Consider the following 57,671-nt stretch of genomic DNA (forward strand, 5'->3'; position numbering starts at 1 on the left):
TTTTTTGTTCTGTAATGCTTGAACAATGAAATTGCTGACTACTCTTCCATCGTTTGGATCCATTCTTGGACCATAGGTATTGAAAATACGAGCTATTCTTATATCAACTTTGTGTTGACGGTGATAATCAGAAAACAAGGTTTCAGCACAACGTTTACCTTCATCATAACAGCTTCTTACGCCAATTGGATTTACTTTACCCCAATATGTTTCAGGCTGAGGATGTATTTCTGGGTCCCCGTAAACCTCGCTTGTTGATGCCTGCAATATTCGCGCTTTAGTTCTTTTAGCAAGACCTAGCATATTGATAGCGCCATGAACACTTGTCTTCGTTGTCTGGACAGGATCAAACTGATAATGAATGGGACTTGCCGGGCATGCTAAGTTGTAAATTTGGTCTATTTCTGCAAAAAGCGGGAAGGTTATATCGTGACGCATGAATTCAAAATAAGGGTTATTTAGCAAATGTGCAATATTTTCTTTTTTACCTGTAAATAAGTTGTCTACGCAGAGCACATCATTGCCAGTTTCCAGTAATTTCTCACATAAGTGAGAACCCAAGAAGCCTGCGCCGCCAGTAACTAGAATACGTTTTTTCATTTGTTTTCCCTGCAAAGTAAGAAGCAATAAAAACTTATTTTAATTAATTTTAAAAAACTGTTATTTAGAACTGAATTTGATTAATCTATTTAATACCTTTTTTTTTCCAGTTTTTAATATATTCAAATAACGTTGGATGCGACCAAATAGAGGAGTCCAAATTACTGGTCTTAGCTTCTAAACGATTATATATAACGTCGTAAAGAGATCTGCTAATTAAAGGTATGGCCATTCCTATTTGATGTAACGGATATGTAGTAAACGTGTCATTTTCCGATATTTCCCCCCTTGCCTGATACAAAATCCCTCCTGTATCAATACCCTCATCTATTAAATGTACAGTTACACCAAAGTTATTTTTGTCATTATTGGCTAAAGCCCAGTATCCACCGTGGGAACCACGATATTTGGGAGTAATACCTACATGAGTATTGATGATTGGACATTTTATATTTTCTATTATTGATAAAGGCAGTATACCAGTACCATTAACAAGCACTGCGTCTGGTTGCACTGCCTGTATGTAATTTACTATTTTTGGATCTTTTACACTACGAACGCTTTTTTTGTTTTCTATATTTGGAAAAGTATCATCTAGGTCATATTTTTTTTTCGCAGCGGCAATCATTTTTTTACTTGTTTTTTTAATATAAAATTTTTCGAATGCCATAAATAAAATTTGACCAATTACAGCTTTCATCCCTAAACGATTAATTCTATTTTTTATTAATTTTAACTTCTTATTAAACTTGTCAACTGAGCTATGTGACTCCTCAAATATAACTAGTTCGATATCAACATCATCTTTTATTCCATTAAAAACATAAAACGATGAAGCACTGCAAGAACACAACATAACAACTTTAGGACGCTTTTTTTCCATACGAATTGCCTTTACTCTTCTCACACAACTCACTCATATTTAAAGAATTCATATCATAGCTACTATTCAGGTTAGAATAATACTTCAAAATAGATTCTAAAAATTCAATGTTTTCATGTAGATTTACTCCAAAATTATGCGGATGAAACCATAAATGATAAATTTCACCTTTTTTTGCTGCGTTTTTCATGCTTCTTTTTATTCTTTGCAGACGGATAGATTCCAAAAATTTTAATTTTTCACTGACCGGTCTAAGGAACCTACTTGACCTTATATCAATTGGCGATGCTTTATCATCGTTTTTTTCAATTTTATATGTATTATGACCTGACAAGTTGATATAGGAATCAAGAAGTCTGGCAGCACGACGAGATCGCTTTTTGGACTCTTTATTATGGTCAGCCTTGTATATCCAACTTTTTTCAGTTCCCCTATAAGAAGTTATGCCTAAATCTGAAAGTAAGTTTAAGTAATTTTCATTGAACTGATTACGTGGGAAAACAAGGCTTTTTGTCTCAATATTGTACTGCGACGCAATTTTTATAGCTGACGAAATATCCTCCTTGAATTCTTCATCAGACTGACCATCTTCGAGACAATAATAATGACAATAAGTGTGCGTTGCTACTTCTTGTCCCGCATACCTGGATATCTTTTTTATGAGATCCGGAGCAAAATGCATCTCATCTTCTAAAAAACCATTTTCTTCTAAATATAAATATGGCGATAAATTCTTATCTGTATAAGAGGGTTTTTTTGTAGGACTATAAAGAAGTGCTTGCTGCTTATTCTCAGCAAATAAAATTCCTACGGTTGCCCACGTAGCGTGCACGTTATATTTTTCTAGTAAATCAAGTATTGCAGGGATTGCTTTCCAAACCCCTAAAATATTTTCTCGATAATCGTTAATTCCTTTCTTGTCTCTAACACCCCAATAAAGTTCAAAATCTAGTGATATAACGAAAGTTCCCTTCTCAGAATTCATCAAAGCCTCCTATAACAAATTCATATAATAAGTTTAAATTATATGTGTAATTGCTATCTACTTTATGCATTTGTAAAAGTATTTTATCCTGCTAAACATTAACATTCATAAACATCTAACTATGAAATTATACTCTATTAGCCATTTTCTTAAAAATTTTGTTATTTTCCGCTAGTTCATCATAAGTTCCACTATCAATAACTTTTCCAGCTTCCATAAGAAATATCAGATCACACTGTTTTACAGTCGATAATCGATGAGCAATTATAATTACCGTTTTTTTGCCCACAAATTCATAGATTGCATCCATTATCATTTTTTCTGATATATTATCTAAGGCGCTTGTAGCTTCATCGAAAACAAGAACTTCTGCGTCATGGTAAAGAGCACGAGCAATACCAATTCGTTGCCTTTGACCACCTGACAACTGGACGCCTCGCTCGCCTACCTTAGTATCAAGTCCTTGTGGCAATTGACTAACTAACTCATCTAGATGTGCTAACTTTACTGCCCTGTTTAAATCTTTTTCATTGATATCTTGCTCTTCTATGCCAAAAGCAATATTTTCTTTGATACTATTATCGGATAAGAAAATCGATTGTGGTACAAAACCTAGTGAGTTTTGCCATTCCCTGACTTTTTTATGAACATCATCACTTAAAGTTAGCGATATATTATCAATCAGCAACTCACCTTTAGATGGTGCTATTAGTCCGAGAAGAATATCGATTATTGTCGACTTTCCTGATCCAGAAGAACCAACTATACCAATTGTCTTTTTTGCAGGAATCAACATACTTACTTCATTAAGTGCTGGATCTACTTTACCAGGATATGTGAATGATACGTTTTTTATTAGTATATTTTCTTTAACTGACAATTTTCGAGTTTCTTTTCCAAGCTGAAATTTTTGGTTTTCTATTTCAACCGTTCTTTTATAACTTTCTTTTAAATCTGAACGAATTGCCTCAAAAGCCGCCATGTTGCCTTTCACATATGAAAAAGAACTATATATTTGTTGAAATGAAGGCAGCATTTTAAAACCAGCTAATGCGTAAACTGCCAAAACAGGAAGAATATCACCAAGGTCACCTCCATAAACTTTCAGCAAATAAAGAATTAGTAACATGACACTACCAAACGCCACTAATTCCATTGCATAACGAGGAGCTTGAGAAAGGGCTTGATTGACACCTTGGCTCCTTGCAAACCTTTTGCTTGCATCCGAAAATCGTTCAGAAAAGATATTCTGTCTTCCCAGTAAAAGAATATCTTTTATACCACCAAAGCCCTCACCCATTAGCTTAAATCTTTTTGTTTGCATCTCTGAAATCGTTTTTCCATTGCGCATCAAAGGTATTCTTACAAAACGGTAAAGTAGAAAATAGGCTACAGCAAATATAAATGCACCGGCTAATGCGACTTTAGGGTTATAAATGAAAATTGCTGTCATCATTAGTCCCGTCAAAACACTTTTAGCACTCATTTGCAGAAGTGGTTGAATTATTCTATCGGTAACCCGTGATGTCTCTTGCGCAATTTGTTTTGTCAAGGTTGCACTTGAACCTGACGAATGAAATAACCAAGGTTGAAATAAGTAGTGCTGAAAAAGCCGTTCTCCTATTTGTGCTCCAACTTGTTGTGCATATATAAATAAATTCCACATGGTGAAAATGGAAAAAATGTTACCTATCATTAAAACGAGTAATACTAATACGCCCATCCAAAACAAGAAGTTTTCATGAGATTGAAATCCTGTGGCAGTATAAATATTTCCCCAAAATCCATCCCCATTGAGAACGGACATATCTGCAACTACTGCCATAAAAGGCCCAATGGAAAGCACACCCGCAATTTCAGCAAAAGACATCAAAATGACTAGTATTTGCAAACGTAAGAGTTTACTTCGCTGTTTAGGTGTGAGCAAATTATAAAGTTCTTTTACTGTCTTGAACATCGGGTTTAGCCTTTATTTGAATACCTGTAATTTTAAATTAGCTTTTATTTTCAAAAACGCTAAAACTAAAAAACGATCTAATACCTTCTTTCAACACTGACCCTAGTTAATAAAACACCACTCTTTTTAAGCTCATTTAAATTTTCAGAGAATATCTTAATAGCTCTTTCAAGATAAAAAGGTGTAGTTCCCGAGACATGTGGCGTTATTAATACATTACTTCTTTGCCATAGCTTTGAATCTGAAGAAAGTGGTTGTTTTTCGAAAACATCTAATGCCGCCCCACGCAGCTTCTTACTATCGAGTGCATTGATAATAGAGTCTTCATTTACAATTCCTCCCCTTGAGATGTCAATCAAGACACAGCCGGGTTTAACTGTATTCAAAAATTTTTCATCTACCAGTTGTCTGGTATCATCTGTAAGAGGTAAACAAACTACTATATAGTCTGAATCATATATGATTTCTTCAACTTGTTCGAGGGGAACAATTTTATCTATACCATTGCGAGCTTTTGGTTTTCGTTGAACACCAACAATTTTCATGCCGAAAGCATTTGCTTTTTCTGCAACGGCTTTACCTACATGGCCTAATCCTAAAATTGCCAACTTTTTTCCAGTTAGCTCTTCTAGCCATTCACGCTCCCATGTCTTGTCTTGACCTTTTTCGTTAAACCGGTCAAATTGTTTTGCAAAATAAAGCATGGCACCTAATGCATATTCACTCATAGGTGCACTATTAACTCCGCTGCTTTTTGTTAGAATAATATTTTCTTTATCAAAATCCATTTTCCAAATTTTCTCTACTCCAGCAGATAGAAAGTGTATCCACTGACAACCTTCTACTTTTTCTAAGGCTGAAGGAAGCCAATCTAACGTTGGTGTAACTATAATATCAATGTTTGTTCCTTCAACAATATCTTCAGTTTTACTAGCAAAGTAGATCTTGAAATCTATAGATGAATTTTGCTTTATATATTTTTCTACCTGACCCCGCTGCTGTTTCAAAACTTCAGGTTTTTGCATGAATAAAATATTTAGCTTTCGAGAAAAGTCAATCATCACTCCATTTCCCTTTAGCAATTTCAAAAACCTTTCTTTCTAAGCGTTGTCTATTATTTTCTAAAGTAGAATAATTACTTTTTTGTAATAACTCTTCTTCTTTTCGAAGTTTTTTTAACTCCTCTTCAAGATCTATTTTGTCAACTAGCTCTTCCAATCTTTGTGCATTCCCATGAAATGCCCGTGAAAGAATAGCCCATTTCGAACCAAGTCTTACATGCTCGCTGAGCACATATTCCGAAGGCAATTCTCCGTGACCTATACGCGCGATTCCACCGAAGCCAAAATCAATTTTGCGGTTTATAAGCAATTTCGTTCCAAGCTCAAAAGTTCTTGCAGCGAGAGGTTCAAATAAGTAGTTTAGTTTCATATCTAAAGCTAGATCATTTAAGCCAAAATACACTTCATCTCGTGGACCTAAATTATCTACATAAGTAGACAACCTACTCACCGCTTGAATTGTTTCAGCTAATAAAGTTACTGGAACACGTTCATTTACTAGTTCTAAGAATTTGCGTATTTCTTCTGGACGACGGAACATTGGAAGCATGAGTCGCTGTGCACCGTTCTCTATAGCGCCGTCTATTTCATAAGCCGAATTATTGTTCATCGGATTTATTCGAACCATAAGCTCTGCTTGCTTCAAGACGTCTGCTATGGTCGCTACATCATCAAGAGTATGTGAAGCATTATGTGCAGAAAGGTGTTTTTGTCGCTCATACTTACCAAGAGATTCCATATCTACAAATATACGTTGGACACCACATGCTTCTGCATGCTTGGCTATGGCAGGATTTGCGGTAATCAGCATCCAACTCAAATTACGAATCATTAAAATTTTCCTATATTAGTCTTGCCCATCCTGAGTTTTCATTCTATCTCGATACGCTCGCCAATTTTCTGACTCGCCACCATATATTCCTGAACCTCTTATTACGACTAATATTGTTCTCAGTATTATATTCAAATCATAATAAAAATTTCTTTTTTCCACGTATTCTTTATCTGCTTGTAACTGATCAATCCAACCTAAGCTACGTCGTCCTCGAATTTGTGCAAGCCCTGTTAATCCTGGCAACACCTGAAATCTCTTTTCGAACGCTGAAGGTACAACCTCTAGTTGCTCAGGTATTATTGGTCTTGGGCCTACTATACTCATATCTCCCAGCAAAATGTTCCATAATTGAGGAAGTTCATCAAGACTGGTACTTCTCAAGAACCTTCCTGAACGCGTTATTCGAGGATCTTTATTTCCAGTAATAACACGCTCATTCACTTGATCAATGTGACTAGATGAACGATCAATCATAGTTCTCATTTTAAAGACTTGAAAGAATATACGATCCTTACCAACTCTGCTCTGAGTAAAAAAAACGGGACCTTTACTGTCAAACCGAATCCAAATAGCCATTATTAATATCAAAGGCGAAAACATCAGCAGCGCTATACTGCTTACTGCAATATCAAATAGGCGCTTTATTGAAACTTTCATTACTTTTCATCGCCTCCAAGATTATTTTATTAACTTTATGTACATCGTACTTTTCTACCGCTATTTTCCTGGATGCATCTGACATGGTCGTTACCAGCTTCGGATCTTTCAAAAATATTTCCATCGCGTTCTTTAATGGATCTACTTTTCCTGGTGGTACTAAAAAACCATTAAAACCATCAATAACTGTTTCACGACAACCGGGTGCATCACTAGTAATAATAGCCCTACCTACACTCATTGCTTCTAGAACGGAGCGTGGCGTGCCTTCACGATATGAAGGTAATACAAATACTGTACATTTAGCCAACCAAGGGCGAACATCTTTAACCGCGTCAAAAAAATCAACAGCCGAGTTGTTTTTCCACTTTTCAAACTGTGTTGATTCTACTGAATGGGGTAAAGAAGAATCATAAGGACCCACTGCAACAAAGCGTGTATTAGGATAGTTTTCTTTAACATTTGTAGCTGCTTCAACAAATTCAGCAATACCTTTTTCTGTAAGGATTCTTCCTATGAATAAGAAAGTTGGCGTTCCTTTAGGTAGCGGCTGCTGTGCAAATTGTTGAGTGTCTACTCCTGAGCCATTAATCCTTACGATTTTTTCTTTATCACGGACAATACCGAGCTTAGTAAAGTCATTTACATCGTCTGGATTTTGAAAAAAGACTAGATCGCTACATGAAACACCTACTCGATATAATTTAGTGACTAGCCAACGGATAATTCTAGTACGCAATGAATATGTAGTGAAAACATGTCCCAGCCCAGTGATCATTGAATAAACTTTTGGAACTTTAGCAACTCTTGCTGAAATCGAACCATATATTACGGGCTTAATCGTATAGCTAAAAACAACCTTGGGTTTGCACTGCTTTATTATACTTAGCAAAGCAAAGATGGCACGTAAATCACTTATTGGATTAATACCGGTACGTCCGATATCAAATGGAAATATTTTTATCCCAAGATTTTCTACTTCAGCTAAGTAATCCCTAGTAGGTACAGCCGCTGCGACATCAAGATTTGATTCCAGCATTTCGCGTATCAAATCGCCTCGGTTAGCGATTAGTGAGCGAGCATTACCGGCAACAAAAAGTACATCCACGCTCATCTCCTAAGTTTTAACTTAATAGTATCGAAAGAAGCAGCTGCAAGTATGATAAATAGCGCTGTAAATTTGGTTTTGTGGCGTATACCAGTGCCTATATTGGAAACTCCAATTGAAAAGACAAATATAAGACTTATCAATATCAGTAGCAGCGCTAAACATTCTTGCTTGTTGCGTATATTTTTCCAACCTTTAAAAATTCGCCATGTTAAAAACATAAGCAAAAAAGACGACACTAATCCTAAAACATGCCTAGCACTTTTTATATCCCATGGAAACGGTGCATATAAAAAGTAGGCTACTTTTGCAGGAATCAACCATGGCTGTGTTATAGGGTTACCAGTAGCTATTACTGCTGGATATGCTGAGCCACCATCAGGTACACCTAAAAATCTTGACTCTATCTGTTCTGAAATTGCTGCACCTTCTTCTGTTCCTATCGACATCCCTTTTCCTAAACTTACTCCGCCTCCAGCAACGGCTAACCCTACTGATAGAAGTAAAATCGAGAATGAAAGTATTAACTTACTAAAATAATGTTTAGTAATTCTACTACCATTGAAAAGCTGTGGAATTGATTTTACTAAAATGTATAACGAGTAGGCTCCTACACCTAAAATAGCTGCTACCCAACCAGGATGAATTAATGTTGCTAACGCGAAAAAGAAAAGGCATATATATATACCTAATACCGATTCTTCTCGTAGCCAAACAACAAAATAATATAATCCAATTAAAAACAATAAGATAGATGCTTCTTCTCGCATCGCTACCGCAGAGTTGATCGCAGAAAAAGGATAAATAGCGAGAATAAATACGGCCCATTGCGCTGGCCTCACACCCCAAATTTTGTAGGTAATAGCTCCAGTCAGCCCAACGATTGAAACACCAGCTACCAAATTTATAGCTGGAAGTATCATTTTGTGAAATCCAAATACTTTAAAAATTAGGGCACCTACAACTGAATAATTGTAGGATCTAGACGTACTGAACTCATCAAGAATATTTGGAAAGCTAAGTTCTGACCAAAGTCTGGCCTGCCTTATGAACATTGCCGCATCGTCGGCACTTCCAGGAAGTATATAGATCTCATAATGGTTGATTAGAAGTAAAAAACAACGAAAGCCCAAGGCTAATAGTAGTAGTAGAAACAATTTTTTGTACTTAATTCCAAACAAACAAACTATACAAAAAGATAACAAATAAACAAAAGTTAAGAAGAGAAAAGTCGTCACAGAACACCTCAAATACCTTAGTACTTATTATTAGCGCTCTACGCAGATTGAGAACCGTATATAAACCAGTCCTTGACTCGAGAAACCCAGTTGTAGTTATCGAAAGATTTTTCTGCATTCTTGGAACAGATTTCAAGCGCTTCAGAACCCTCGATGAAATCAACTATTAACTTTCTTGCTTCTAACGGATTGTAAAAATCAACAGTAATACCAACGCCATAACGTTTTATTTCATCTGAATAACCTGGCATTTTTTGCTGACCAACAATTGGTCGTCCATTAATCATATAATCATACAGTTTTAATGGACTTCCAGGACTCACACGGTTATCTGCAACTGGGAGCAGACAGGCGTCCGCACATTTGATTAGCTCAGCGCAGCCTATGTCATCCAGTGGTGCAAAATTTATTACTAAAGCATCAGGATCCATTTCTCTAGTAACTTTACCTCCAGCACAAATAATTTTTATATTATCGTTATTTTTATTAAACTCTCTCTGCAAATCAATTAATAAATCTACGCCGCGCCATTTACTAGTTGATCCAACAAAAACTAAGTATTTAACATTAGCGTCTAATAAATATTTTTTTATTGCCAATTTTTTGCTGATTGACACTACTGCGTCAGGGCTTCCTCCATTATACGACACTATGTCATTCTCATTTCCCCATCCCTCTTTAACGAAATGTTCTTTTAGCATTGGGTTATTGTAAATTCGCACATCCGACATTTTATTGACAATAAATGAATAGTAAAATATCAATTTCAAGTACATTTTAACTAACTTTGGTTTTTCCAGTAAGGTTAATTCTTCGAAAGGTCCGCAGTGGATTTCTCTCATAGTAAGAATGCCCAATAGTTTGGCTAATGGTACTGAAAAGAGACCGACATCACCACGACTAATGTAATAATCGATTTTTTTGTTTTTTATTAAAATCGTTAAAAAACAACGTAATTCGCACATTATGCCCGTAAAGAGCCTTGAAAAGCGTTTTCCTATTGTTCCTGGAACAACAATAGTTACGTTATCACCTATCTCTTTTAACGCTTCTATTTTATGTCTCGTTGCACGGTTTTTCCCTGTTGGTATACTAGTATCAAAAGGGCAACAATATAAGATATTCAAGATACGTCCTCGTGCTTTTAGTAAACGTTAGCCAAGTAATTATGTGTTTAATTCATAAAAGCGTAACGCTTCGGCAATTGAATTTTTTAATGAATTAACTTGTATTTTTATCTCACACTTTTCTTATTCAATACTACTACCTTATATAGCTCTTCTATTTGAATTTTCTTTATCAACAAAATTATTTTTATAACTTGCAGTTTTTCCCTTAGCGCGAATTTTTTCGATCTCATTACTTTTGTAAGTCTTACAACTGGAGGCGACAACGTTATCAATATTGCTTTGCTCCCTTTTTTTTTGTTCTTACCTATGCGGCCTCCTATGCGTCTTTCTGCCTTACCTGAAATCTGACTCATACAATCTCTTGCGGGGTGCATCACAATTGATTCAGGAACATATATAAACTTGTAACCTGACTCGTTTGCGCGAGAACAAAATTCATGATCTCCGCCTGAAAAGTTCGATTCATCAAATCCACAAAGCTCTCTGAAAGTCGAATTTTTGACTACAAGATTAGCTGTAACCGACTTTTTTTTCTTTGCATATGATTTTTGATCTATGCCAAGAATCATATCGTACATTTCAAAAGTATTAGGCTTGTCTTTTACTTTTGGATAGAGAATAACATTGCCAGCAATAAGATCTGCTTCGGGATCATTTTCAGAGACAGACTTTATGGTTGCCAACCAATTCTTGTCTGGAACGCAATCTGAATCTACGAAAGCTATATAGTCTCCTTTAGCGATTCTAGCTCCTGTATTTCGAGCCGCATAGGATCCTTCTTTTTTACATTCTAGAACTTTTAAATCTAGCTTTCTTGTCTGTAACGAAGGCAGCTCTTCAAAGCTATCATTATTCACTACAATAATTTCAAAGTCGCTTCTTTCAAAAGTCTGATTCGCTATTGCATCAATGCACTTTCTCAGTCTTTCTAAATCTTTGTAAACTGGAATCACAATAGATATAAACATGGTTTAAAACGTCCCTGGCCACAAAGAAATAGCTTTTCATGTTAACGATTTCTAATAGAGCCATACTTACTCAGTTTTTACCCGCCATGTAGGTTTAAAGAGTCTAGTTAAACGTGTTGCGTTTTCTCTTTGGTGACCATACATCGCTCTTATGAATAAATTGATACTTTTAACTTTTATCGAACATATCAATATCGTTTTAAAATCTATTTTCTCATTTATGGACTTGGACAATCGCGTATATTTTGAAGAATACATTGCCGCTCTTTCTAAAATTAGTCTTTTTGTAGTTGGCAATTTAGGCTTAAATGTCAAGCAAAGATCTACTAAAGACAGCATAATTACATAACAGCCGTATGCCTTTTTTTTACTTTTCGGAGTCGTCATAAATGACATAGGACGAACTCTTCTGTAGAACAGCACTTGGTCCTGAACACATACGCGCTCAGCTGCCAATATCAATGGATACAGTATCTCTTCATCTTCATGGGAAGATTTTTTGAATTTTAAGTTATTTGCTGACCATAAGCTACGCTTACTTATATAAAGGCAAGGTTGAGACGAGACTCTTCCATGCTTAGAAAACATGCTTAGCGCTTCTTCTCCACTTACATTTTCCGCTTCAAACCCCCGTGAGTAATCGGGGAAAAAATCTGTTTTATAGCCTGGTGTGAAAAAGCTTTTTCCTGCGAAAAAGAGGATATCCGGAAAATTACTTTTTTGTAGCTTATGGTTAACCCTCCTCACAAATTCGTCATGAAGAATGTCATCTGAATCAAAAAAGTAAATATAGTCCCCAGATGATGCAGCCATTCCAATATTCCGGGCATTACCCTGGCCACCATTCGCAATAGAAATTATTTTTATATTTTTTGCATTATTATAATTTTTAAGAATTTCAGAAGTTCCATCATTACTGCCGTCGTCAACAATAATAATTTCATGAAAACCACTGTCTTGGACAAGTAGGGAACGAAGAGATTCTTCTATATAGTCTTTTACATTATAAGCAGGGACTATAACACTAATTTTAATATTAGCCATCATGCTACCTATTTTCCAGCTGCGTATATTTCTGTAGTTTTTATGTATTTTTAAATATTTGAATGTATTAAATTTCAGCAAAAATATTCAAAACGAGATTTTGTGAATGTCCTTTACTTGTAAGAATAGTTGTAATAACCATAACCGTAACTAGTTGCAGCTTTGCGCTCCATTGCATTAAGAATACAGCCTTTTACCCTTACTCCAGATGTTTCAAGGCGACGTAGCGCTATTCTTATCTCTCGCGGCGGGTTCAGCTCATACCGAGCCATCATCAAGGTAGTACCTACGAGTTTTCCAATGACTGCAGCATCAGTAACAGCAAGTATGGGCGGAGTATCGATGATAACCAAATCGTACTCTTCACTAACTTGCTCGATCATCTTCGTGAAGCTACGCTGCATCAGCAATTCCGATGGATTCGGAGGGGCAATGCCACGTGACATGTAATACAGTCCTGATAGACCACCATTGCGCACGGCGTGCTGTATATCAAGCTTCCCCGATAGCACTTCTGAGAGTCCTGCTTCAGAGCGATCATTGAAAGCCATATGAACACCGCCTTTACGCATGTCTCCATCGATCAACAATACTCTTTGACCCGCTTGAGCGCATACTGCAGCGAGGTTGATACTAACAAAACTTTTTCCTATCCCCGGACTAGGACCAGTAATCATAATGCAGTTGTTATGGGCATCTAACATGGCAAAATGCAAACTAGTGCGTAGACCTCGCAATGCCTCGACCGAAATGTCAGTCGGATTTATTTTAGCCAGCATTCCACCGATAACTTGTTTCCCGACTTGATCGCCGTGGTGTCTAATTCTTTTGATAAGCTTTGTTTGGTCTTCCGATAATGGCACTGTTGCATAGACAGGTAATCCCAATTCTTCGAGTTGTTCAGGGCTTTCGACTCCGCGATTGAGAAGTCCTCGTACTATTACGAAACCAAGTGCCAAGATGAGGCCAATAATGGTTGCTAACAACACGATCACTATCGTTTTGGGCTCGATGGGACTTGGATTGACTAAGGCAGAATCTATGATACGAACATTGCCTACCGTACCAGCTTTGGCGATGTTCAACTCCTGCATGCGGTTTAGCAGCTGTACATAAATCTGTTGGGTTACTTCTACATCGCGTGTCATACGTAGTATTTGCTGCTGTGTTTCGGGTAAGCCTCCAGTACGCTCTTCTAGATTTTCTTGCTCGCGCTTAAGCTGAGCCTTTTTTTCAAGCAAAGCTGCATACACTGGATGGTTGGGTGTGAAACGCCGGGATAATTCGGCCTCCTGCAGCTGTAACTCATTGAGCCGACCTTCGATATCAACCATACCTGTCAACATATTTTGAGTTTCAAGGGTTAGATCGACACTATCTTGTTCAGCACGATATTGATTGAGCCTATTTTCTGCGTCTAACAGTTGCTGACGTACGTTTGGCATCTGTTTTTCAAGAAATTCAAGGCTTTTTTCTGCTTCAGCGGCTTGGCGAGCGATGTTTTGCGCTAAATAAACTTCAGTAATAGCATCTAGCGAGGCACTAACCTGATCACGATCGGTTCCTGTTAGCATCAATTGCAAGATTCCGGTCTCAATACCCTTTTGTAATACAACGAATCTTGATTTCAAAGAACCGATAGTGTCTTGACGGCTGCGCTTGAGTAGGGTGAATTGCGCTCCGGGAGGAGCTTGAATGTCACCAACACGAAGCTCGATCCATGGGTTGTCGATTTCCAACACTTTGCCCATCTGGCCGGTTCCTAACGTATCTCCTTCACTGTCAAGAATTTGATAGCGATTCTCAGGAAGGACTTCAAGTGTAAACGGTTGTCCCACTAGCTCAGGAGCTACACTGAGTGATTCAACTTTAATACTTTCGCCGCCCCAAATTTCTGGACGTCCTTCGGCAAGGTCGGGGCGTTGAATGCCATAGCGTATCAATGCATCGCCTAAAATTGGCGGTGTGACGGGACGAACGACAGTATCAAGATTCACTTGATACGCTGCTTGGCCCAAGATGAGTCGGGATGCCAGAATTTCCATTTGGGCAGCGGACGCAGGTTCTTCTTCGCCAAGCAACCTTGCTAGATCAGAGTTATTGCCACTAGTGGCCGTCTTCTCGACCTGCACTAGAGCGTCTCCCTGGTAAACCGGCGTGACCAGTAGCGCATAAACTAGTCCGGCCAGCATGAATAAGATGGTAAAGATTAATATTTTCCACTTGTTGTCTATGAGCAACCCGAACAAGCGGCCCAGATCGATGGTTTCATCGTTCTGGTTAGTGCTCCTTGTCGTAGGAGGTTGTTGTTCTTGAGACATGGTATTTCCTGGGGCGAGGCTGGTCATAGGGTCAATCCCTAAGCTTTGTGTGCCAAGTATCTGCAGCACGAGTCAAAATTTGATGAACGTGGACGTAAGCTTCACGACTTTTACGGTAAGGATCGGGAATGGAATATCCATGAGCCCCTCCATCCGGCAACCAACGGCCAAACAACATGGTTTTGCCTGTGGCTGCCGGAGAGAGTTCGCCGATCTTGCGACGCTGACCTTCGCTCATTACCAATATAAGATCCGCGAGCTCGATCATGTCGCGATGGATCTGTCTTGCGCGATGCCCATCAAGATTCAGTCCAGCGGTTTCCGCCAGTTCCTTGGATAGAGGAGCTGCTTCATGACCTTCAAGCTCACCTACAGCAATCCCCGCAGATTCGATTTGCCGTTTTGGGAACCGAGCCCTCATGAGGGCTTCGGCTACCGGACTACGGCAAATATTGGCGGTACAAACCACTAGAATAGAATCAAACATAGGCTTTATAGATCACCGACTTCATTACCAACACCGGCAATATCACCCGGCAGTGTGACTGATGGGAGTAGCAGGCTGATGACCTTGTTCCAACGTGCCAGCGGTGCTGTGGTGACATACACGACATCCCGTGGCTCGAGAGGGAAATATGAACCCATGTTCAATGCCACCGCGTTGCTGATATCGAGTTGGTAGACCGTAGCTATTTTTTCGTCGCCTGCAGGCTTGGCACGGATGACGAAGATACCGGATGGTTCTGCACGGAATTCATCTACACCTCCAGCACGAGCCAGTGCATCAGTGAGAGAAAGCCGCTCGTTGCCTACTTGAATGTTACCCGGCTTTAGCACCTGGCCAAGAACTGCCACATTCTGATTTTCTAGAGTGGAAACGTGAAGGACGTCGCCCGGCTGGACCAGAAAGTTTTGAGAAAGATCACCCTCTTTGAGCATGGCGAACAAGGACAATGAGCGTTCGTCACCGTTGCGGTTCAACGTTACGTTCCGCCAGTTAGCCATTTCATTCATTCCCCCTACTTTGCTGATGACGTCCAGCACAGTCATGGGCACGTTGGAAACAGGAACCACGCCTGGCGTCGCAACGGCTCCCGTTACGTAAACTTTCTTGGATAGAAAAGCCGCCATGCTGACTTCGACCTGGGGATCGGTAATGAAATTAGAAAGGCGACTGGCGAGGATGCGTCGTATCTGATCGACGGTCTTGCCTTCAACATTTACCCGGCCAACATAGGGATAATAGATAGTGCCATCGGCTTGTACGACGGTGCCTGCCTCGGTAGCGCTTCGCTCTGCACCAGCCGGAATGGTTAATTCAGGATGATCGTAAACGATGATCGTTAGAACATCACCCGGACCTATTTGGTACTCGTAGGAATCGATTTCACCGCTCAACTCCTCTGACATCCCCGTTGCACCGGTTGCATCAACTTGTTCACGGTAGGTTGCTATCAGGTTGGGAGTGATCTGCTGAATTTCCACACGATCGTCCAGAGGAGGCGCGTCGGCTTCATAATCGATGTGTCCTCCGGGTGCCATGGAACATCCAGCCAGTACACTCGCTGACAGCAATGCTGTGGCCAGACTCCAGGTACGCATTGTTTTTTTCATCATAGATTCCACTATTCAGAGCTAAGATTCATGAATCAGGGAAAGCTAAATTTGCACTTCCAAGTAGAAAGTACAAAACGTAGCTCTCGGAAACTGTGGGTTTTCTTTACCCACGCTACCGCCCGAGAGATTTTATGGCGTTTCTCCCAAGCCACTGCTTTTGTACCCGTATCGTCCACGAAAGCGTAACGGGTTGTTTACAAAACTGCAAACCTTCAATACACAATATTACTGTTTCAGTGAGTGGGTGCATAACCTTTTTTTCTAGTCACATGGCTATTAGGAAAACAGTGCTTTCATCTGATCGAAAAATTAAATTCTTAGTAAAATAAAGGAGCGCGTTGATACAAGAAGTTATTAATATTCATGCAACGACAGAAACTAAAATATTAACAAAATTTAGAATATAAAATAAAATCAACATTTTAGGTTAACTTATAGTTCATAGCAGTACCACTTTGTCCTGAAACATCCCATGCGCACGCCATATACTTCGCATCAACCTAAACACTGACTTTTAATTTCAAAGTGACAATATGTTTTTTGTCGAAAAAAAAACTTTTTATGGCTAGTTAAAATAGTAAAAAAGAATTAGAAATGTTACTTGATGTTTGCACAATTCTTACTAAAAAGCGGGCTTGGCCGCATTAGCCAAGCCCGCTTCCTTGTATTGCCGCTTTCTGACGGTTTTTTACCAGTTCCGCAGCTTGCATATTGGAAGGGTTGTTGTTCTGTCACGAGAAACCAATCTCTCTGGACCAAAGCTCTCCCAACAGCATGATCTACTTATCAAAACAGGTAGATCGGCTCGCTTACACCTCCCAGGGCGAATGCTTCGGCCGTTGCGGGATCTTCGATAACCGCCGCCACGAAGCCGACTGGTAATGCGTCACTACCCTCGAAGCTAGCTGTACCGTTCTGGAACTCGTTGTAGTCGAATTTGGCAGAAACGTCAGCGAAGCCATTGCCATCCAACTGTACGTCGGCGAACTGAAACTCCATGGCGTTGTTGGCGGGGAAAGCATTATCTTCCAGCCGTTCCTCCACGATGCTTGCGATACCGCCTTCCTTGTTGACAACCGGTTGATGCCCCTTCGTCATGACGACCCGCACCCACTCGTTCGCAGGGCCCGATACTTCCACGGTTGGGGCTTCCTCGAAGGTTCCATCTTCTCCGCGAGCCACATTGGTGACAGTGAGCTTCACCTCGGCATTTTGTCTCGGAGCCTGAGTTACCAGCGCCTGGGCACCGGATTGACTGCCATCCGCCATCAACTGCGCATGAGCAACACTACCGTCGGTGAAGGCAATATAGACCTTCGAGCCAATCAGCTCGGCGCCGGAAATGCCGCCTACGTCCCACTTTGGGTTCGTCCCCGTGTCGACGCCTGTTTCACCTCGCTTATCCATACCGGCGATCGAATTAGTCCATGTCCGCACTGAAACCGACGGTTTCACCATTGTTGAAGCCATCCTCCTGCGTGGCGGAAAACTTGACCATCGCGCCTTTGAAGCCGCCATTCACCGAGTCGTTTTTCGGTTCCGAATCGGTTCCCGGTTGGAGGTAGTGCTCGTACTCCGAGGCTGGATCACTCCGCTTGCACCGGCACTGTCGATAGTCAGAGGTTTGAATATGGAGTCACCACCCTTGCCATCCGAATCAAACACGCTGTCATCGTAGAGCGCCGAGCTTACGTCGAAATAGACCGCTGCAATCTTCTTGTCACCGGTATTGGTGATCTGGAAAGAATTAGCGTCGTAGTTCGATTTCTGAACACCTCCTCCTGGGGTGATCGTAATCGTGGCGGAGCCGACTGCTCCATCGCCATATGACTCGGAGGCCTCCAGGTTGGCATTGGCAAACGCCTGTTTTACCGCACTTGGTGTCGCCTCATCATTGGAAGCAGCATCGCCTTCGGAAGCAGTGACGTTCAGATACTCCCAGCTCGCTTGGAAAGAGCTCATCGTCTTGTAATCGTTGGAGGTCACGCCAACGGCGGTAGGCACGTCGGAATCGAGTAGATTCTCGAGTACCGCACTCGGCAACGTCTGTGCCTTGGCAGTAACGAAACCATCCGTTTCCTTGGCACGCAGCCCACCAAGAGCCACATCATCAGTGCCGTACAGCGTCACGATGGGCGTAACCGTTCCGGCTGCCTTGTCGATCTGCAGCGTCATTTCCACGTTGGCAACGTCTTTCAGGCCCTGACTCTTGTCTACCAGCAGATCCTCGAGGACGTACTTGTCGTCGATGTTCTCTGGATCTTTTCCACTGCCATTGGACCAGAGCTGTACGATATTGCCCTTGTTGCCCCCCAGGGTGAGTTTGACCAGCTCATTGTTACCCTGACTGCCCGTGCCGAAAACGATACCTTGTTGCGCGTAGTTGGGTATCTGATCGCTGGACAGACCTTGAGCCTCCAGAGCCGCCGGGAAGGCATTGGAAAAGCGGGTTGCGATCTCTACCAGCGCCTGAGATGCATCACTCAGATCGACGTTCTTGATAAAGTCATTGGCGCTTGCACTCTTGGAGATATCGCCGTCGGAAGTATTGATCACCAGCTTACCATTCTCGACGCTGGTCACTACCGCCCCATCATCGATACCGCCGAGCAGGCCATCGAAGCCGCCTTCTTCCAGCGGATTGCCCGCGGTCTCGAAGTCCAGTTCGAACATCGAGACGTACTCGACATCATTTCCCGTATCGGTACCGCCTCCCGTATCGGACTCGCTGAAGTCAATATCGAAGCTGGTTTCATAGGATGGCGTCCCGTTGCCGACGCTGTCCTGATAGCTCCCCGCGTTGACACCTACTTTGAAGGCGCCCTCGGGCCAGGCATTGGTTGCCTGGGGTGGGGTGATGACATAGGTGATGGTAGCGCTCTTGCCATCAGCGCTGACAGTGATGGGGTTATCTTCCGCAAGAGCGACCGAGGCCGGCTCGATGCCGGTGAAGACAAGTTCATTCCCCTGGATAGCGTCCACATCGATGCCCTTGTCATCATTCAGGGTTACCTTTACCTGCAAACTGCTATCACTGTCGGTCGCTTCTTCGACCTGAATAGAATCGACTTGAGGCGCCACGTCAACGGCCGGGGGCGGTGTCGTATCCGTTGCCGAATTGAGCCCCAGCTGCTTGATCTCGATGGCGTTGATCTTGGGATTCTGGGCACCGTGCTTGAATGCCAGATTGATGACATCGTCCTGAGCGGTGAACGTATAGGTACGAGACAGCCCGTATCCCAATAGTTCATCCTGAGAGGCTTCGGAACCCAGAGCCTGCTTGGCCTCTGCCAGCGGGTTAATGCCAGAGAAGATGTCGGGCACATTGCCATCCACCGCGACATCGAAGGAGCGACCCCCGGCGTCATTGAAGATGCCATCCCAGTTTTCGGTGTAGTACAAAGTGATCGAGTAGGTACCACCGGAGGTTACCGGGAAGCCATACTCCAGCATCTGCTCATCGTTGGTATTGTCGCTACGCTCATTCGTGTAAAGCTGCCAGGGCACGATATCGTCACCAAGACCCGAGAGATCGATTTCGCTCTGCTCGTCAGTCGCCTTGCCACTGTAGGTATTCTTTGTATTGCCCAGCAGATATTCGAATCCGGTGGTCTTGTCACCGAGCCAATCCGGCCCGCCATCGATGGCGGCAACATCGTCACCCCCGGCGTTGATGCGATACAGCACGCGCTCTTCAGAGTAGGTGATACGGGTACCCTGATTTGTCAGCTCGATATTGAAGACACTGGCGCCATCGCTTGGGTCGAAGTCCTTGAACTGATCACCCGTCAGGCTGATCGTAGCGGTCTGCTTGCTGGAAGGATCGGTAAATACCAGCTTGACCACACCATTCTCCACACGGTAGCTGACATCCTTTCCAGTCAAATAGCTATCAAGGATCTGGATATCGTCTTCCGGTTGGAAATCCTCTACAACGCTGCCATCGATGGTGGCAAAGGAACCACGCACGCTGTCTGCGCCATCGCCGCCGATGAAGGTATTGTCACCGGAACCAGCGATCAAGATATTGTCGCCAGCGTTACCAATGACCGTGAAGTTCGCATCGGAACCGCTACCGTCGAAGTTTTCGACGTTGTCTGCTAGGGGCGCCAGAACCTCATCGCTACCGGTATAGACAATGGTGTCGATACCATCGGTACCCTCGACGCCAACGTCTTCGCCAGTGGTGCCCACCTGGATCGCGTTACCCCGCGCTTCGATTTCAAGGTTGTAGAAGTCGATTGCGGCGAGGCCTTTTTCACTTGCCGCATCCAAGGCAGAGGTTTCCGCAAGGAAGCCGACCGCTGCACCAGAGGGTAGCGTCGTGTCGCCATCGGTGATGGTATGGTTGCCAGTGAGAATGTCCTGCAGCACGCCGGGCGGCAAGGAGAAACCATTGAGATCGATTGAGTTGATCTTGTCGTTACCCAGACGATAGCCTGCCTCGACTTCAAAACCGTTGGCGGTATTCACCGCAAGCTGAAGTCCAAGGGTACTGACGCTACCGTCGGTCAACTGTGGCACCGCGACCCGAGCCAACGTGGTGTAGGTATCCTCGACTTCATAACCCACTTCGAAACCCGCGGCGAGTTCACCATCGATGACCATGGTGCCAAATACCAGGCGCAGAAAGTTTTCTTGGGTGCCATCGCCGAGCATGACGCCAGTGAGTTGACCACTTACCAGGCTCTCGCCGGAGGGCATCCAGTTCTTGATCTTGGAGTTGATCACCAGGCTTTCAACATCATCGCCAGGATTGATGCCGACATGCATGGCGTCCCGGGCGCTATTGTCACTTCCTACCACGGTACCGCCGACGACCTTCTTGATCTGGAAGATCGGGGCATTTCCGCCGGGAATGATATTTCCACCAAGATCGTAAAGTCCATCTTCCAGCTGATCCGCTTCGAAATTCTCTTCTTCCGTCTTGGCGTCACGGTTGGGGGTCTTGCCATCCAGGGCGGCACCCATCAGGCCGGTGTCGTTGATAGTTCCGGGATAGGGGCTCTTGGTAGGATCGAAGTCGAGCACGATACGCTCGCCGGCGGCAAGATCCAGGCCATTGTCCGCGTCAAACTCAAAGGGATCGTTGATATGATCGACACCGTCCTGGTCACGATCGGTGGAGTTGACGACAATGCTGCCGGCCAGGGGTACCTTGCCGTTGTCAGGCTGAAGTATTTCGATTGCCGGGCCACCCTGTTTGAAGATCGTCGCCCATACCGAGCCCTGGAAGGCCTTTTGCCCATTAAATGCAGCAAGATTGTCACCGATGGAAGCAAGCCCTAGCGGTGCACCGCCAATATCCACCACATCGCGTTCCGCTGCCAGGCTTGGCCCTTTCCCCCCTTCCTTGGAATTCATCAAGCCGTTTTCATCGCGGCCCATGATAGTCAAGTTGCCTTGACCGAGACTCGCAGCGAAAATCGCCCCGGACATTTTCATTCCACTATCGGCGTCGTCGAAGATCGTCGAAGTGTATTCGGTCAGACCGTTAATGGAGCCTTTGCCGGAGTCGATGGCGCCATCGGTGTAGCCCCCCTCAAGATAGTTACCTTCGATGGGATTGAGTTTGGCCACCACCGAATCGAAGTCCTTGGGCATGCCGCTCTTACCCAATACTTCTTTGCCGTTGATTTCAGAGGGCGCGCTGGAATAATCGCTGACAAGGTAGGCGCCGCCATCCTTAGTGATGTAGTACTGCTCGCCTGGCGTTACAGCAATGACACGACCGGTCAAATCGCCAGTATTTACATTGTCATATTCTTTTTCGACAACCTTCAAAAAAGCCATGACGACATCATAGTCGCTGCTGTTCTCACCGCTTTTGTCGACGTCAGAAAGCATCAAATAGGAGTTTTCCACACCATCTTCAGGGGTAAAGAGCAGCCCGGACTGTCCGCCGCTGGCGCGAGTGGGATTGGGGTGGCCACCGTATACTAGCGTGAGTGTTTCGCCGCTATCCGGATCTGTCCACTCATAGGTAGCCGCGCCACCTTTTCCAGCGGAAAGCTCACGACCCTTTAGATCGTCGGAGCGGGTGATCTCATGGAACTGGTCATAGTTCTTGGGATCCCAATCTTTTTCCAGAGTGATGCTATCGCCACTATTGCCGTCACCATTATTGAGGTTGGTGGCGATGAAATTGACCAACTGCTCATTGTCGGTATATTTTCCACTTTCACCAGCTTCACCGACCGGGCGTCCACCCCAGCTGTTGTTGGCGCCGTTATCGTAAGTCCAGACGCGGCCATCTTCTGTTACTTCTACATCATAAGCATTGCGGTAGCCCGCAGAGTAGATCTGAACGGGGCCGTTCAGGTCGATCTTGCCGCCATTAAGACCATCGTTGCCGCCAAAGGGGTCGTTGGCGTCATTCTCACCTTCCCGGGTAGGATCATCCAGGGTCGGCACGTCGTAGATGTATTTGCGTCCCGAATCGGCGTCGGTCAGCACTTTCATGGTTTTCAACTGGTTGAGATCGATCTCGAGAATTGCGCCGCTGTAAGCGGTTTCCTGCTGGCCGGCAAAATTATTGGAGGGCGCGCCGGTATTGGTATTACCGCCGTTGGCCACGATCAAACGCTCGCTGACCAGCTGGCCCTGCTCATTGGTCTCTTGTACGACTTCGAGGCCATTCAGGGAGTGATTCTCTTCCGAGCGGGCCAAACCGCGCACGATATCCGTGGCTTCCCAGCCCGAGGAAGTTTGGTCGATACGGGTGATGGTGCCGGAATTGGTATCCAGGTTTGAATCTTCACCATCATTGCCGGCACCAATGCGACTATCGCTTGAGGTCACATAAACGCTGACCGCAGGCTTGCCGTCGATCATCACCGGGTTGCCATCGGCGTCGTAGCGAGGCACAACGCTGATACCGGTCACCTGCCGCGCGCTACCACTGGCATCTGTGCCGTCATCATTATGATTGGTAATACCCTTGACCTGGTTTAGGGTTTCGGCACTGGTGACATAAAAAGCGTTGGTCTGATTTTCATCAGCAGGATTGGGGCTGCCAAAGGCGACGGTCAGAACCTTGACATTACCATCGACTTCGGTGACATAGAGTCGTCCATCAGGACCCCATTCCAGTGCCGTCGGTTGAGTTAGTGTTACCTTGTCGTTGAGATCAAGACCACTCCTGGAGAAATCATTTGTGACCATTTTCAAACCCTGCGTAATGTGATTATGGACTCCCAACCTCTGCGTGCTGGAAGACACCTGCTGGACGTTCGATAGTCATCATGTGTCACGCTTTACGGTAAGCACGCATTCGATGACATCGGGTATCCTAGGCCATAATCATCGCCTTTAATTACACAAGGTAACAAGAATGAATATTTTGCAACATTTTGATTCGAAGTATTAACTTTTAACCATTCTTTAACTAGAGGTTAATAGCTGAAGCAGTATTACTTTTTGTAAGCGAACACTAATTAAACTGGAATCACCGCATGAAAAATGCCGCTTGGTAAGCGGCATCGAGGCATTTCATCTACGTTGAGACATCAGGCTGTGTAGCGGGTAACATCCAGCCCTTTGGGGTCAATGGCCGGTTGGCGATTGCTCATCAGATCCGCGAGCAGATGAGCGCTGCCACAGCTCATTGTCCACCCCAAGGTGCCATGGCCGGTATTGAGCCATAGGTTGCGGTATCTGGTTCCGCCCACAATCGGCGTCGAGTCCGGGGTCATGGGGCGAAGTCCTGTCCAGAATTCCGCCTTTGCAATATCTCCCCCTTCAGGGAATACATCACCGATTACCATGGCGATGGTGGCACGTCGCTTCTCGAGCAGGTTCAAATCATAGGAGGCCAGCTCAGCGGTGCCGCCAACCCGAATACGGTCGTCGAAACGAGAGATGGCGACCTTGTAGGTTTCGTCCATCACCGTGGATTGAGGCGCACCAGCATCATCGGTGACCGGCACGGTCAGACTGTAGCCCTTCACTGGGTAAATCGGCAGACGAATGTCCAGATCCTTGACCAAAAACGGTGAATAGCTGCCCAGACACACCACGTAACTATCCGCATTGAACTCCCCGGCAGAAGTCACGACCCCTTCGACATGATCGCCCTGGCGCTTGATGCGCTGGATATCGATATCGAAGCGGAATGTCACATTCAGATGATCGCGGCAATAATCCGCGAGACGATTGGCAAACAGATGACAATCGCCGGTCTGATCGTCTGGCAGATGAAGCCCCCCGACGAACTTGCCCGGCACCCGGGCCAGCGCGGGCTCGACGTTGACTATGTCAGTGGCATCGAGAAGCTTGTGGCGAACACCGCACTGCTCGAGCACTTTCATGTCCTTGGCGACGGCATCGACCTGGCTTTCATAACGAAACAGCTGTAAAAGTCCGCGCTGACGGTCTTCGTAACGGATACCCGTGTCGTCGCGCAATTCATTGATACAAGTACGGCTATACTCGGCAATGCGTACCATGCGCTCCTTGTTGATCGCATAGCGCCCGCTGGTGCAGTTCTCGAGCATCTGCACCATGAAACGCGCCTTGGCTGGGTCCATGCGCGGCTGAATCTTGAGCGGCGCATGTTCTTGAAACATCCACTTGAGTGCTTTTTGTGGAATGCCCGGTGCTGCCCAAGGGGAGGAGAACCCGAAGGAGACCTGGCCGGCGTTGCCATAGCTGGTTTCCATGGCCGGTGAAGGCTGGCGATCGAGAACGGTAACCGTATGCCCTTGTCGCGCCAGGTAGTAAGCGCTCGTCACACCCACGACGCCACAGCCAAGTACCAATACGTTCATCACTGCCCCCAAGGGAATTTTTTATGCATTATCGGCTGGCCAGCGGCGCCCGCTGGCGAGTGGAGAAGTATAGGGAACAGTTTGAAGAAAATAGCACTCTTTTAGCGGTGAAAAACACGATTACCCGCTTTATTTAAAGTCCTATTTGGCGATTTTTTCTTTATGTGAATTGCTCTGTAGTGGTTTGAACTGTCCTACCTCTAGATCCGATCGAGCGTCGATACATCGCGAATGCCAATCCGCCTGCCAAGACATTCCCGAGCGCTGCGCCTATTGCCACACCGAAGATGCCTGCCCACTGCGCCCCTAGCCATAAACAGGGTAGATAGCACACGAACAAGCGCACTCCGGACATCAGCATGGAGCGTAAAGGCCACCCCAGTGCGTTCGAAGCTGATACCACAACCATGCACACGCCCAGCAGGGCATAGCTAGGTAGTAGACCTCGTATCAATAGGGTCAGCTCACTGCGGATTTCAGGATTGCCTGCCAACAGCTCTCCCACCCAAGGTGCAAGCAGCGCCATCAGCAGTCCCAGGCTCAATTGCCAGATCAAAACCACACGTAGCGCCAGCCACATCAAGCGCCGAATCTGCTGCCAGTCGCCGGCACCATAGCAACGCCCCAACCAGGGGGGCAATGACATGGTCAGGGCTAGCACGACCATCAGCGATACGGTTTCCAGACGGCTTACCAAACCCCAGGCCGCTACAGCAGTCTCGCCAAGAGAGGCAATGATCGCCGTTGCCAGCATGGCTGCCAGCGGCGGCATGAGCTGGCCGATCATGGCAGGTCCGGCGATGCCCGCAAACGGTCGTGCGGACTGACGCGCCTCTTCCATCAACCCCTGATTCGAGAGCCAGTCGGTACGCTTTAGCCGCAGGGTGACTATCAGCAGTCCCAAGGCGAACGCGATGGTCGTGGCCCAGGCAGCACCAGGCAGACCCAGTCCTTGCCAATCACCGATACCGAAGATCAGCAGTGGATCCAACGCCAGGTTAATAAGGCTGGTCAGCACCATCATGTTGCCGGGCAAACGCATCTCGCCTCGGGAACGAAACAGGCTATAGCTGAAATAGAGCAGAGCGCCGACCCAGGCAGCCAGCAGCTGTGGCCCCCAGTACTCGCCTATCAGTGACAGCAGCGATTCATCCGCCCCTAGCAGACGAAACAGCGGTGTTTGCAAAGCACCCAATAGCAGACACAGAACGCCGACGATCAGACTGCCGCCCAACAGCACCAAGCTACTCAAACGCCTTGCTCGAGGTGCTTCCCCAGCGCCCAGCGCTCGGGACACGAGAGCGGCAATCGCGATACCCAGCCCCACCTGGACACCGATGATCAGAAAAGATAGGGGAAAGGTAAACGACTGGGCCGCCAAGGGCGCGGTGCCCAGTCGCGCAATGAAAGCACTATCGACAAGCTGAAACCCCAGTAGGGACAAGGCGCCGAGGGCCATGGGCCAGGTCTGCTGCCACAGCTGGCGTTTAAGAGAGGATTGAGACTGGCTCACGGACACTCCGCAAGAACCGGCTGATTTTCACCGGCCGGTTCCTTTAGTTCATTACAGAATTTTCGCTGCAGAAAAACGCTAACTGCATTAGAAGCAGTTACTCATCCCATTTTGGGGCGAAATCTGGATTGGCAATACGATCACCGGCATCGAGCTTGTCGATCCTCGTCATCTCATCTTGCGAGAGATTGATATCGAGTGCCTCGAGGTTGGATTTCTGATGCTCTGGCTTGGTCGAAGAAGGAATTACCACGATGTCACGCTGAGCGACCCAGGCCAGGGCAATCTGGGCAGGTGTGGCATCGTGCGTCTTGGCAATATCTTTGAGCACCGGCTCGTCCATCACCTTGCCTACCGCCAGCGGCATATAGGCCGTCACCTGCAGCCCCTTGGACTGGCAATGCTCGACCAGCTTACGGTTGGCGAGAAATGGATGCACTTCGATCTGATTGGTCACGATGTGCTCCCCACCAGGCATCGATAGTGCCTCGTTGATCTGGGCAACGGTAAAGTTGGAAACACCAATTCGCTTGGTCAGACCCTTTTCTCGTGCCTCGCTCAAGGCGCCAAGATATTCGGACATGGGCACTTCGTCATTCGGCGACGGCCAGTGCAGCAGGGTCAGATCGACTTGATCCACTCCGAGCTTGCGACAGCTTTCCTCAAGACTTGCAATGAGATCGTCATGCTCGAAACGATCCCACCATATTTTCGTGGTCAGGAATATTTCGTCCCTGGGTATACCGCTTTGCTTGATAGCCTTGCCGACGGCTTCTTCGTTTTCATACATCTGAGCGGTATCGATATGGCGATACCCCAACTCCAGCGCAGAGGTAACGGAATCGATGACGTCCTGCTCCTTGAGGCGGAAAGTACCTAAACCAATGGAGGGCAATATCTGGGTACGTGCCATAGTGAAACTCCTTGCGTGCATGCGATTGGCTGTCATGATCCTGAGCGCTGGCTAGAACATGGGGATAAAGGGCTGTGTTTCAAGGCCCAGGCGCGTCAGCCGGGCAAACCCCATGCTAGACTGAACGTCCACCCTCAAACACACATTTCGATGACCGAGACCACTCATATCGTTCTGGTGGGGGCGGGACATGCCCATCTGCACGTCGCGGCAAACGCCGGGCAATTAATCGATGCCGGTGCCGGGGTCACACTGCTGTCCCCCGGCAATTTCTGGTACTCGGGTATGGCCAGCGGCATGCTGGGCGGCGAGTATAGCGATGATGACGATCGATTGGACCCGGCGGCCTTGATCACGCAAGCCGGCGGTCGCTTCATCGCGGATCGTGTCATAGCCATCGACCGGGAGCAGCGATTGCTCCATCTGGCCAAGGGCGATCCGCTTCCTTTTGATCTGCTTTCTCTCAACCTGGGTAGCCGCGTGGACGCACCTTCGATCAGCGGTATCGAAGATGCCAAAGGGGTTTGGCCCGCCAAACCCATTGATAATCTTTACCAACTACGGGAACTGCTTGAGTCGGCCCTTGGCGACTCGGCACCGCTGCCTCGGCTGGCGGTGATTGGTGGTGGCCCTACCGGTGCCGAACTTGCCGCCAATCTCCTGGCACTCAGTGAGCGTTATGGCAGGAAATTCGACATCAGTCTGATCAGCGCCAGCAAACGGCTTCTGGAGCATGCACCTCGCAGTGCCAGTGCCTGGCTAGCCAAACGCCTGCGACGGCGAGGATTGAGGATCGAGATGGCCGCCAGCGCCGTTACCTATCGGCAGGGCATGCTGACCCTGGACGACGGCATGCAGCTTCCGGCAGATCACATCGTCATGGCCACGGGACTAGTGGCGCCGTTACTGATCAGTGAATTGGACCTGGAGCATCATCCGCATCATGGCCTCGCAGTCACATCTGCGCTCCATACCCCCTATGACGATCGTATCTTTGCGGTAGGCGACTGCGCCTGGCTGAAGGATTCTCCCTACCCCAAACTCGGCGTGTTCGGCGTGCGCCAGGCGCCAATCCTGCTGCACAATCTCGTAGCGCACTTGAAAAACACGCCATTTGAAGCATTTCAGCCCCAGCGCCGCTATCTATCGATACTCAATCTAGGCGATGGTCGCGGCATGGCATTGTGGGGACGTCTGTGGTGGGCGGGGCGCCTGGCGATGCGGACCAAGCGGCGCCTCGATCATGATTTTATGCAGCAGTATCGTCCGTGAACGTGCAGTCTTAACCTGGCGTCAGCCCCCGCAGCCGCTCTCCCCTGCGCCTGAGCAGCTCCAGGGTTGCCAGCAGCAGCATAGATAGCAATACCAGCAGGGTCGCCACCGCCAGAATGGTCGGACTGATCTGTTCGCGAATGCCCGACCACATCTGGATCGGCATGGTGCGCTGCTCGGGTCCGGCGATGAACAGCACCACAACAACCTCATCGAACGAGGTAATAAAAGCGAACAGCGCGCCAGATACCACTCCAGGGGTCACCAATGGCAGCACCACCTTGAAGAAGGTGCGCGTCGGGTTCGCACCCAGACTGTGGGCGGCACGGATCAGTGTGGTGTCGAAGCTCGAGAGTGTCGCGGTCACGGTGATCACGACAAACGGGATGCCCAGCACGGTGTGGGCAAGGATCACCCCCAGATAGGTCTGGGCCAGGTTGATCTTGGAGAAGAAGAAGAACATCGCCGCCGCGGAAATGATCAGCGGCACGATCATGGGAGAAATCAGCAGCGCCATGATCGCTCCCCGGGCCGGCATGAAGCGGCTCGAGAGCCCCAGGGCGGCAATGGTGCCGAGTATCGTCGCCAGCAGCGTCGAGGCGATGCCGACGATGAAGCTGTTCTTGATGGCGTTGAGCCAGGCACTCGAGGTAAAGAAATCCTCGTACCAGCGCAGGGAATAGCCCGCCGGATCGAAGGACAGCATCGCTTCGCTGAAGGTGAAGTAGGGTTCCGCGTTGAAGGATAACGGAATGATGATCAGCAGCGGGCCGATCAGAAACAGGAAGATCAATCCGCATAGCGTCAGGAAGACGTAGTGCCAGACTCGCTCGCCGGTCGTGGCATAGGAAGGAAGCGCCATCACGTTACCCCAGTTTGACCTTGTCGACGCCAATCAGGCGATTGAATATCCAATAGAACACCACCACCACGAGCAGCAGAATCGACGCGATCGCTGCCGCCAGTCCCCAGTTGAGGGATGTCTGCATGTGGTAAGCGATGTAATTGGTAATGAAGCGCCCGGACTGGCCACCTACCAGTGCCGGCGTGATGTAATAGCCAATGGATAGAATGAAGACCAGAATCCCCCCGGCAGCGATACCCGGAATGGTCAGCGGGAAATAGACGCGCCGGAAGCACAGGAAAGGACGCCCACCCAGGGAACGCGCTGCGCGCATGTAGCTTGGCGGAATAGTCTTCATCACCGAGTACAGCGGCAGGATCATGAACGGCAGCAGAATATGCGTCATGGCAATGATGGTGCCGGTCTTGTTGTGTATCAGCTGCCAGCGCGCCTCATCGGCAATGACGTCGAGGGCTACCATGACATCGTTGAGCACCCCTTGGGATTGAAGAATGGCAATCCAGGTGGTGGTGCGCACCAATAGCGACGTCCAGAAGGGTAACAACACCAGAATCATCAATAGATTCGATTGGCGCAGCGGCAGATTGGCCAATAGAAAAGCAATCGGATACCCCAGCACTAAGGTCGCCAGGGTAATGACGGCACTCATCCAGAAGGTCCGCCAAAAAAGCGTCGCATGAATCTGCAAATACTCCGGCACCTTGACGATCTCGCCTTCGGGCGAGAACTGGCGATCCATCGCCGCCAAATAATAGGACAAGGTATAAGGAGACGATTCGCGTTGAATCAGCTGCCAGGTGTCAAGCTCACCCCAGGCATCGTTGATCTCGATCAGCGCTTCACGATACGGCGGTTCAAGCGTGCGCAGACGGCGTGCCGTGCGAGAGATAGCCGAGCGCATGCCGGATTTTTCGTAGTTCAAACGGCTCGACAACAGGCCCAGGTTACGTTCCTTTTGGCCTTTTTGAAGATCTTCCACCAAGGCTTCGAAGACCGGCTCGCCAGGTATTGATTCGCCATCCCAGTCATTCAAGGCAGAGACGGTTCGACGTAGCGTCGTCGAGACTTCCGGGTTGTCCACGCTGCGCCAAAGCATGTCGAAGATCGGCATGACGAAGGCGATTCCCAAAAACAGCAACAGCGGCGATACCAACAGCAGCGCCTTGATCTTCGAGCGTCGCACAGCCCGACGCAGACTGACTTTCAGCGGCACGCCATCGGCGGTGGTCAAGGGGGGAGTAGAAGAATCGGACACGCGGGCCTCTCCATCTGGATGGCTTATCGCAAGACCGCTTGCGATGAATGCCCCACTCGAAGACTGATCGAGCGGGGCAATGTACTTAGGCTGCTAACCTATTGCGACAACCAGGCGTTAAAGCGCTGAGTCAGCTCATCGTTGTTGTCTGCCCAGAATTCGTCGTCCTTGGGAATGGCGGTTTCGAAATTGGCCGGATAGGTTGGCATGTGCGGTTTCATCTCAATGCCGGTTTCCGCATGGGTCGATACCATGTCCGAGGAGGACTTGCGTGCCGGGCCATAGGAGATGTATTTGGCCTGATCCGCAAGACGCTGGGTATCCGTGGCGAAATAGAGATAGTCCTTGACCTTGTCGAGCTTACCGGTAGGCACCACCCAGCCATCCAGTTCGAAAACCTGAGCATCCCAGATGATCTCGAACGGCTGGTCCTCGGTGACCATGGCATTGAAGATGCGCCCGTTGTAGGCAGAACCGAAGGCGACCTCCTCGTCCGCGAGCAGTTGCGGCGGTTGAGCCCCTTCTTCCCACCAGATCACTTGATCCTTGATGGTATCCAGCTTAGCGAAAGCACGCTGAACGCCTTCTTCGGTTTCCAGCACGTCATAGACTTCTTCCGGTGCCACGCCATCAGCCACCAGAGCCCATTCCAGATTGTTGATGGGCTTGCGCAATAATGTGCGCTTGCCGGGATAGTTCTCCAGATCAAACACATCAGCGATGGTGCTGGGCTGCTTGTCCTTCGGGAACATCTCGGTATTGAAGGCGACGACATTGGAGTAGACGATCGAAGGCACGAAACATTCCGTCAGCGAGTCGTCGATGAAATCCTCCGTGGGGGGCGTGCCGTCTGGCGCTTTGGCCAACAGCTGATCGTGATCCAGCGGCTCGATCAGCCCCTCGGCACAGGCGATCAGCGCATCCGCCGGCAGCATGTCGACCAGATCCCAGGTCACATTACCGGCCTGATTCTGTGCGCGCAGCCCGGCCAGGGCATTGCCGCTACGATCGATATTGACGATTTTGTCACCGCTCTTTTCCATCCAAGGTTCGTTGTAGGCCTTCTGCTGACTCATGCTATAGGCTCCCCCCCAAGACACGATATTGAGCGTCTGTTCAGCCTGAGCCGCTACCGCGATTGCAAGCGTCGACAGTCCCATTGCAGCGATCGTGGCGCCTTTCATCATTGGCTTGTTCATAGCACTTTCTCCGATTGTTGTTGTGAAGCGCGTTTTGGCCCGTATTGGATGAAAGGCGTAACGTCACGGCCGACTCGGCTACGCCTTTTATACAAGACTTTCAGGCATCCAGCGCCCGGCAGTCGCTACTCGACCACCCGACCTTGATCGTCTGTCCTGGACGCAGACCGGCAGTACCCTCCGCATTGGGTGTCTTGAGGATGAATTCGTCGTTACCGCACACCGAAAGCCGGGTGCGTAGGTGGTCGCCAAGATAGATCACTTCCTGCACCTGAGCCGTGAAGCAGTTTTCCAGGGAAGTATCATCATCTGCCACGATACTGACCCGCTCGGGACGCAGCGACAGCGTGGTTCTTGCCCCTACATCGCTGACGGCAACGGGTTTGGCAAGTACCGTGTCACCGCTGTCCAGGCGTACCCTACAAGTATTACCTTGGTAATCGATCACATCGCCACAGAGACGATTGTTTTCGCCGATGAAGTAAGCTACGAAGGCGTTCTCCGGTTCCTCATAAAGCGCTTCAGGGGTGGCCAGCTGCTGTACGACACCATCGTTGAACACCGCGATACGGTCCGACATGGTCAGTGCTTCAGTCTGATCGTGGGTGACATAGATCATGGTCACCCCAAGACTTGCATGAATGCGCTTGATCTCGTACTGCATTTCCTCGCGCAGATTCTTGTCCAGCGCGCCGAGAGGCTCATCCATCAACACCAGTTCGGGCTCGAAAACCAGTGCTCGCGCCAAGGCGACGCGCTGCTGCTGCCCTCCAGAGAGCTGGGCAGGCCGACGGTCACCGAACTCTTCCAAGCGAACCATTGCCAAGGCACGCTGCACCTTCTGCTTGATATCGTTCTTGCTCAAATGACGAACTTCGAGGGGAAAGGCTAGATTTTCAGCCACGCTCATGTGGGGAAACAGCGCGTAGTTCTGGAACACCATGCCGATACCGCGCTTATGAGGCGGCAGATCATTGATTGGCTCACCCTTGAGCAGAATTTCGCCGTGAGTGGGAGTTTCGAAGCCTGCCATCATCATCAGGCAGGTAGTCTTTCCAGATCCGGAAGGGCCCAGCAAGGTCACGAACTGCCCTTTCTGGATATCAAGGTTGAAGTCCTTGACGACCAGCTCGACGCCGTCGTAACTCTTCTGGACATTGATGAAGCGCGCAAAACTGGTATCGGCGACCTGCGTCTCATCGACCCGAAGCTCTGCTTGAAGGGACTGCGTCATGAAGACTCCTGGCGTTCGGTTGTTATTATGTCTATGTCGTACAACGCCTTGGCTAGCAACGCCATTGACTCGACCATAATTCGGCTTGAACCTGGCCACAATCCTTCTTAGGGATAATAAGCGTTGAACTCAAAGGCTGATTCCTGAAGCCATTTTGGGTATGGCATCTTAGGTAAATACTTCCTCGATCCAGCGCGAACAGACCATAAAAAAAGACGCCGACGAGGCGCCTTTCAATGTAATAGGTTAGTGGCCGCTTACTGGCGAATGCCCTCGAATACCACATACAACTCGAGTTCTTGCATCACCGGCGGAAATTTGCTCATGTCGATATCGTAGTCGGCGAGGGTCAGGTTGGTCGTTCCTTCGAAACCATCACGATAGCCACCCCAGGGATCTTTGCCACCACCGATATGCGTCACATCCATGGTGATCTCATTGGTGACACCATGCAGAGTCAAGTCACCAGTAAGTTTACCTTCCCCCTCACCGGTAGACTCGAATCCGGTGGACTCGAAGGTCGCGGTGGGATACTCGGAGGCATCAAGGAAATCCTCGTTCAGGATATGCTTGTCCCGCTCGGCGTGATTGCTGTTGAGACTGGAGACATTGACATCCACATTGACGCTCGAGGACGCGACATCTTCCGGATCGTAGCTGAAGTTACCCGAAAAATCCTCGAAGGATCCAAGGATGTAAGAGTAGCCCAGATGGCTGATCTTGAACTGGATGAAGGCGTGCTGGCCCTCCTTATCGATGATGTAGTCGGCGGCCTGGACTTGAGCCAAGGGCAGCAGTGACGACACCGACAGTGCGGCAATCATGGTCTTCTGGAACATCGGGAACTCCTTGGTGTTATGAGTAATACGTCAACGATATACCAAATGAGAAAAGATATCAGGACAGACGCCGCGACGTGCGGGGGTCGATCATGCGACGCATGACATCGTTGCGATCAATCAATAGATGCTTGAATGCCGCCAGCGCATGTCCCAGGGAAAGAATCATCAGTGCCCAGGCGCTATACCAGTGGACCTCGCCAGCAATACTGGCTTGATTGGGCAAGCCGGAGACAGTAGCGGGTACGGTGAACCAACCGAACACGCTGATACCGCTGCCATTGGCGGTAGAAATCAGATAGCCGCTGATCAACACGACGAATAGCAGCGCATAGATCAACAGATGACCAATCTTGGCTGCCACCATTTCCAGCCGCGTCCCTTGCTCCCTAGGCGTCGGCTGAAACAATCGCCAGAGAACGCGAAGCGCAGTAAGCGCCAATATCAGCATGCCCATAGAGCGATGCCACCAAGGAGCTAGATTGTACCAGGCGTCGTAATAAGTGAGATCCGTCATCCACCACCCCAGCGCGAATAGCCCTATCACCGCGATAGCACTCAGCCAGTGGATCAGGATACTGATCAGCCCCCATCCTCGAATCGAGTTACGCCACATGGATACCGTCCTCTCTCAATCGATATTCAGCGCAGGTTCTGCCGAACGTTTCATTGACATCAGATCAGCCAGCATGACGGTATTTAAAGTAAAAAAACAAGGGCCCGCACTGCGGCGAGCCCCTTGCTACTGCTGAAATTACCGTTGCGCTGTTCTGGCGTTATGTGGAAAACGACGGCGCCAACGTCTCAAACTATCCTGATGCGGCTGTCTATTTCACAACAAGCTATCGAGACCCCGGGACAGATCGGCCTTTAGATCCTCGGTATCCTCTAGCCCTACCGCAATGCGAAGCAGGCCTTCGCCAATTCCTGCCGCCGCTTTTTGTTCGTCGCTGAGACGGCCATGTGTCGTGGTGGCCGGATGGGTAATAGTGGTCTTCACATCGCCAAGATTGCCGGTGATCGACATCAATCGGGTGGCATCGATCACCGTCCAGCGCCCTCGCGCTCCCCTTTGATCTCCACTCCCAGCACCGCACCAAAACCACGCTGCTGACGACGCGCAAGCTCATGCTGAGGATGGCTTTCAAGACCACTGTAGTGCACCCTCACCACCGCAGGGTGGGCGTCCAACCACTGTGCCAGTTGCAGGGCGTTCTCGGACTGGGCCTTCATGCGTAGCCCGAGGGTCTCGAGCCCCTTGAGAAATATCCAGGCATTGAACGGGCTCAGACAAGGGCCACAGGTGCGCACGACCCCAAACACCTCTTCCAGCTCCTTGTCTCGCCCCACTACGGCACCGCCAATGGCTCGGCCCTGACCGTCGAGATATTTGGTCGCGGAATGAATGATCAGATCCGCTCCCAGCTCCAGCGGTCGTTGCAGCGCCGGGGTCAGAAAACAGTTGTCGATGGCAAGCCAGGCATCTTGCTCCTTGGCCAATTTTGATAACTGCGCAATATCCACCACTTCGGACATGGGATTGGAGGGTGTTTCGGCAAACAGCAGACGGGTTTTCGGTGTCAGCGCCGCCGCCCACTCCTCGAGATTGCCAAGCTCCACATAGCGCGTAGTGATGCCGAACTTGCCCAGGTACTTGTCGAACAGACTGACCGTGGAGCCGAACAGCGATCGTGACGCAACGATCTCGTCACCGGCTTCCAGTAGCGCCAAGGCCGTAGAGAGAATGGCCGCCATGCCGGAACTGGTGGCAACGCACCGCTCCCCTCCTTCGAGCGCCGCCAGACGACGCTCGAAGGCTTGAACGGTGGGATTGGTAAAGCGCGAGTAGATGTTGCCCGGCTCGTCGCCGGCGAACTTGCTTGCGGCTTCGGCGGCGCTGGCATAGACAAAGCTCGAGGTCGGAAAGATCGGATCCCCATGCTCTTGTTCATTGGTGCGCCTCTGCCCGGCTCGTACCGCCAGAGTGTCGAAGGCTAAGGCGTCAATGTGCTCGAAAGCGCCATCCTGATGCATAAGTTTTCACCCGTTTGGGATTGAGTCGCCCTGCTTGTGCTCAAGATTATGCAAGGCAATGTTGAGTACGATAGCTAGCCGTAATCTTCGACATCATTGTGCAGATCGACAACGGAGTGCGCCGAGCCGGACTGCTGCTTGACCGCATCGCTGCGCGAGGCTTCCAACGCGCCGAGATAGGTCGAATCGATATCGCCGGTGATGTACTCGCCATCGAATACCGAACAGTCGAAGCGCTCAAGCTGCGGATTGACCTTGTGGCAGGCCGCCTTCAAATCCTCTAGATCCTGATAGAAAATTCGGTCGGCGCCGATCAGCTCGCCGACGTCCGCTTCGCTGCGGCCATGGGCGATCAGCTCGTTGGCCACCGGCATGTCGATGCCATACACATTGGGATAGCGCACCGGCGGCGCGGCGGAGGCAAAATAGACCTTGCGGGCGCCGGCTTCTCGGGCCATCTGAATGATCTGCTTGCAGGTGGTGCCGCGCACGATGGAATCATCCACCAGCAGCACATTCTTGCCTTCGAACTCACTGTCGATGGCGTTGAGCTTCTGACGCACGGATTTCTTACGCTGAGTCTGGCCTGGCATGATGAAGGTACGCCCGATGTAACGATTCTTGACGAAACCCTCGCGATAGGTCACGCCAAGATGCTGGGCCAGCTCCAAGGCAGAGGTACGCGACGTATCCGGGATCGGGATCACGACATCGATGTCGTGATCTTGCCACTCTTTGAGGATGCGATCGCCGAGCTTGCGGCCCATTTCCATGCGAGTGACGTAGACGTAGGCACCATCGAGCATCGAGTCCGGTCGTGCTAGATAGACATATTCGAAGATGCAGGGTGCCAGCACCGTGCGTTCGGCGCAGGACTGAGTATGTATTTCACCCTTCATGTCGACGAAGATCGCCTCTCCAGGCGCCAGATCACGGGTGAGCTCGAAGCCGCCTACGTCTAGGGCCACCGATTCCGAGGCGATCATCACGTCGCGCCCCTCTTCGGTCTCGCAGGTACCGAAGACCACCGGGCGGATGCCCTGAGGATCGCGGAAGGCCACCATGCCAAAACCGTTGATCATCGCAACCGCGGCATAGCCTCCGCGACAGCGACGATGCACGCGACGCACTGCATCAAAAACGTCTTCTGGCTCGAGATGATGGCCCTGTTTGCCTAGTTCGTGAGCAAATACATTGAGCAGCACCTCGGAATCGGAACTGGTGTTGATGTGACGCAGATCCGTGGAGTAGAGCTCCTGCTTCAACTGATCGGAGTTGGTCAGGTTGCCGTTGTGCGCAAGCGCCAGACCATAGGGCGAGTTGACGTAGAACGGCTGGGATTCCGCTTCGCTCGAAGAGCCCGCGGTGGGATAGCGCACATGACCGATGCCCAGGTTACCCTTGAGTCGAGTCATGTGGCGGGTATGAAAAACATCCCGTACCAAGCCGTTGCTCTTGCGTAGCAAAAAGCGCCCTTCGTGCCAGGTCATCATTCCGGCAGCATCCTGCCCACGATGCTGAAGCACCGTAAGGGCATCATAGAGCGGTTGATTGACCGGCCGAGTGGCCATAAGGCCTACGATACCGCACATGTCGCCTTACCTCACTTCAATGAAACCACGTCGATAAAACAGCAGCCGAGACTCGCTCGAGCTGCATTGTGATCCTATTACTGGGCATCGTCTCTAGGCGATCCAAAGGGCAGCGCGGTAGGCACGGATAAAGAACGTAACTCTTCTTCGGCTTGGGGAACATACTGTTTCCAGTCCGGGATACGCGCCATCGTCCAGTCTCTCAACCCTTCGAAAGCAGGGCGCAACTCCGCTTGCTGCCAAGCCTGCAGCTGCACCAGAGGCGTCAAGGTGATCACGACCGTGGCCACCACCAGAATAGCGCCGCCGCGCAGCGTCCCAAAACCCGCACCGGCCAGGCGATTGAAAAATCCCAGGCCAACCCACTCGACGGCGGCTTGCACCAGACGAATAACGATTCCACATACCACGACCACCGCAAGTATGATCAGCACGAATGCCGCTATCAAACGTGCATCCGGATGATCGATGACGCCTTCGAGCCTATCCGCAACGGGCTGGGCGAACATTCGTGAGGCTATCAGCGCAAGAATCCAGGCCCCCAAGCCCAGCGCCTCCCGCATAAGACCCCGCGCAAAACCTGCTAACATCGACACTGTCAGAATGGCCAGAAACACCCAATCCAACCAGGTCAGTGTCACTCCTGCCCCCTCAGTCGAATCAGCAGACCTTGTATGTTGGCTTTCTGCTTGAGTTCGGTACGTGCCTTCTCACCTGCCTCGGAAGAGGTGTAAGGACCGACGTAAACCGTCGTCAAATCATTGTCCCGAGTCCGACTGAACGCATTAAAGCCTTTTGTCTCGAGATCGGCCTGAAAGCTTTTTGCGTTATCCGGCTCCCCGAAGCTGCCTGCCTGAACCGCCCAGTCGCCTTGCGTTGCCTTGGGCGTCTCCTGCTGAGCACTCTCCTGGGGTCGGTTCTTTTCGCTCTCTTGGGCGTTCGCACGTTCCTGATTGCGACGTGCCAGCTCCGCGATGGGATCGGAGCGGGTATCGGGCTTGGCGATCTGCTGAGTGGGCTTTTGCTGCGAGGCCTGCTGCCTGGCGCGCTGCACCTCTTCGGGCTCGACTCTATCGACCGATGAGGACTCATCGAATGATCTGGGCGTATCACCACGCATCTGAGGCGTTTGAATCTGCCCCAGGCTTGCCGGTGGTTCTGGTTCAGCAACATCCTTGCGCTCGACGTCGATAGGCTTTTCAAGGGTCAATGTCGGCTCGGGCTGCGTTTCCCGGGAAGGAGGATCGTCAAACAACATGGGGATAAAGATCACTGCCAACGCCAATAAGATCACTGCGCCACTTATACGTTCGCGCATGCCGTATTTCATGTTTTCCTCCTGGAGGTAGATGCTGGCTCCGGATCGACTTGCGAGTTTCGCGCATCATACCAGCCAAGCACGTCGGCGACGGTAAAGAAAGAACCACATACCAGCACCTCGTCAGTATCGGTAAGCATATCGATCAACCACTCGGCCCCGGCTCGAGGTGATCCAGCCTGATGCAGCACCGTTTGCTCATGGCGCTCAAGAAGAGCCGCAAGGGACTCGGCGTCACGGCCTCGTTCAACGTTGAGACTCACTGTCACCCAGCCATCCACCTGGGGAGCCAATGCATCGATGACGGCACCAGCGTCCTTGTCCGCCAGCATGCCGAGTAGCGCTATACGACGACTGGGAGGCTCGCGCTCCGCTAGCCTCGCGCTCACGTATTCAGCTGCCTGCGGATTGTGGGCCACATCCAGGCACCAGTTTTCCAGCCACTGCATGCGTCCAGGCAACGACACCGCGCCAAGCCCGCGCCGACAGGCTTCAATATCGGGCGCGATACCCGCAAGCGCCAGTGCTTGCAAAGCGCTGGCGGCGTTATCCAACGGTAATCCTGGGTCCGGCAGTCTCTCGAAGCTCAACGGATTGCCTTCGCCGTCACGCCCCTGCCAGCACCAGCCTGTACCGTCTTCTTGGCGATGGTGAGAAAAATCATTTCCCAACGCATGAATGCCGGCACCCAGCGACAGCGCTGTTCGATAGACGCTAGCCGGCAGTTCCCGACTGCCCAGCACTGCCGGACGCGCGCACCGCATGATACCCGCCTTTTCGCGCCCGATACCTTCGATATCGGTGCCTAGAAAGGCCGCATGATCCTGAGCAATGGTGGTAATGATGGCCACGTTCGCATCGATAACGTTGACCGCATCGAGACGCCCGCCAAGGCCGATTTCCAGAATGGCTATTTGAGGACGGCGCTCGGCGATCGCCCAGAAGGCCGCCAGGGTGCCGACTTCGAAATAGGTCAAGCTGATGGGCTCGAAGGATAGGCGAGCCGCCTCAACCTGCTCGAAGCCTTCGACCAGCAGTTCATCCGAGGCTTCAACCCCGTCCAATCGCAAACGCTCGTTGTAGCGCAGCAGATGAGGAGAGGTATAGGTGGCCGTGGACAAACCATGAGCGCGAGACAATGCTTCGAGCATGGCAACCGTCGAGCCTTTGCCGTTGGTACCCGCCACGCTGATGACCCGCTCCACAAGAGGCATATCGGTCAGCCCCATCCGACGGGCAACTTCAGCCACCCTCTCAAGGCCAAGATCGATGCTGACCGGATGCTCATGCTCGATACGCGCCAACCACTCGGTCAGCGTCAGACTAGCGCTCATTCAGCGTTCAACGTCCTGGGGCGTTTCCTCTTCGAAAGGCAGCTCTTCCTGCAGATCATTCGATTCTTCGCTAGGCTCCACGGGGATACCGAGTACGGGCTGATGCGTCAGCTTGCGCAATATGCCGCCGACCCGTTCACGCATTTCCTGACGATGAACGATCATGTCCACCGTGCCATGCTCGAGCAGGAACTCGCTGCGCTGAAAACCCTCCGGCAACTGCTCGCGCACGGTCTGCTCGATGACCCGCGGTCCGGCGAAACCGATCAAGGCATTGGGCTCGGCGATATTGAGATCGCCCAGCATGGCGAGAGAAGCGGACACGCCGCCGAACACCGGATCGGTGAGTACGGAAATATAGGGGATTCCTGCCTGCTTGAGTTTTTCCAGCGCGGCGGAGGTCTTGGCCATCTGCATCAAGGAAAAAAGGGCTTCCTGCATCCGCGCGCCACCGGAGGCGGCAAAACAGATGAAAGGAATGCCCTCATCCAGAGCGAGCCGCGCAGCACGCACGAACTTCTCGCCCACTACCGCGCCCATGGAGCCGCCCATGAAGGTGAACTCGAAGGCGACGACCACTACCGGCAATCCCCCGAGCATGCCTCGCATGGCGACCAATGCATCATTTTCACCGGTTTCCTTCTGTGCCGCAGTGAGGCGGTCACGATACTTCTTGGAATCCCGAAACTTGAGGCGATCGGCGGGCTGCAAATCCGTTGCGATCTCCTCACGCCCTTCCTCGTCCAGAAACCAGTCCAGACGCTTGCGGGCGGTCAATCGCAGATGATGGTCGCACTTGGGACAGACATCCTGATGTCGTTCCAGCTCGGGAAGATAGAGTACTGCGTCGCACTTGGGACACTTGCGCCATAAACCATCCGGCACGCTGGTACGCCGGTCGTTGCGCTGAATGCGGCCCATGGACGGCACGATCTTGTCTAGCCAACTCATGGTAAAAAGATTTCCGTTCTGCTGCTGTTGTGAATATCCGAAAGCAATGATCCGACACGCCTTTCGGATTTGAAATTGAAAGCGGTAAACTTTTACTCGGCGTCAGGCGCGTCCAACCCATGACGCATTTCACTCATCAACGCCTTTAGCCCCTCACGAGCCTGCTCAGGATGCTCGCAGTTATCAGCGATTCGCGACACCAAGGCACTGCCGACGATGACGCCATTAGCCACTTGACCTACCGCGGCGGCGGTGGCGCCATCACGAATGCCGAAACCAACGCACAAGGGGATCGAAGTCAATTGACGCAAAGAGTCGAGCTGACGCTCTATACTGGCGACATCCAGATTGGCGGCGCCGGTCACACCCTTGAGCGACACATAGTAGAGATAGCCTTCCCCATGAGCACAGATGATTGCGGCCCGCTCTTTCGAGGTGGTCGGTGCCACCAGGAAGATCGAGTGCAGATGATGTTCTTTGAACAGCGGCGCTATCTCATCGGCTTCTTCCGGTGGCATATCCACCACCAATACGCCATCAACCCCGGAAGCGGCGGCCTGCTCGGCAAACGCCTGCAGCCCCATGCGCTCCATGGGATTCAGATAGCCCATCAATACCACCGGTGTTTCGTTATCTTGCTGGCGGAACTCCTTCACCATGGCAAGAATGTGGGTCAGGCGAACGTCGTGCTTTAGCGCTCGCTCACAGGCCTTCTGAATGACCGGCCCGTCCGCCATGGGGTCGGAAAACGGCATGCCGAGTTCGACTACATCAGCGCCGGCCTCGACCAGCGCATGCATGAACCCGACAGTGTACTCAGGACTCGGGTCCCCGGCGGTGATATAGGGAATCAAAGCGGTACGTCGTTGATCCTTCAGGGTGTTGAAACGTTGATCGATGCGATTCATTCCTGCGCCTTTCATTTTCACCCCTCAAAAGTCCATGCCGTCAATTTTGGCCACCGTCAGGATATCCTTGTCGCCCCGCCCGGAAAGATTGACGATAATGTGCTGGTCGGGGCGCATGGTGGGCGCGAGAACCTTGGCATGGGCCAGGGCATGGGCTGGCTCCAGGGCCGGCATGATGCCCTCGACATGGGTAAGTTCACGGAAGGCTTCAAGCACCTCTTTGTCGTTGGCTGCCACATACTCGACGCGACCGACATCCTTCCACAAAGCGTGCTCCGGTCCTACCCCGGGATAATCGAGACCTGCGGAAATCGAGTGGGTGCTGGATACCTGACCGCCTTCATCGGACATCAGATAGGTTCGATTGCCGTGGAGCACGCCCTGGGGTGCATTGGCGCTCAGCGGAGCGGCATGGCGGCCGGTTTCGATACCGTCACCGCCTGCCTCGACCCCGATCATGTGCACGTCCTCATCCTCGACGAAGGGATAGAACAGCCCCAGCGCATTAGAGCCGCCTCCGACGCAGGCAATCAGGGTATCCGGCAGGCGGCCAATCTGCTTGAGCGACTGCTCCCGGGCTTCGCGACCTACCACCGCGTTGAAATCCCGCACCAGCAATGGATAGGGATGCGGCCCCGCCACGGTGCCGATGATATAGAAGGTGTCGTCGACGTTGGTGACCCAGTCCCGCAGCGCTTCGTTCATGGCGTCCTTCAAAGTGCGGGTACCGGACTCCACGGAAATCACATTGGCACCCAGCAGACGCATGCGATAGACGTTGAGCTTCTGGCGCTTGATGTCCTCGGCCCCCATGTAGACCTCGCACTTGAGCCCCAGCCGCGCCGCCACCGTGGCGGTGGCTACACCGTGCTGACCAGCGCCGGTTTCGGCAATGACCCGCGGCTTACCGCTTCTCTTGGCCAGAAGCGCCTGGCCAATGGTGTTGTTCACCTTGTGGGCGCCGGTATGGTTGAGATCCTCGCGCTTGAGCCAGATCTGTGCACCGCCAAGCTGGCGCGACCATCGTTCGGCGTGATAAAGCGGCGATGGACGGCCAACATAATGCGCCAGATCACGATCGAATTCCGCCTGGAAGTCCGGATCATTGCGAAGACTCATGTAGGTCTTCTCCAGATCCTCCAGTGCGAAGCTCAGGGTCTCCGAAACGAACCGGCCACCATAGGGACCAAAGTGGCCGCGGGCATCGGGCAGACGGGTCAGGTCACTGAACTTGGACACGAAAGACACCTCTTAGGGTCGCTTTTTAGAGCCGCTTGGGCTCAAGAGTGTTGAGCGAGAGATACTTGATCAAAAAATGCATGGATACGTGCAAGATCCTTTATGCCGGGAGAGCGCTCGACGCCTCCTGAAACATCCACCGCATAGGGGCGGACTGCACGAATGGCCTCATCGACATTGGTCGCGGTGAGACCACCCGCGAGAATAACAGGTTTTTCCAGACTTGCGGGGATTCGCGACCAATCGAAGGTGTCTCCGGTACCCCCGGGCACGCCGGGTCTATAGGCATCGAGCAACAGCCCGCGCGCCTTATCATAGGCTTTTGCCGCTGCCTCTACATCGAGTCCTTCACGCATGCGCAGTGCCTTGATCCAGGGACGCATCGTTTGGCCACAGAAATCCGGGGATTCATTGCCATGATACTGCACTAGATCCAGATAGGGTTCGCAGCGACGAATGAAGTCCATCGGCTGATCGACAAATAGTCCTACCCGGGTGACAAACGCGGGCACCCGTGAGGCAAGTTGCGCCAAGCGCTGCACATCGATTGCCCGCTTGCTGCCCGGCCACAGCACAAAACCCAGCGCATCCGCACCCGCCGCTACAGCCGCATCGACGTCTTGTTCCTGGGTCAAGCCGCAGATCTTGACTCGGGTACGGCCTGTCGTGAACCGGCTCATGTTCCTGTACCTTCAATGGGCGGAATTTCAGCTTCGGGCAGTCGACTACGATGACGTACCCTAGGGCTATCGGGTATTGCCCGCTCCCCGGTCCACTCCCCCAGAAATGCCAACAGGTTCGGCCCCAGCGGCTCTTGAGGCAATGCAAAGCGCTCGGCATAGACCGAGTCGACGAAATGCAGGCCACAACCCGGAGCCGTGACGTTGGCCTTGGCCCTATCCCGCAGCGTCAGCAGATAGGCCAGGTAATCCACATCCTGTTCTCCCCTGCCTACCGCCACCAGAGCGCCGGCAATATTGCGAATCATGTGATGTAAAAATGCGTTTGCCTGAACGTCGATCACCACCAGCGGCCCATAGCGATTGACTTCGATGAAGTGCAGATGGCGCCAGGAAGATTTGGATTGACAGCCTGCGGCGCGAAAACTCGAAAAATCGTGTTCTCCCACCAAGGCTTGCGCGGCTTGATGCATGAGCGCGGCGTCCAGAGGCTCACGACACCAGGTAGCATTGGCGCGTTCCAGTACCGGACGACTGGGCTGGTTGAGAATCACATAGCGATAACGTCGCGCCAGCGCCAGAAAGCGCGCATGGAAATCGCTTGCAACGGGCACGGCCCAGCGCACGGCGACATCCCGGGGTAGATTGACATTGGCGCCGTAGACCCAGGCTTTTTGACTACGCGGCACTGGAGCGTCGAAATGTACGATCTGGCGAGTTGCATGCACGCCGCTGTCGGTGCGACCACTGCACAACACCTTGACCGGCGCTGCAGCTACCTTGCTCAGCGCATCTTCCAGCGCCGCCTGTACCGACGGCGCCTGCTTGAGACGCTGCCAACCGCAGTAGTGGCTGCCGTCGTACTCCACCCCAAGGGCCAAACGCCCCGTCAAGGGGCGGGTATCGTCCAGGTACTCGAATAGGGCCATCGATGCTCAATATTCATGCTGAAAAGAAACGCCTATTTTATACGCAAGCCGGTTCGATGTCTTTTTTCCGTTTTATGACATGACAAAAACGACGCCCCTCGGTGAGGGGCGTCGTTTCTATCAAGACAGCGTTTATCTCGCGTCAGAACGCGTCAATGGCGAAAGGCGTCCGGGGCTGGATACTGATCGCTCTTGCGTCCTGGCTCGAAGGTTATTTCCTGAATGTCCCAGTTTTCGTCGCTATCGGACTGCTGATCGAGCGGCGATGCACCCTGCCTGTCGCGCTTAGCCAATTCCAGATTGCTGGGGTAAACGATCTCCGAGGAGCGCTCACCGGGACGCTGCGTATCCGCTACTTGAAGGTTTGGCGGCTGATAGTCGATAACATGCTCATCGAACGGGTATTGCGTCGCTTTTTCCTCATTCTTCATTACGGGCGGCTCAGAAACCGGTTCCAGAATATCGCTGTCGTCCGTTTCGAAGGACGATTCCATTTCAAAAGACGGTGTTTCTTGTGTCGCCTGTTCGAAAACCGCATCTTCGTACTGTGCATCAAGGCTTGCCAACAACCGCTGAACTTCCTGATGATAGGCTGGCTGAGCGTGATTTTGCAGGAAATCCGCCTCGCGCTCAGCGGCTTCACGCTCATCGAGAGCGATATATACCGACAGCAGCTTGAGCCTGAGATCATGACGCTCGGGGGCATTCTCAAGCTCCTGCTCCAGCAGTTCACGGGCAGCAGCATGACGGCCATAGGCAATAAACACATCCGCATCGTTGAGGGTCTGTGCCTGGGCCGGTGAATCCTGAAACTCATCGGCAACACTCATGGGTACCGCCCGGGCTGTCATCTCGTCCTGCATCTCGTCTTGCATCCAGGATAAGTCGCTCTCTTGCGCGACCGAGGGCGGCTGCACCTGTTCGACTTCCTCGTGCTTCTCGACACGGGAACGCTGGCGACGACGCAGCAAGGCCAAGGGCAGTAGCAATGCAATGGCAGCAACGCCACCGACGGTAATCATGTTGCCCTTCATTTGCTGAACCAGACCCGACAGGCCAATGCCGCTGCTTTCCAATGGCTCCGGCTGCAAGGAGGCAACGAGCCGGTCGTGCAGGCCTTCCACACTCTTACGCAGACTGGCCATCATGCCACCCAGCTGATCGCTTTGTTCACGGACCTGGGCCAGGGTGTCGTTGGTCATTTTCAAATTCGATTCCAGCGCGCTCAGGCGCTCATCCTGGCGAGCGGTGACGCTCTCTAGTTCCTCTGCGCTTACCAGGTTGGCCTGCAATTCAGATGCATTCGTAGCACTTTGCACCGTATTGGAAATGCCAGGCTGAGGAAGCACTGCGGAAGAGACGCTGCTTTCCGGCAAGATGTCAAGAGTTTCAGTAACGGCTGCCGCTTTCGCAGCTTCAGCTTTCTCGATGCCGCCATATAAAGCAATCGCCGCCTCGGCATCAACCATGACCGTCTCGGCCGAACTGACGGAGGCTGTCTCATCAAAAGAAGAGCTTGCCACTGTATCTGGCTGTGCGGAACTCCAGGCCCGGTTCTGTTCAAGTACCTGTTGGCGAGCCTGACGCGAATCGATCGAAGTCATCGCAGCGCGTGAAGGAATGGCAAGCACCGTGCCGGCCTGTAGGGTATTGATATTGTCTGCTTCAAAGGCTCTTGGGTTGCTGCGGAACAAGGCTAGCATCGCCTGTTCAGTGCTGACCTCGAATTGACGACGAATGCCATCCGCAAGACTCCACAGCGTATTACCCCGTTCTACAACGAGCTGGTGTGGCAAGGCACCGGCGGTCTTTCTGGCTGCGTCTACCGACACTGCCGGCTTGCTGGTGGGCAGAAGCGGTTGATCCGCAACGGATTCGCGCTGAGTGTTTCTTTCTGCGGATTTCGAGGTTTGCGCCGCGGTAAGCAGCGATGGCGGGAGCCTGTACGCTGGCGGATCGAGCAACACGTTGATCTGGCGACGCTGCTCGCCACCCGGCCATTCCAGGGTCAGTAGCAGTTCAAGATAGGGTTCGCTGACGGCTTGATCGGTACTCAGCAATAGCACGGGATCGCCACCCTCGCGGTTTATCGCTAGATGCAGATCATCGATTAGGTCGGCCCGAGGTAGCCCCGCCTCCTGAAATTCTGCTTTGTTCGCCAGATGCACGCGAAGCCGACTTGAGTCGATTCCCTGCAAATCGATCAGCGGGATACGCGCACGTAAGGGCTCATCGAGACGGGACTGAACCTGCATCTCGTCTAGATCCAATGCTTGCAGTCCGGGACTGGCAACCGCAAGAGTAGTCGCGACGATCAGTGGAAGTGTACGTTTCATGGTTATCCCCTAGCGCATTTTACTGTCCCGATCTGCTGTCGATGGGTTCATGGCAGATAACGGTATGATGTTGTTTGAATACTTATATCGTCCTTGCCGTCAGCACATTCACTGCTCTTTAACGCAACGACGCCTCCCGGAGGAGGCGTCGTGAATACTGGAAACCGGCCTGCGTGGTTACTGCTCGCGCAGGATTCCAAGCATACGCTTGAGCGGTTCCGCAGCACCCCAGAGCAATTGGTCACCCACGCTGAAGGCGGTCAAATATTCACCTCCCATGGCCAGCTTGCGCAGGCGCCCTACCGGAACGCTCATGGTGCCGGTGACGGCAGCAGGCGTCAGACCTTTGAGCGTTGCATCCTTTTCGTTGGGGATGACTTTGACCCAGTCGTTGTGCCTAGCCAGACGATCCTCTATCTCATCTATCGGCACATCTTTCTTCAACTTGATAGTAAAGGCCTGGCTGTGGGAGCGCATGGCCCCGATGCGTACGCACAGGCCGTCGATGGGAATCGGATTGGCTTCGTGACCGAGGATCTTGTTGGTCTCGACCCCGCCCTTCCACTCTTCCTTGCTCTGGCCGTTGTCCATGGCCTTGTCGATCCAAGGCAGCAGACCACCGGCCAGGGGTGCGCCGAAGTTTTCCACGGGGAAGTCGCCGCCGCGCATCGACTCGGACACCTTGCGATCGATGTCGAGGATTGCGCTGGCAGGATCCTCAAGCTCCCCCTGTACTGCGTCCCGCAGCGAGCCCATCTGATTGAGCAATTCGCGCATGTGCTTGGCGCCGGAGCCGGAAGCGGCCTGATAGGTCATGGAGGTCATCCATTCGATGAGATCCGCCTCGAACAGACCACCAAGCCCCATCAACATCAGGCTGACAGTGCAGTTGCCGCCGGCAAAGGTCTTGGTGCCCTTGGCTAGCTGGGCATCGATCACATGACGATTGACCGGGTCCAGCACGATGGTGGCCTCGTCGCTCATGCGTAATGTGCTCGCCGCGTCCAGCCAGTAGCCCTTCCAGCCGGACTCGCGTAGCGGCTTATAGACCTCGCCGGTATAGTCCCCGCCCTGGCAGGTCACGATCACGTCGAGCGCCTTGAGCGCCTCTTGATCAAAAGCGTCCTTGAGGGGCGGCACGTCCACGCCGATATCCGGCCCGGCCTGCCCCACCTGGGAGGTGGTAAAGAAGACCGGCTCGATACCGGCGAAGTCATTGTCGTCGCGCATGCGGTGCATGAGCACGGAGCCGACCATGCCCCGCCAACCAACGAATCCGACTTTCAACATGATAATTCTCCTGATGTCTTAAGAGCGGCTTAAGCGTGATTAAAGGCGGCGAGTACGGCGTCGCCCATTTCGGCGGTGGATACCTTCCGAGTACCCGGGTACGCGATATCCGCGGTACGCAGGTTGTCGTCCAGTACGCGCCCCACCGCTTTTTCGATGCGCTCGGCCAGCGCCGGCTCGTCCAGGGAGTAGCGCAGCATCATGGCTACGGACAGGATGGTCGCAAGCGGATTGGCCACGCCTTGACCTGCAATATCCGGCGCGCTGCCGTGGCAGGGCTCGTACATACCCTGGTTGTGTTCGTTGAGAGAAGCAGATGGCAGCATGCCGATGGACCCGGTGAGCATGGCCGCCGCATCCGAGAGAATGTCGCCGAACATGTTGCCAGTGACCATGACATCGAACTGCTTGGGCGCCCGTACCAGCTGCATGGCTGCGTTATCGACGTACATGTGGCTGAGTTCCACGTCTGGGTACTCCGGCGCCAGCCTGTTCATGACTTCCCGCCACAGCATGGTGACTTCGAGCACGTTAGCCTTGTCCACGCTGCACAGCTTGCGATCGCGTTTGCGCGCCATCTCGAAGGCAGCACGCCCGATGCGCTCGATCTCACTCTCGGAATAGACGTAGGTATTGAAGCCCACCCGCTGGCCGTCCCGCTCCTCGATACCCCGAGGCTGACCAAAATAGATACCCCCGGTGAGCTCCCGCAGAATCATGATATCGAGCCCTGCCACTACCTCTGGCTTCAAGCTCGAAGCTTCCGCTAGCTGCGGATACAGCAGCGCCGGACGCAGGTTGGCGAATAGGCCAAGGTGCTTGCGCAGTCCCAGCAGCCCCTTCTCCGGACGCTTTTGAATATCCTCGAGGCTGTCCCACTTGGGACCGCCCACGGCGCCGAGCAAAATAGCGTCCGCCGCCTGGGCTTTTTCAAGCGTCGTTTTGGGTAGTGGATCGCCCTCGGCATCAAAGCCTGCACCGCCCACCAAGGCGTCTTCCAGCTCGATATCAAGACCTTCCTGCTGACAGGCTTTCAATATCTTGACCGCCTCAGCGGTGATTTCCGGACCGATGCCATCTCCGGCTAGAATGAGAATCTTGCGACTCATGGTATCTCTCTATAACGCTGTAATTTGATGCCAAATAAACGGGTGCAGCAGGTTTCAACCGCGAAACAGCCAAGGCTGGGCTACACGATGGCGCTGCTCAAAATCGTGAATTGCTCCTTCATGCTCCAGGGTCAGACCAATATCGTCTAGGCCATTTAACAGGCAGTGCTTACGAAACCCATCCACCTCGAAACTGAACACCTCGCCGCTCGGGGTGGTGACAGTTTGGGCCTTGAGATCCACCGCGAGACGATAGTCATCGCTGGACTCGACTTCCTGAAACAGCTGATCAACAATCTTTTCGCCCAGGGGCACCAGCAGGATGCCGTTCTTGAAGGCATTGTTGTAGAAAATGTCGGCAAAACTCGGCGCGATGACCACGCGAAAGCCAAAGTCTTCCAGTGCCCAGGGCGCATGCTCCCGGGAGCTGCCACAACCGAAGTTGCGTCGGGTAAGCAAAATACTGGCATTCCGATAGCGTTGCTGGTTGAGCATGAACTCCGGGTTCACCGGGCGGTTTGATGCGTCCTGTCCCGGATAGCCTTCGTCCAGATAGCGCAGCTCATCGAACAAATTAGGGCCAAAGCCGGTGCGCTTGATCGACTTCAAGAATTGCTTGGGAATGATCAGGTCGGTGTCCACATTGGCGCGATCGAGAGGCGCCACCACACCCTGATGCTGTTTGAGGGCTTGCATGGCTCAGGCCTCCTGAGGTTGCTGGGTGAGGTTGCGAACATCAACAAAGTGGCCCGCAATGGCGGCAGCCGCGGCCATGGCCGGACTCACCAGATGGGTACGCCCGCCATAGCCCTGGCGCCCTTCGAAGTTACGATTCGAGGTGGAGGCGCAGTGCTCCCCGGCGCCGAGCTTGTCTGCGTTCATGGCCAAGCACATGGAGCAACCCGGCTCGCGCCATTCGAAGCCGGCTTCCAGGAATATCTTGTCGAGCCCTTCCGCCTCCGCCTGGCGTTTGACCAGGCCAGAGCCCGGCACCACCATCGCCAGCGCAATGGAGTCCGCGACCTTCTTGCCCTTGGCCACCTTGGCCGCCTCGCGCAGATCCTCGATGCGGGAATTGGTGCAGGAGCCGATGAACACCTTGTCGAGGCGAATATCGGTGATCTTCTGACGCGGTGCGAGCCCCATGTATTCCAAGGCGCGAACCACGCCACGCTTGACGGTGTCATCGGCGATGGCATCTGGGTCCGGCACCTCTCCTTCGATCGGCGCCACCATCTCGGGACTGGTGCCCCAGCTCACCTGGGGTGCGATTTCTGCTGCGTCCAGCAAAATCTCCTTGTCGAACACCGCATCCTCATCAGATACCAGCTCACGCCAGGCCGCTACGGCCGCGTCCCACTGCTCGGCGGTGGGCGCATAGGGGCGCTCGCGCAGATAGTCGATGGTGGTGTCATCGACGCCCACCAGCCCTACCCGGGCACCCGCCTCGATGGCCATGTTGCAGATGGTCATGCGGCCTTCCATGGACAGATCGCGAATCGCGCTGCCGGCGAACTCGATGGCACAGCCGGTGCCGCCGGCGGTCCCGATGCGCCCGATGATCGCCAACACAATGTCTTTGGCGGTCACGCCGGCGCCCAGCTGACCCTCCACCCGCACTCGCATGTTCTTCATCTTCTGGGCCAACAGGCATTGGGTTGCCAAGACGTGCTCGACCTCGGAGGTACCGATGCCGTGGGCCAGGGCAGCAAAAGCACCGTGGGTGGCGGTATGGGAATCGCCGCAGACCACCGTCATGCCGGGCAGCGTTGCGCCCTGCTCCGGGCCGACCACATGCACGATGCCCTGGCGCTCATCGTTGATACGAAACTCCTCGATGCCGAAGGCCTCGCAGTTGTCGTCCAGAGTCTGCACCTGAATGAGCGATACCGGATCGACGATACCCGCATTGCCGGCGGCACGTTCAACGAGGGTGGTCGGCACGTTGTGATCCGGTGTTGCCAGATTGGCATCAAGACGCCAGGGCTTTCGTCCGGCCAGACGCAAGCCTTCAAAGGCCTGGGGTGAAGTCACTTCGTGCAATAGATGACGATCGATGTAGATCAGCGCGCTGCCGTCGTCCCGCTGTTTTACAAGATGCTGGGACCATAATTTGTCGTAAAGTGTCTGGCCTGCCATGTCGTTCTCCCGGGTCATCGGCCCTGTGTTTGTCTAATCGAGTGCTGTTTAATCGATTGTCACGGCATTTGCGTGAAAAATACTGTTCTTTTCAAATAGTCTCACGCGACTCGAACATAAAATCAATTCATGTTATTCATTCTTTGCATTCCCGAACGGAATAAGCGCCGAAGCAAAAAGCGCGATCCAAACATTGGACGACTGTGAATGGATACTCAAAGCCTGCAAGCCTTTCTCGCCGTCGCCGAAAACGGCTCCTTTTCTCTAGCCGGGGAGCAGCTTTACCTGACCCAGCCGGCAGTAAGCAAACGCATTGCCACGCTGGAAGATCAAATCGGTGAGCGCCTTTTTGATCGTATCGGTCGTCGGATCAGCTTGACGGAAGCCGGCCAGGTACTGCTACCGCGCGCTCGGGAAATACTGGTCATGGTAGAGGACAGCCGTCAGGCACTGGCCAATCTGGCCGGGGATGTTCGAGGGAGTCTGACCATGGCCACAAGCCATCATATCGGCCTGCATCGCTTGCCGCCGATACTCAAGGCTTATACCCAGGCCCATCCGGAAGTGCGCATGGATCTGCGCTTTCTCGATTCAGAGCAGGCCTATCAGGGGGTACTCACCGGCGAGCTGGAGATTGCGGTCGTTACCCTTGCGCCAATACCCGATCGACGCTTGCACGTGGTGCCGATATGGGTCGATCGGCTGCGTTTCGTGTGCGGCAAGGAGCATCCCCTAGCCCGGCAGGATCAATTATCCCTGTCCGCCTTGTCCCAGCACGATGCGGTACTGCCCGGCCATCTGACTTTTACTCGCGACATAGTCCTCGACACTTTTGCCCGGGAAGGACTCGATGTGAGCGTTGGGCTTTCCACCAATTATCTAGAAACATTGAAGATGATGGTCGATATAGGACTAGGCTGGAGCGTGCTGCCGGAGACATTGATCGACGCGAATGTTCATATTTTGCCTGTCGCGCACCGCCCTATCGAGCGACCCCTGGGCTATTTGACTCACAAGAGTAGAACCTTGTCCAATGCCGCCCGCTCAATGATCTCACTGCTCGATAACGCAGCAACGCCCCGAGACGATCGTCTTGGGGCGTTGCACGAACACAGAAACGAGTAACTCAAAAACAGTAAGGGGCTTAGTCAGCTGCCTTGGCCATGGCACTGGCTTGAACTTGCACTTTTTCGCCTTCTATCTGCTGGCCAGTCACCTCATCGATGGACTGACGCACGTAGCGGCCCGGTGCAGGTTCGATAACATCCAATTTACCGTCGCCGGGTTTGCGAGCCGTTACTTTCTTGCTGGGGTCCGCGTAGCCGTTGTCGGTAATCCATTTCTGCCAGTGCGGCCACCAGGAGCCTTCGTTGAAAGTTGCACCCTCAAACCACTCCTCAGGACTTTCAGGTAGCTCGTCATTGACCCAGTAGCCATATTTGTTCTTGGCCGGGGGATTGACGATACCAGCAATATGGCCCGATCCGCCTAGCACGAAGGTCACTGGCCCCTTGGGCAAATGAACACCGTAGTAAGTCGAGTTCCACTTGGCGATATGGTCTTCTTTCGCCGAGATGAAATAACTGGGTGTGGTAATCTCGCCTAGATCGATCTTGACCCCGTCAAGCTCAATGCCATCAGGCTGGGCTAGACGATTTTCCACGTACATGTTGCGCAGATACCAGCCGTGGGTGCCTGCGGGCAGATTGATGCCGTCGGTGTTCCAGTACAGCAGATCGAAGACCGTTGGCGCCTCACCCTTGAGATAGTTGTTGATGTAGAACGACCAGAACAAATCCCTCTCTTTCAATAGATTGAAGGAGAACGACATGATGCGGCCATCTAGATAACCGTCAGCCTCAAGCTGACGCTCGATGCCTTCCAGCGCCTTACCGGTGAAAAAGACGCCAATATCACCGGGATCACGAAAATCGTGCAGGGTCGCCATGTAGCTGACCGAGCGCACCCTGTCGGCCTGTCCTGTGCGAGCCAGATACGCCAGCGCTGAGCCTGTGAGGGTACCGCCGATGCAATAGCTGAGCATGTTGACGGATTTTTCGCCGCAGGCCTTTTCAATGGCGTCCATGGCAGAAATCAGTCCCATCTGCATGTAGTCCGCCCAGGTGATATCGCGCTGCTCGACGCCAGGATTACGCCAGGAGATCAGAAAAACGGTATGCCCTTGATCGGTTAACCACTTCACCATCGAATTGTCTTGGCGCAAATCGAGGATGTAGTACTTGTTTATCCAGGGGGGCGTGACCAGCAGTGGCGTCTTGAAGGTCTTTTCAGTAGTGGGGTAATACTGGATCAGCTGAATCAATTCATTTTCATAGACGACTTCTCCCGGGGTCGCGGCGACGTTCTTACCGATCTCGAAGGCGTTTCGATCGGTCATGGTCACGTTCAGACCTTCAGCGGAGTTATCAAGATCTTCCTGCAGACGTTTCATGCCATCGATCAGATTCTGACCTTTGGTTTCCAGGGTAATGCGCATGACTTCTGGATTGGTCGCAATGAAATTGCTCGGTGCCATGGCGCTGATGTACTGGCGCACATAGAATTTCAGGCTCAACTTCTGCTTGTCGGTGAGGGTATCGATGCCCTCGACCAGCTCATCCATCATGCGAGACGAAAGAAGATATTGCTGCATGATGTAATGATAGAAAGGCTCGGTGTGCCAGGCATCATCTTTGAAACGCCGATCCGAGCGCTCAGGCTCGATAATCGCTTCGCCGGCTTTACCACCGGTGTAGAAAGACTGCACCGTCTGCTGCCAAAGACGCATCTGATCCTGCATCAGACGCATCTGTGCGCTATAAAGCAGCTGGGGGTTGCTTGCCAACGCCTGAGCACCTCGGCTCAGACTCTCCTTCATATCTTCAAGCATCAAGCCGCTGGCTTCGCTGGGCATCATTCGTGTCAGCAATGCCTGAGTCAACGATTGATATTCTTGGCTGATAGCGCCTAGCCTTTCAGCCCAATGCTCGTCCATGAACGGGCCTAGCTCGGATTGGGAATTAGACTCCATACACCCCCCACGCGCCTAATGCGCCTTCGTTGAACAGGATTTTACTAGCTCAAACGCAAACTCCATCGCTATGAAGTTTGCGCTACATGTTCAAGCTACTATGACAAAAGGCCGGCAGCGCCGGCCCAACTTGATCAGCTATTCTTGGTATTGCGCGAGCTTGTGGACTTCGATGAGTCTGCAGCACCCTTTGCCGAATTGGCGGTAGACTTGGCAGCGTCCTGAGTATCACGCATCGCCTGATTGGTGCGATTCATGGCCTGTTCGCTGGCTGAAGAAAAGGCATTTTGCAGCTCTTCACGAAACTCAGAGCTCAGCTCCGCCATGGTGCGAGCGTCTTCCATCATTTGCTGGGAAAGCTCATTCATCATTTCTTTCTGGCGGCTGCTGAAATCACGCATATCGTCTGCATCCTTGATCTCGGAGGCAGCACGCATGCGCTCAGTGCCCATTTGGCTGTAACGCTTCATGGAATCCAGCTGGAACTGGGTCATCTTTTCCATGTTCTCAAGCATGACACCACTGAGCTTGCGCATGGGCTCGAAGAAGCCGCGAGTCTGCTCGGTCAAGGCGTTGTACATTTGCTCTTGCTGATCATTTTGCTGACCATTTTTTTGATCGTTACGTGCCATATCGAATCCCTCCTAATAGAAATTGCATCACCTTATGGTGCGCTCTTTGCTGCACTGCACAAAGCGTAGACGACATCACCTCAAGTTGCAACAGGCTCTCGCTCATATAAACCGACAAATCTTTCCATGGTGCATTACTCGATGGGTGCAACGTGTCAACTCTGGGTCTTGCGTGTCCGACTGCTACCAGAAGACCTGCTAGAGGCACTGCGCGACGAATTGGCGGAACCAGAACGAGTCGACGATGTTTCACCCTCCTTGTCGTTATCATCCTTTTTTTGCTGTCTTCTTTCTGGCTGTCTTCTTTTTTGCTAGATGAAGAAGCCATGGCATTGCTTCCCGCCTGGCGGAACATGTCCATCATCATCTGCTGATAATTTCCGAAATTGGCCATACCCTGGCTCAATCCCTGGTTCAGCCCTTGATTCAAGCTTTGGCTTCCTGACTGCATGAAAGGCTTCATCAGGCTCCATGGGTCATAGCCTGCGACACCCGCTTCCATCTGCTGCTGAATGCGATCCATCATGTTGCGTTGGAACGCCTCGAGGTTCGGAAGCCCCAGGGACTCCCTGAACTCTTCAGGGGTGAGATCGAATTCAACGTTGATTTTCATGTAACGACCCGATTGCTGAACATTTTCGTAAGTGTAGCAGTAATACCGGCAAGAGCACGCCGGCGTATTTGAGAGAGGAAACGCTCAACGCAAATGAGGGGTATCGACGCTTATTTTTGGATTCTGAGCGCGCTGACGCAGTAGGTGATCCATCAGGGTAAGCGCCATCATGGCCTCCGCAATGGGCGTTGCACGGATGCCAACACAGGGATCGTGGCGTCCCTTGGTGATAACCTCGATGGCATTACCTCGCACGTCGATGGCTCGACCCGGCTGAGTGATGCTCGAGGTGGGCTTGAGGGCCAGATGCGCAATGAGTGGTTGCCCCGAGCTAATGCCCCCCAGCACGCCGCCTGCGTGATTGGAAAGAAAGCCTTCCGGGGTCATCTCGTCACGATGTTCGCTGCCTCGCTGGGATACCGTTGCGAAGCCGTCACCGATCTCCACGCCCTTGACCGCATTGATGCTCATCAGCCCATGGGCGAGCTCTGCGTCAAGTCGATCGAAGACCGGCTCGCCGAGTCCAGCCGGTACGCCCTCGGCGATCACGGTGATGCGGGCGCCACGGAATCCTGATCTCGCCGCAGTTGATCCATGAAGGCTTCGAGTTCTGCCACCTTGTCCGGATCAGGGCAGAAAAAGGCGTTGTCATTGACCCCTTCCCAGGATTTGAACTCAATGGGTATAGGACCGAGCTGACTCATGTAGCCCCGCACGCTAATGCCTCGGCTGGCCAGATACTTCTTGGCAATGGCGCCGGCGGCGACCCGCATAGCGGTTTCACGAGCACTGGAGCGCCCACCGCCACGATAATCACGAACCCCATACTTATGGTGGTAGGTATAATCTGCATGAGCCGGTCGGAACTGGTCTTTGATGTTCGAGTAATCCTTGGAGCGCTGATCCGTATTCTCGATGGTGAGACCGATCGGGGTGCCGGTGGTCACACCTTCAAACACACCGGATAAAATGCGAACCTGATCCGGCTCCCGACGCTGGGTGGTGTGCCGCGAGGTCCCTGGACGACGGCGATCCAGATCCCGCTGCAAGTCGTCTTCGGTCAGCGGCAATCCGGGCGGACAACCATCGACGATGGCAGCGAGCGCTGGGCCGTGGCTTTCGCCGCAGGTAGTGACGGTAAATAGCTTACCGAAGGTATTGCCGGACATGCTGCGTTCCTCAGAGGATGTTTACAAAACAGGGCTCAAATAAAATATTGGACGTACTCATCGAGTTCGCCTGCGGTCAAAGCAAACACCCCATGCCCGCCACGC

At 51.3% G+C, this 57,671-nt stretch carries 46 protein-coding genes and 2 pseudogenes (1 of these 48 running past the window's edge); 2 read left to right on the forward strand and 46 right to left on the reverse strand.

Annotation, left to right across the window (positions count from 1 at the left end):
• The 20 genes from CH74_RS18085 to dkgB all read right to left on the reverse strand — a co-directional run.
• On the reverse strand, nucleotides 1–600 hold a 600-nt coding region (locus CH74_RS18085; RefSeq protein ID WP_156181319.1), incomplete at its 3' end, for a GDP-mannose 4,6-dehydratase.
• Between the two features lie 85 nt (nucleotides 601–685).
• Nucleotides 686–1,483 carry a formyl transferase gene (locus CH74_RS18090; protein WP_082140263.1) on the reverse strand — a complete coding sequence of 266 codons (798 nt, stop codon included), beginning with the start codon at nucleotides 1,481–1,483 and terminating at the stop codon, nucleotides 686–688.
• Complete coding sequence (locus CH74_RS03135; RefSeq protein ID WP_048306033.1) at nucleotides 1,464–2,468, reverse strand: polysaccharide deacetylase family protein; 1,005 nt, start codon at nucleotides 2,466–2,468, stop codon at nucleotides 1,464–1,466. The genes CH74_RS18090 and CH74_RS03135 overlap by 20 nt, the downstream gene beginning before the upstream one ends.
• A gap of 127 nt (nucleotides 2,469–2,595) precedes the next feature.
• Nucleotides 2,596–4,425 (reverse strand): ABC transporter ATP-binding protein, encoded by a 1,830-nt coding sequence (locus tag CH74_RS03140; RefSeq protein ID WP_048306034.1) that lies wholly within the window; start codon nucleotides 4,423–4,425, stop codon nucleotides 2,596–2,598.
• 77 nt (nucleotides 4,426–4,502) lie between these two features.
• A complete protein-coding gene (locus tag CH74_RS03145; protein ID WP_048306035.1) occupies nucleotides 4,503–5,486 on the reverse strand; it encodes a D-2-hydroxyacid dehydrogenase in 984 nt (327 codons plus the stop codon).
• Nucleotides 5,479–6,318 (reverse strand): aldolase/citrate lyase family protein, encoded by an 840-nt coding sequence (locus tag CH74_RS03150; protein WP_048306036.1) that lies wholly within the window; start codon nucleotides 6,316–6,318, stop codon nucleotides 5,479–5,481. The genes CH74_RS03145 and CH74_RS03150 overlap by 8 nt, the downstream gene beginning before the upstream one ends.
• Nucleotides 6,319–6,333: 15 nt before the next feature.
• Nucleotides 6,334–6,978, reverse strand: coding sequence for a sugar transferase (locus CH74_RS18095; RefSeq protein ID WP_082140264.1), 645 nt, complete (start codon nucleotides 6,976–6,978; stop codon nucleotides 6,334–6,336).
• Entirely contained in the window at nucleotides 6,950–8,086 is a 1,137-nt protein-coding gene (locus CH74_RS18100; protein WP_216594702.1) for a glycosyltransferase family 4 protein, read from the reverse strand. Before CH74_RS18100 ends, CH74_RS18095 begins: the two co-directional genes overlap by 29 nt.
• 2 nt (nucleotides 8,087–8,088) lie before the next feature.
• Nucleotides 8,089–9,324 (reverse strand): hypothetical protein, encoded by a 1,236-nt coding sequence (locus tag CH74_RS18545; protein ID WP_156181321.1) that lies wholly within the window; start codon nucleotides 9,322–9,324, stop codon nucleotides 8,089–8,091.
• Nucleotides 9,325–9,362: 38 nt separating this feature from the next.
• Nucleotides 9,363–10,451, reverse strand: a complete 1,089-nt coding sequence (locus CH74_RS18105; protein ID WP_156181323.1) for a glycosyltransferase — start codon at nucleotides 10,449–10,451, stop codon at nucleotides 9,363–9,365.
• Nucleotides 10,452–10,558: 107 nt separating this feature from the next.
• A complete protein-coding gene (locus CH74_RS03160; protein WP_048306038.1) occupies nucleotides 10,559–11,422 on the reverse strand; it encodes a glycosyltransferase family 2 protein in 864 nt (287 codons plus the stop codon).
• A gap of 66 nt (nucleotides 11,423–11,488) precedes the next feature.
• Nucleotides 11,489–12,469, reverse strand: a complete 981-nt coding sequence (locus CH74_RS18110; RefSeq protein ID WP_082140266.1) for a glycosyltransferase family A protein — start codon at nucleotides 12,467–12,469, stop codon at nucleotides 11,489–11,491.
• A gap of 110 nt (nucleotides 12,470–12,579) precedes the next feature.
• A complete protein-coding gene (locus CH74_RS03165; RefSeq protein WP_048306039.1) occupies nucleotides 12,580–14,787 on the reverse strand; it encodes a polysaccharide biosynthesis tyrosine autokinase in 2,208 nt (735 codons plus the stop codon).
• A 31-nt stretch (nucleotides 14,788–14,818) separates the two neighbouring features.
• Nucleotides 14,819–15,274 carry a low molecular weight protein-tyrosine-phosphatase gene (locus CH74_RS18115; RefSeq protein ID WP_082140267.1) on the reverse strand — a complete coding sequence of 152 codons (456 nt, stop codon included), beginning with the start codon at nucleotides 15,272–15,274 and terminating at the stop codon, nucleotides 14,819–14,821.
• Nucleotides 15,275–15,279: 5 nt separating this feature from the next.
• Nucleotides 15,280–16,401: a polysaccharide export protein gene (locus CH74_RS03175; RefSeq protein ID WP_253272919.1), complete on the reverse strand. Its 1,122-nt coding sequence runs from the start codon at nucleotides 16,399–16,401 to the stop codon at nucleotides 15,280–15,282.
• Nucleotides 16,402–17,190: 789 nt separating this feature from the next.
• Complete coding sequence (locus tag CH74_RS03180; RefSeq protein WP_156181325.1) at nucleotides 17,191–17,874, reverse strand: hypothetical protein; 684 nt, start codon at nucleotides 17,872–17,874, stop codon at nucleotides 17,191–17,193.
• 48 nt (nucleotides 17,875–17,922) lie between these two features.
• The gene (locus tag CH74_RS03185) at nucleotides 17,923–23,568 is read right to left on the reverse strand and encodes a malectin domain-containing carbohydrate-binding protein (RefSeq protein WP_048306043.1); all 5,646 of its coding nucleotides are present in this window, start codon (nucleotides 23,566–23,568) and stop codon (nucleotides 17,923–17,925) included.
• A gap of 344 nt (nucleotides 23,569–23,912) precedes the next feature.
• A complete protein-coding gene (locus CH74_RS03190) occupies nucleotides 23,913–25,172 on the reverse strand; it encodes a D-amino acid dehydrogenase (RefSeq protein ID WP_048306044.1) in 1,260 nt (419 codons plus the stop codon).
• A gap of 160 nt (nucleotides 25,173–25,332) precedes the next feature.
• A complete protein-coding gene (locus tag CH74_RS03195) occupies nucleotides 25,333–26,685 on the reverse strand; it encodes an MATE family efflux transporter (protein WP_253272920.1) in 1,353 nt (450 codons plus the stop codon).
• Between the two features lie 97 nt (nucleotides 26,686–26,782).
• Complete coding sequence (gene dkgB / locus CH74_RS03200; protein ID WP_048306045.1) at nucleotides 26,783–27,598, reverse strand: 2,5-didehydrogluconate reductase DkgB; 816 nt, start codon at nucleotides 27,596–27,598, stop codon at nucleotides 26,783–26,785.
• 15 nt (nucleotides 27,599–27,613) lie between these two features.
• Here dkgB and CH74_RS03205 point away from each other — a divergent pair, with 15 nt between their 5' ends.
• Complete coding sequence (locus CH74_RS03205; protein ID WP_053070605.1) at nucleotides 27,614–28,870, forward strand: NAD(P)/FAD-dependent oxidoreductase; 1,257 nt, start codon at nucleotides 27,614–27,616, stop codon at nucleotides 28,868–28,870.
• A 10-nt stretch (nucleotides 28,871–28,880) separates the two neighbouring features.
• Here CH74_RS03205 and CH74_RS03210 read toward each other — a convergent pair whose 3' ends face one another.
• The 21 genes and pseudogenes from CH74_RS03210 to leuC form a co-directional block, all read right to left on the reverse strand.
• Nucleotides 28,881–29,732, reverse strand: a complete 852-nt coding sequence (locus tag CH74_RS03210; protein WP_048306046.1) for an ABC transporter permease — start codon at nucleotides 29,730–29,732, stop codon at nucleotides 28,881–28,883.
• A 4-nt stretch (nucleotides 29,733–29,736) separates the two neighbouring features.
• Nucleotides 29,737–30,990: an ABC transporter permease gene (locus CH74_RS03215; RefSeq protein ID WP_048306047.1), complete on the reverse strand. Its 1,254-nt coding sequence runs from the start codon at nucleotides 30,988–30,990 to the stop codon at nucleotides 29,737–29,739.
• Nucleotides 30,991–31,088: 98 nt separating this feature from the next.
• Complete coding sequence (locus CH74_RS03220; protein ID WP_216594703.1) at nucleotides 31,089–32,189, reverse strand: extracellular solute-binding protein; 1,101 nt, start codon at nucleotides 32,187–32,189, stop codon at nucleotides 31,089–31,091.
• Between the two features lie 100 nt (nucleotides 32,190–32,289).
• The gene (locus CH74_RS03225; RefSeq protein WP_048306048.1) at nucleotides 32,290–33,423 is read right to left on the reverse strand and encodes an ABC transporter ATP-binding protein; all 1,134 of its coding nucleotides are present in this window, start codon (nucleotides 33,421–33,423) and stop codon (nucleotides 32,290–32,292) included.
• Nucleotides 33,424–33,680: 257 nt separating this feature from the next.
• The gene (locus CH74_RS03230) at nucleotides 33,681–34,262 is read right to left on the reverse strand and encodes a YceI family protein (RefSeq protein ID WP_048306049.1); all 582 of its coding nucleotides are present in this window, start codon (nucleotides 34,260–34,262) and stop codon (nucleotides 33,681–33,683) included.
• A gap of 58 nt (nucleotides 34,263–34,320) precedes the next feature.
• Nucleotides 34,321–34,878, reverse strand: coding sequence for a cytochrome b (locus CH74_RS03235; RefSeq protein WP_048306050.1), 558 nt, complete (start codon nucleotides 34,876–34,878; stop codon nucleotides 34,321–34,323).
• A 216-nt stretch (nucleotides 34,879–35,094) separates the two neighbouring features.
• Nucleotides 35,095–36,296: pseudogene (locus CH74_RS03240) on the reverse strand (O-succinylhomoserine sulfhydrylase).
• A gap of 74 nt (nucleotides 36,297–36,370) precedes the next feature.
• Entirely contained in the window at nucleotides 36,371–37,888 is a 1,518-nt protein-coding gene (purF, locus tag CH74_RS03245) for an amidophosphoribosyltransferase (RefSeq protein ID WP_048306051.1), read from the reverse strand.
• Between the two features lie 77 nt (nucleotides 37,889–37,965).
• A complete protein-coding gene (locus CH74_RS03250) occupies nucleotides 37,966–38,529 on the reverse strand; it encodes a CvpA family protein (RefSeq protein ID WP_048306052.1) in 564 nt (187 codons plus the stop codon).
• Complete coding sequence (locus tag CH74_RS03255; RefSeq protein WP_048306053.1) at nucleotides 38,526–39,218, reverse strand: SPOR domain-containing protein; 693 nt, start codon at nucleotides 39,216–39,218, stop codon at nucleotides 38,526–38,528. The genes CH74_RS03250 and CH74_RS03255 overlap by 4 nt, the downstream gene beginning before the upstream one ends.
• Nucleotides 39,215–40,540 (reverse strand): folylpolyglutamate synthase/dihydrofolate synthase family protein, encoded by a 1,326-nt coding sequence (locus tag CH74_RS03260; protein WP_048306054.1) that lies wholly within the window; start codon nucleotides 40,538–40,540, stop codon nucleotides 39,215–39,217. Before CH74_RS03260 ends, CH74_RS03255 begins: the two co-directional genes overlap by 4 nt.
• Nucleotides 40,541–41,491: an acetyl-CoA carboxylase, carboxyltransferase subunit beta gene (gene accD / locus CH74_RS03265; RefSeq protein ID WP_048306055.1), complete on the reverse strand. Its 951-nt coding sequence runs from the start codon at nucleotides 41,489–41,491 to the stop codon at nucleotides 40,541–40,543.
• Nucleotides 41,492–41,583: 92 nt separating this feature from the next.
• Nucleotides 41,584–42,399, reverse strand: a complete 816-nt coding sequence (trpA, locus tag CH74_RS03270; RefSeq protein ID WP_048306056.1) for a tryptophan synthase subunit alpha — start codon at nucleotides 42,397–42,399, stop codon at nucleotides 41,584–41,586.
• A gap of 24 nt (nucleotides 42,400–42,423) precedes the next feature.
• Nucleotides 42,424–43,638 (reverse strand): tryptophan synthase subunit beta, encoded by a 1,215-nt coding sequence (gene trpB, locus CH74_RS03275; protein WP_156181327.1) that lies wholly within the window; start codon nucleotides 43,636–43,638, stop codon nucleotides 42,424–42,426.
• A 41-nt stretch (nucleotides 43,639–43,679) separates the two neighbouring features.
• On the reverse strand, nucleotides 43,680–44,318 hold the full coding sequence (locus CH74_RS03280) for a phosphoribosylanthranilate isomerase (protein WP_048306058.1): 639 nt from the start codon (nucleotides 44,316–44,318) through the stop codon (nucleotides 43,680–43,682).
• Entirely contained in the window at nucleotides 44,315–45,247 is a 933-nt protein-coding gene (gene truA, locus CH74_RS03285; protein ID WP_048306059.1) for a tRNA pseudouridine(38-40) synthase TruA, read from the reverse strand. The genes CH74_RS03280 and truA overlap by 4 nt, the downstream gene beginning before the upstream one ends.
• 152 nt (nucleotides 45,248–45,399) lie before the next feature.
• Nucleotides 45,400–47,583 (reverse strand): FimV family protein, encoded by a 2,184-nt coding sequence (locus tag CH74_RS03290; RefSeq protein ID WP_048306060.1) that lies wholly within the window; start codon nucleotides 47,581–47,583, stop codon nucleotides 45,400–45,402.
• Between the two features lie 177 nt (nucleotides 47,584–47,760).
• Nucleotides 47,761–48,873: an aspartate-semialdehyde dehydrogenase gene (gene asd, locus CH74_RS03295; protein WP_048306061.1), complete on the reverse strand. Its 1,113-nt coding sequence runs from the start codon at nucleotides 48,871–48,873 to the stop codon at nucleotides 47,761–47,763.
• Between the two features lie 29 nt (nucleotides 48,874–48,902).
• Nucleotides 48,903–49,982, reverse strand: a complete 1,080-nt coding sequence (leuB, locus tag CH74_RS03300) for a 3-isopropylmalate dehydrogenase (RefSeq protein WP_048306062.1) — start codon at nucleotides 49,980–49,982, stop codon at nucleotides 48,903–48,905.
• Between the two features lie 54 nt (nucleotides 49,983–50,036).
• Nucleotides 50,037–50,678, reverse strand: coding sequence for a 3-isopropylmalate dehydratase small subunit (gene leuD / locus CH74_RS03305; protein WP_048306063.1), 642 nt, complete (start codon nucleotides 50,676–50,678; stop codon nucleotides 50,037–50,039).
• A 3-nt stretch (nucleotides 50,679–50,681) separates the two neighbouring features.
• Nucleotides 50,682–52,121, reverse strand: coding sequence for a 3-isopropylmalate dehydratase large subunit (gene leuC, locus CH74_RS03310; protein ID WP_048306064.1), 1,440 nt, complete (start codon nucleotides 52,119–52,121; stop codon nucleotides 50,682–50,684).
• A 207-nt stretch (nucleotides 52,122–52,328) separates the two neighbouring features.
• Here leuC and CH74_RS03315 point away from each other — a divergent pair, with 207 nt between their 5' ends.
• Nucleotides 52,329–53,246, forward strand: a complete 918-nt coding sequence (locus CH74_RS03315; protein ID WP_048306065.1) for a LysR family transcriptional regulator — start codon at nucleotides 52,329–52,331, stop codon at nucleotides 53,244–53,246.
• Between the two features lie 19 nt (nucleotides 53,247–53,265).
• On the opposite strand, the gene phaC is transcribed toward CH74_RS03315, so the two are convergent.
• The 5 genes and pseudogenes from phaC to prmB all read right to left on the reverse strand — a co-directional run.
• Nucleotides 53,266–55,116, reverse strand: coding sequence for a class I poly(R)-hydroxyalkanoic acid synthase (phaC, locus tag CH74_RS03320; protein ID WP_253272921.1), 1,851 nt, complete (start codon nucleotides 55,114–55,116; stop codon nucleotides 53,266–53,268).
• A 170-nt stretch (nucleotides 55,117–55,286) separates the two neighbouring features.
• Nucleotides 55,287–55,784 carry a phasin family protein gene (locus CH74_RS03325; protein WP_048306067.1) on the reverse strand — a complete coding sequence of 166 codons (498 nt, stop codon included), beginning with the start codon at nucleotides 55,782–55,784 and terminating at the stop codon, nucleotides 55,287–55,289.
• Complete coding sequence (locus CH74_RS03330) at nucleotides 55,774–56,397, reverse strand: hypothetical protein (RefSeq protein WP_367379082.1); 624 nt, start codon at nucleotides 56,395–56,397, stop codon at nucleotides 55,774–55,776. The genes CH74_RS03325 and CH74_RS03330 overlap by 11 nt, the downstream gene beginning before the upstream one ends.
• Nucleotides 56,398–56,481: 84 nt before the next feature.
• A pseudogene (aroC, locus tag CH74_RS03335) lies at nucleotides 56,482–57,566 on the reverse strand (chorismate synthase).
• A 35-nt stretch (nucleotides 57,567–57,601) separates the two neighbouring features.
• On the reverse strand, nucleotides 57,602–57,671 hold the final stretch of the coding sequence (gene prmB, locus CH74_RS03340) for a 50S ribosomal protein L3 N(5)-glutamine methyltransferase (protein WP_253272922.1). The gene runs 881 nt beyond the window's last position; the window shows 70 of its 951 coding nt (coding positions 882–951); the start codon falls outside the window, past its right edge — the gene reads right to left on this strand; its stop codon occupies nucleotides 57,602–57,604.

Source organism: Halomonas sp. PR-M31, assembly GCF_001039575.1.
GTDB lineage: Bacteria > Pseudomonadota > Gammaproteobacteria > Pseudomonadales > Halomonadaceae > Modicisalibacter.

Excerpts from the sequence above, each read along its gene's own strand:
- CH74_RS03225 (WP_048306048.1), bottom strand. The coding sequence starts at position 33,423 with ATGACGCAGTCCCTTCAAGCAGAGCTTCGGGTCGATGAGACGCAGGTC.
- leuD (WP_048306063.1), bottom strand. The coding sequence starts at position 50,678 with ATGCAAGCCCTCAAACAGCATCAGGGTGTGGTGGCGCCTCTCGATCGC.
- CH74_RS03230 (WP_048306049.1), bottom strand. The coding sequence starts at position 34,262 with ATGTTCCAGAAGACCATGATTGCCGCACTGTCGGTGTCGTCACTGCTG.
- CH74_RS03290 (WP_048306060.1), bottom strand. The coding sequence starts at position 47,583 with ATGAAACGTACACTTCCACTGATCGTCGCGACTACTCTTGCGGTTGCC.
- CH74_RS03235 (WP_048306050.1), bottom strand. The coding sequence starts at position 34,878 with ATGTGGCGTAACTCGATTCGAGGATGGGGGCTGATCAGTATCCTGATC.
- CH74_RS03220 (WP_216594703.1), bottom strand. The coding sequence starts at position 32,189 with ATGAACAAGCCAATGATGAAAGGCGCCACGATCGCTGCAATGGGACTG.
- CH74_RS18115 (WP_082140267.1), bottom strand. The coding sequence starts at position 15,274 with ATGTTTGATTCTATTCTAGTGGTTTGTACCGCCAATATTTGCCGTAGT.
- CH74_RS03180 (WP_156181325.1), bottom strand. The coding sequence starts at position 17,874 with ATGGCTTCAACAATGGTGAAACCGTCGGTTTCAGTGCGGACATGGACT.
- CH74_RS18110 (WP_082140266.1), bottom strand. The coding sequence starts at position 12,469 with ATGATGGCTAATATTAAAATTAGTGTTATAGTCCCTGCTTATAATGTA.
- CH74_RS03210 (WP_048306046.1), bottom strand. The coding sequence starts at position 29,732 with ATGGCGCTTCCTTCCTATGCCACGACCGGCGAGCGAGTCTGGCACTAC.
- CH74_RS03175 (WP_253272919.1), bottom strand. The coding sequence starts at position 16,401 with ATGAAAAAAACAATGCGTACCTGGAGTCTGGCCACAGCATTGCTGTCA.
- CH74_RS03185 (WP_048306043.1), bottom strand. The coding sequence starts at position 23,568 with ATGGTCACAAATGATTTCTCCAGGAGTGGTCTTGATCTCAACGACAAG.
- CH74_RS03140 (WP_048306034.1), bottom strand. The coding sequence starts at position 4,425 with ATGTTCAAGACAGTAAAAGAACTTTATAATTTGCTCACACCTAAACAG.
- leuC (WP_048306064.1), bottom strand. The coding sequence starts at position 52,121 with ATGGCAGGCCAGACACTTTACGACAAATTATGGTCCCAGCATCTTGTA.
- CH74_RS03165 (WP_048306039.1), bottom strand. The coding sequence starts at position 14,787 with ATGTCTCAAGAACAACAACCTCCTACGACAAGGAGCACTAACCAGAAC.
- CH74_RS03260 (WP_048306054.1), bottom strand. The coding sequence starts at position 40,540 with ATGAGCGCTAGTCTGACGCTGACCGAGTGGTTGGCGCGTATCGAGCAT.
- phaC (WP_253272921.1), bottom strand. The coding sequence starts at position 55,116 with ATGGACGAGCATTGGGCTGAAAGGCTAGGCGCTATCAGCCAAGAATAT.
- CH74_RS03255 (WP_048306053.1), bottom strand. The coding sequence starts at position 39,218 with ATGAAATACGGCATGCGCGAACGTATAAGTGGCGCAGTGATCTTATTG.
- CH74_RS03160 (WP_048306038.1), bottom strand. The coding sequence starts at position 11,422 with ATGTTTATATCTATTGTGATTCCAGTTTACAAAGATTTAGAAAGACTG.
- CH74_RS18095 (WP_082140264.1), bottom strand. The coding sequence starts at position 6,978 with ATGAAAGTTTCAATAAAGCGCCTATTTGATATTGCAGTAAGCAGTATA.
- truA (WP_048306059.1), bottom strand. The coding sequence starts at position 45,247 with ATGGCCCTATTCGAGTACCTGGACGATACCCGCCCCTTGACGGGGCGT.
- CH74_RS18090 (WP_082140263.1), bottom strand. The coding sequence starts at position 1,483 with ATGGAAAAAAAGCGTCCTAAAGTTGTTATGTTGTGTTCTTGCAGTGCT.
- purF (WP_048306051.1), bottom strand. The coding sequence starts at position 37,888 with ATGTGCGGTATCGTAGGCCTTATGGCCACTCGGCCGGTCAATCAACCG.
- CH74_RS03150 (WP_048306036.1), bottom strand. The coding sequence starts at position 6,318 with ATGATTCGTAATTTGAGTTGGATGCTGATTACCGCAAATCCTGCCATA.
- CH74_RS03190 (WP_048306044.1), bottom strand. The coding sequence starts at position 25,172 with ATGAACGTATTGGTACTTGGCTGTGGCGTCGTGGGTGTGACGAGCGCT.
- CH74_RS03145 (WP_048306035.1), bottom strand. The coding sequence starts at position 5,486 with ATGATTGACTTTTCTCGAAAGCTAAATATTTTATTCATGCAAAAACCT.
- accD (WP_048306055.1), bottom strand. The coding sequence starts at position 41,491 with ATGAGTTGGCTAGACAAGATCGTGCCGTCCATGGGCCGCATTCAGCGC.
- leuB (WP_048306062.1), bottom strand. The coding sequence starts at position 49,982 with ATGAGTCGCAAGATTCTCATTCTAGCCGGAGATGGCATCGGTCCGGAA.
- trpA (WP_048306056.1), bottom strand. The coding sequence starts at position 42,399 with ATGAATCGCATCGATCAACGTTTCAACACCCTGAAGGATCAACGACGT.
- CH74_RS03330 (WP_367379082.1), bottom strand. The coding sequence starts at position 56,397 with ATGAAAATCAACGTTGAATTCGATCTCACCCCTGAAGAGTTCAGGGAG.
- dkgB (WP_048306045.1), bottom strand. The coding sequence starts at position 27,598 with ATGGCACGTACCCAGATATTGCCCTCCATTGGTTTAGGTACTTTCCGC.
- CH74_RS03325 (WP_048306067.1), bottom strand. The coding sequence starts at position 55,784 with ATGGCACGTAACGATCAAAAAAATGGTCAGCAAAATGATCAGCAAGAG.
- asd (WP_048306061.1), bottom strand. The coding sequence starts at position 48,873 with ATGTTGAAAGTCGGATTCGTTGGTTGGCGGGGCATGGTCGGCTCCGTG.
- CH74_RS03315 (WP_048306065.1), top strand. The coding sequence starts at position 52,329 with ATGGATACTCAAAGCCTGCAAGCCTTTCTCGCCGTCGCCGAAAACGGC.
- CH74_RS03135 (WP_048306033.1), bottom strand. The coding sequence starts at position 2,468 with ATGAATTCTGAGAAGGGAACTTTCGTTATATCACTAGATTTTGAACTT.
- CH74_RS03280 (WP_048306058.1), bottom strand. The coding sequence starts at position 44,318 with ATGAGCCGGTTCACGACAGGCCGTACCCGAGTCAAGATCTGCGGCTTG.